Origin of the sequence: Castellaniella sp. GW247-6E4 (assembly GCF_040276065.1) — a bacterium.
Lineage (GTDB): Bacteria > Pseudomonadota > Gammaproteobacteria > Burkholderiales > Burkholderiaceae_B > Castellaniella.
Window position 1 is genome coordinate 1 of record NZ_JBELOI010000010.1, and the last position, 57,671, is coordinate 57,671.

General features: G+C 65.2%; 50 protein-coding genes and 1 tRNA gene (1 of these 51 running past the window's edge). 26 read left to right on the plus strand and 25 right to left on the minus strand.

Annotated elements, in window-relative coordinates:
• Positions 1-55 precede the first annotated feature (55 nt).
• Genes ABS761_RS12680 through ABS761_RS12690 form a run of 3 tightly spaced genes read right to left on the minus strand, consistent with a single transcriptional unit; the run spans position 56 to position 976 of the window.
• On the minus strand, positions 56-388 hold the full coding sequence (locus tag ABS761_RS12680; RefSeq protein ID WP_350408705.1) for a hypothetical protein: 333 nt from the start codon (positions 386-388) through the stop codon (positions 56-58).
• Between the two features lie 19 nt (positions 389-407).
• The gene (locus ABS761_RS12685) at positions 408-776 is read right to left on the minus strand and encodes a hypothetical protein (RefSeq protein ID WP_350408706.1); all 369 of its coding nucleotides are present in this window, start codon (positions 774-776) and stop codon (positions 408-410) included.
• Entirely contained in the window at positions 773-976 is a 204-nt protein-coding gene (locus ABS761_RS12690; RefSeq protein ID WP_350408707.1) for a hypothetical protein, read from the minus strand. The genes ABS761_RS12685 and ABS761_RS12690 overlap by 4 nt, the downstream gene beginning before the upstream one ends.
• A 733-nt stretch (positions 977-1,709) precedes the next feature.
• Between ABS761_RS12690 and ABS761_RS12695 the strand changes: the two genes are divergently transcribed.
• Positions 1,710-2,417: a tyrosine-type recombinase/integrase gene (locus ABS761_RS12695; protein WP_350408708.1), complete on the plus strand. Its 708-nt coding sequence runs from the start codon at positions 1,710-1,712 to the stop codon at positions 2,415-2,417.
• A gap of 14 nt (positions 2,418-2,431) precedes the next feature.
• Here the strand turns inward: ABS761_RS12695 and ABS761_RS12700 are convergent.
• The 6 genes from ABS761_RS12700 to ABS761_RS12725 form a co-directional block, all read right to left on the minus strand.
• Positions 2,432-2,522 (minus strand) — tRNA-Ser (locus ABS761_RS12700).
• A 93-nt stretch (positions 2,523-2,615) separates the two neighbouring features.
• Positions 2,616-3,959 (minus strand): serine--tRNA ligase, encoded by a 1,344-nt coding sequence (gene serS, locus ABS761_RS12705; protein WP_350408709.1) that lies wholly within the window; start codon positions 3,957-3,959, stop codon positions 2,616-2,618.
• Positions 3,960-4,283: 324 nt separating this feature from the next.
• Positions 4,284-4,685, minus strand: coding sequence for a hypothetical protein (locus ABS761_RS12710; RefSeq protein ID WP_350408710.1), 402 nt, complete (start codon positions 4,683-4,685; stop codon positions 4,284-4,286).
• Positions 4,686-4,953: 268 nt separating this feature from the next.
• Positions 4,954-6,294, minus strand: a complete 1,341-nt coding sequence (locus ABS761_RS12715) for a replication-associated recombination protein A (RefSeq protein ID WP_350408711.1) — start codon at positions 6,292-6,294, stop codon at positions 4,954-4,956.
• The gene (lolA, locus tag ABS761_RS12720; RefSeq protein ID WP_350408712.1) at positions 6,294-6,914 is read right to left on the minus strand and encodes an outer membrane lipoprotein periplasmic chaperone LolA; all 621 of its coding nucleotides are present in this window, start codon (positions 6,912-6,914) and stop codon (positions 6,294-6,296) included. Before lolA ends, ABS761_RS12715 begins: the two co-directional genes overlap by 1 nt.
• On the minus strand, positions 6,904-9,264 hold the full coding sequence (locus tag ABS761_RS12725; protein ID WP_350408713.1) for a DNA translocase FtsK: 2,361 nt from the start codon (positions 9,262-9,264) through the stop codon (positions 6,904-6,906). Before ABS761_RS12725 ends, lolA begins: the two co-directional genes overlap by 11 nt.
• Before the next feature lie 45 nt (positions 9,265-9,309).
• On the opposite strand from ABS761_RS12725, the gene trxB reads away from it, so the two are divergent.
• The 3 genes from trxB to ABS761_RS12740 are packed head-to-tail and all read left to right on the plus strand — an operon-like array spanning position 9,310 to position 11,340.
• Positions 9,310-10,269 (plus strand): thioredoxin-disulfide reductase, encoded by a 960-nt coding sequence (gene trxB, locus ABS761_RS12730; protein ID WP_350408714.1) that lies wholly within the window; start codon positions 9,310-9,312, stop codon positions 10,267-10,269.
• Positions 10,256-11,014 carry a Smr/MutS family protein gene (locus ABS761_RS12735; RefSeq protein WP_350408715.1) on the plus strand — a complete coding sequence of 253 codons (759 nt, stop codon included), beginning with the start codon at positions 10,256-10,258 and terminating at the stop codon, positions 11,012-11,014. The genes trxB and ABS761_RS12735 overlap by 14 nt, the downstream gene beginning before the upstream one ends.
• A complete protein-coding gene (locus tag ABS761_RS12740) occupies positions 11,011-11,340 on the plus strand; it encodes a DMT family transporter (RefSeq protein ID WP_350408716.1) in 330 nt (109 codons plus the stop codon). The genes ABS761_RS12735 and ABS761_RS12740 overlap by 4 nt, the downstream gene beginning before the upstream one ends.
• A 14-nt stretch (positions 11,341-11,354) precedes the next feature.
• On the opposite strand, the gene speE is transcribed toward ABS761_RS12740, so the two are convergent.
• From speE to ABS761_RS12775, 7 genes are all read right to left on the minus strand, one after another.
• On the minus strand, positions 11,355-12,620 hold the full coding sequence (gene speE, locus ABS761_RS12745) for a polyamine aminopropyltransferase (protein WP_350408717.1): 1,266 nt from the start codon (positions 12,618-12,620) through the stop codon (positions 11,355-11,357).
• Between the two features lie 418 nt (positions 12,621-13,038).
• Entirely contained in the window at positions 13,039-14,721 is a 1,683-nt protein-coding gene (locus ABS761_RS12750; protein ID WP_350408718.1) for a dipeptide ABC transporter ATP-binding protein, read from the minus strand.
• A gap of 4 nt (positions 14,722-14,725) precedes the next feature.
• Positions 14,726-15,565, minus strand: coding sequence for an ABC transporter permease (locus ABS761_RS12755; protein WP_350408719.1), 840 nt, complete (start codon positions 15,563-15,565; stop codon positions 14,726-14,728).
• Positions 15,566-15,598: 33 nt separating this feature from the next.
• A complete protein-coding gene (locus ABS761_RS12760) occupies positions 15,599-16,540 on the minus strand; it encodes an ABC transporter permease (protein WP_350408720.1) in 942 nt (313 codons plus the stop codon).
• A gap of 3 nt (positions 16,541-16,543) precedes the next feature.
• Positions 16,544-18,163, minus strand: coding sequence for an ABC transporter substrate-binding protein (locus tag ABS761_RS12765; protein ID WP_350408721.1), 1,620 nt, complete (start codon positions 18,161-18,163; stop codon positions 16,544-16,546).
• Positions 18,164-18,233: 70 nt separating this feature from the next.
• Positions 18,234-19,046, minus strand: coding sequence for a sulfite exporter TauE/SafE family protein (locus ABS761_RS12770; RefSeq protein ID WP_350408722.1), 813 nt, complete (start codon positions 19,044-19,046; stop codon positions 18,234-18,236).
• A gap of 11 nt (positions 19,047-19,057) precedes the next feature.
• Positions 19,058-20,611 carry a gamma-glutamyltransferase family protein gene (locus ABS761_RS12775; RefSeq protein WP_350408848.1) on the minus strand — a complete coding sequence of 518 codons (1,554 nt, stop codon included), beginning with the start codon at positions 20,609-20,611 and terminating at the stop codon, positions 19,058-19,060.
• Positions 20,612-20,913: 302 nt separating this feature from the next.
• Here ABS761_RS12775 and ABS761_RS12780 point away from each other — a divergent pair, with 302 nt between their 5' ends.
• Positions 20,914-21,660 carry a FadR/GntR family transcriptional regulator gene (locus tag ABS761_RS12780; protein WP_350408723.1) on the plus strand — a complete coding sequence of 249 codons (747 nt, stop codon included), beginning with the start codon at positions 20,914-20,916 and terminating at the stop codon, positions 21,658-21,660.
• 80 nt (positions 21,661-21,740) lie between these two features.
• On the opposite strand, the gene ABS761_RS12785 is transcribed toward ABS761_RS12780, so the two are convergent.
• The gene (locus ABS761_RS12785) at positions 21,741-22,400 is read right to left on the minus strand and encodes an HAD-IC family P-type ATPase (RefSeq protein ID WP_350408724.1); all 660 of its coding nucleotides are present in this window, start codon (positions 22,398-22,400) and stop codon (positions 21,741-21,743) included.
• 22 nt (positions 22,401-22,422) lie between these two features.
• Between ABS761_RS12785 and ABS761_RS12790 the strand changes: the two genes are divergently transcribed.
• Complete coding sequence (locus tag ABS761_RS12790; RefSeq protein WP_350408725.1) at positions 22,423-22,656, plus strand: MerR family DNA-binding protein; 234 nt, start codon at positions 22,423-22,425, stop codon at positions 22,654-22,656.
• 159 nt (positions 22,657-22,815) lie between these two features.
• On the opposite strand, the gene icd is transcribed toward ABS761_RS12790, so the two are convergent.
• A complete protein-coding gene (gene icd, locus ABS761_RS12795) occupies positions 22,816-24,072 on the minus strand; it encodes an NADP-dependent isocitrate dehydrogenase (protein ID WP_350408726.1) in 1,257 nt (418 codons plus the stop codon).
• A 173-nt stretch (positions 24,073-24,245) separates the two neighbouring features.
• Between icd and ABS761_RS12800 the strand changes: the two genes are divergently transcribed.
• Positions 24,246-24,677, plus strand: coding sequence for a DUF1841 family protein (locus ABS761_RS12800; protein ID WP_350408727.1), 432 nt, complete (start codon positions 24,246-24,248; stop codon positions 24,675-24,677).
• Between the two features lie 75 nt (positions 24,678-24,752).
• On the opposite strand, the gene ABS761_RS12805 is transcribed toward ABS761_RS12800, so the two are convergent.
• Both ABS761_RS12805 and ABS761_RS12810 read right to left on the minus strand, forming a co-directional pair.
• On the minus strand, positions 24,753-25,109 hold the full coding sequence (locus ABS761_RS12805; protein ID WP_350408728.1) for a c-type cytochrome: 357 nt from the start codon (positions 25,107-25,109) through the stop codon (positions 24,753-24,755).
• Positions 25,110-25,125: 16 nt separating this feature from the next.
• Positions 25,126-25,482, minus strand: a complete 357-nt coding sequence (locus ABS761_RS12810) for a c-type cytochrome (protein WP_350408729.1) — start codon at positions 25,480-25,482, stop codon at positions 25,126-25,128.
• A 247-nt stretch (positions 25,483-25,729) separates the two neighbouring features.
• On the opposite strand from ABS761_RS12810, the gene ABS761_RS12815 reads away from it, so the two are divergent.
• The 18 genes from ABS761_RS12815 (at position 25,730) to ABS761_RS12900 (ending at position 49,323) form a co-directional block, all read left to right on the plus strand.
• Positions 25,730-26,593 carry an AAA family ATPase gene (locus ABS761_RS12815; protein WP_350408730.1) on the plus strand — a complete coding sequence of 288 codons (864 nt, stop codon included), beginning with the start codon at positions 25,730-25,732 and terminating at the stop codon, positions 26,591-26,593.
• A 15-nt stretch (positions 26,594-26,608) separates the two neighbouring features.
• A complete protein-coding gene (locus tag ABS761_RS12820) occupies positions 26,609-27,781 on the plus strand; it encodes a vWA domain-containing protein (RefSeq protein WP_350408731.1) in 1,173 nt (390 codons plus the stop codon).
• Between the two features lie 160 nt (positions 27,782-27,941).
• A complete protein-coding gene (locus ABS761_RS12825) occupies positions 27,942-29,708 on the plus strand; it encodes an FAD-dependent oxidoreductase (RefSeq protein ID WP_350408732.1) in 1,767 nt (588 codons plus the stop codon).
• 132 nt (positions 29,709-29,840) lie between these two features.
• A complete protein-coding gene (locus tag ABS761_RS12830; RefSeq protein ID WP_350408733.1) occupies positions 29,841-30,776 on the plus strand; it encodes a LysR substrate-binding domain-containing protein in 936 nt (311 codons plus the stop codon).
• A gap of 169 nt (positions 30,777-30,945) precedes the next feature.
• The gene (locus ABS761_RS12835) at positions 30,946-32,418 is read left to right on the plus strand and encodes an aldehyde dehydrogenase family protein (protein WP_350408734.1); all 1,473 of its coding nucleotides are present in this window, start codon (positions 30,946-30,948) and stop codon (positions 32,416-32,418) included.
• Entirely contained in the window at positions 32,415-34,202 is a 1,788-nt protein-coding gene (locus ABS761_RS12840; RefSeq protein WP_350408735.1) for a thiamine pyrophosphate-binding protein, read from the plus strand. Before ABS761_RS12835 ends, ABS761_RS12840 begins: the two co-directional genes overlap by 4 nt.
• A 1-nt stretch (position 34,203) precedes the next feature.
• Positions 34,204-35,658, plus strand: a complete 1,455-nt coding sequence (locus tag ABS761_RS12845) for an FAD-dependent oxidoreductase (protein WP_350408736.1) — start codon at positions 34,204-34,206, stop codon at positions 35,656-35,658.
• A gap of 61 nt (positions 35,659-35,719) precedes the next feature.
• A complete protein-coding gene (locus tag ABS761_RS12850; RefSeq protein ID WP_350408737.1) occupies positions 35,720-36,967 on the plus strand; it encodes an ABC transporter substrate-binding protein in 1,248 nt (415 codons plus the stop codon).
• 33 nt (positions 36,968-37,000) lie between these two features.
• On the plus strand, positions 37,001-37,873 hold the full coding sequence (locus ABS761_RS12855; RefSeq protein WP_350408738.1) for a branched-chain amino acid ABC transporter permease: 873 nt from the start codon (positions 37,001-37,003) through the stop codon (positions 37,871-37,873).
• Positions 37,870-40,425 (plus strand): branched-chain amino acid ABC transporter ATP-binding protein/permease, encoded by a 2,556-nt coding sequence (locus ABS761_RS12860; protein ID WP_350408739.1) that lies wholly within the window; start codon positions 37,870-37,872, stop codon positions 40,423-40,425. The genes ABS761_RS12855 and ABS761_RS12860 overlap by 4 nt, the downstream gene beginning before the upstream one ends.
• On the plus strand, positions 40,422-41,252 hold the full coding sequence (locus tag ABS761_RS12865; protein WP_350408740.1) for a sugar phosphate isomerase/epimerase family protein: 831 nt from the start codon (positions 40,422-40,424) through the stop codon (positions 41,250-41,252). The genes ABS761_RS12860 and ABS761_RS12865 overlap by 4 nt, the downstream gene beginning before the upstream one ends.
• Positions 41,253-42,212 carry an NAD-dependent epimerase/dehydratase family protein gene (locus ABS761_RS12870; RefSeq protein WP_350408741.1) on the plus strand — a complete coding sequence of 320 codons (960 nt, stop codon included), beginning with the start codon at positions 41,253-41,255 and terminating at the stop codon, positions 42,210-42,212.
• Positions 42,213-42,225: 13 nt separating this feature from the next.
• The gene (locus ABS761_RS12875; protein ID WP_350408742.1) at positions 42,226-42,636 is read left to right on the plus strand and encodes a cupin domain-containing protein; all 411 of its coding nucleotides are present in this window, start codon (positions 42,226-42,228) and stop codon (positions 42,634-42,636) included.
• Between the two features lie 13 nt (positions 42,637-42,649).
• Entirely contained in the window at positions 42,650-43,627 is a 978-nt protein-coding gene (locus ABS761_RS12880) for an NAD-dependent epimerase/dehydratase family protein (RefSeq protein ID WP_350408743.1), read from the plus strand.
• A gap of 133 nt (positions 43,628-43,760) precedes the next feature.
• On the plus strand, positions 43,761-45,023 hold the full coding sequence (locus ABS761_RS12885; protein ID WP_350408744.1) for an ABC transporter substrate-binding protein: 1,263 nt from the start codon (positions 43,761-43,763) through the stop codon (positions 45,021-45,023).
• A gap of 82 nt (positions 45,024-45,105) precedes the next feature.
• Positions 45,106-45,981 carry a branched-chain amino acid ABC transporter permease gene (locus ABS761_RS12890; protein ID WP_350408745.1) on the plus strand — a complete coding sequence of 292 codons (876 nt, stop codon included), beginning with the start codon at positions 45,106-45,108 and terminating at the stop codon, positions 45,979-45,981.
• A gap of 10 nt (positions 45,982-45,991) precedes the next feature.
• Positions 45,992-48,514: a branched-chain amino acid ABC transporter ATP-binding protein/permease gene (locus tag ABS761_RS12895; protein ID WP_350408746.1), complete on the plus strand. Its 2,523-nt coding sequence runs from the start codon at positions 45,992-45,994 to the stop codon at positions 48,512-48,514.
• Positions 48,515-48,600: 86 nt separating this feature from the next.
• Entirely contained in the window at positions 48,601-49,323 is a 723-nt protein-coding gene (locus ABS761_RS12900; RefSeq protein ID WP_350408747.1) for an SDR family oxidoreductase, read from the plus strand.
• Positions 49,324-49,389: 66 nt separating this feature from the next.
• Here ABS761_RS12900 and tcuB read toward each other — a convergent pair whose 3' ends face one another.
• The 3 genes from tcuB to ABS761_RS12915 form a co-directional block, all read right to left on the minus strand.
• Positions 49,390-50,544, minus strand: a complete 1,155-nt coding sequence (gene tcuB / locus ABS761_RS12905; protein WP_350408748.1) for a tricarballylate utilization 4Fe-4S protein TcuB — start codon at positions 50,542-50,544, stop codon at positions 49,390-49,392.
• A 15-nt stretch (positions 50,545-50,559) separates the two neighbouring features.
• Positions 50,560-51,963, minus strand: coding sequence for an FAD-dependent tricarballylate dehydrogenase TcuA (gene tcuA, locus ABS761_RS12910; protein WP_350408749.1), 1,404 nt, complete (start codon positions 51,961-51,963; stop codon positions 50,560-50,562).
• 84 nt (positions 51,964-52,047) lie between these two features.
• Positions 52,048-52,977, minus strand: a complete 930-nt coding sequence (locus ABS761_RS12915; RefSeq protein ID WP_350408750.1) for a LysR family transcriptional regulator — start codon at positions 52,975-52,977, stop codon at positions 52,048-52,050.
• 86 nt (positions 52,978-53,063) lie between these two features.
• Between ABS761_RS12915 and ABS761_RS12920 the strand changes: the two genes are divergently transcribed.
• The gene (locus tag ABS761_RS12920; protein ID WP_350408751.1) at positions 53,064-55,844 is read left to right on the plus strand and encodes a M16 family metallopeptidase; all 2,781 of its coding nucleotides are present in this window, start codon (positions 53,064-53,066) and stop codon (positions 55,842-55,844) included.
• On the opposite strand, the gene dnaJ is transcribed toward ABS761_RS12920, so the two are convergent.
• Both dnaJ and dnaK read right to left on the minus strand, forming a co-directional pair.
• On the minus strand, positions 55,845-56,969 hold the full coding sequence (gene dnaJ, locus ABS761_RS12925; RefSeq protein ID WP_350408752.1) for a molecular chaperone DnaJ: 1,125 nt from the start codon (positions 56,967-56,969) through the stop codon (positions 55,845-55,847). It abuts the gene before it with no gap.
• A 95-nt stretch (positions 56,970-57,064) separates the two neighbouring features.
• Positions 57,065-57,671: the 3' end of a molecular chaperone DnaK gene (gene dnaK, locus ABS761_RS12930; protein WP_350408753.1), read on the minus strand. The gene runs 1,316 nt beyond the window's last position; 607 of the gene's 1,923 nt are visible here — the last part of the coding sequence; its start codon lies off the right edge, out of view — the gene reads right to left on this strand; its stop codon occupies positions 57,065-57,067.

A 57,671-nucleotide genomic window follows, 5' to 3' on the forward strand; every position in this document is an offset into this window, starting at 1 on the left:
CATCCCGCGTCCCGGCGGTGCGCGTCAACCGCTCAAGATAGTTGTCGTCCACCGCTCAAGATAATTGTCGTCGTCCATTCTCCATTGCTGCGCTGATGGCTGCTCGGATTCTGCCCTGATCTCCATCAGCAAGGGAATCGCCCTCGCAATCCACGAAAAACGAGAGAACCTCTCCGCATGCATCCTTGTATATGCCCGACACATCGGTAAAGTGCTTCTCCAGCCAGTCCAGTTGCTCCGCATCCTTCCTCAGCGCCTGTATCTCAGGTGATTGCAGGACGGCTTGTTCGACACGATCAATTGCTGCCATGACGCCCAGTTTTTCATGGTGAATAGCCTGGGCAATCTTCATCTTGTCGCGGTCCGACAGCACGGTTTCAGTGGTCATGATTGGGTTCCTGTACTCACTACCAAGCCCGCCAAGCCATCACCGGCCGCTTAGTTTTCTTGTTCAGCACGACGGCGCCGGCCTTGTCGACCTTCGTGTCGCGCACCATCACTTTCAATCGCGCCGCCCGGGTCGTGCGGTTCGCCAGATCAATCCAGTCCTCGCAATACTGCGGGGCAGAGAAGGGGGACGAGATCTGCCGGGCGCGGCCCTTTGTGAAAATCCGTTCGGCTTCACTGGCGCGCCACGCCTCGATTTCCTCGGACGTCAGGCGGTGGTCACCTTGGCTCCGGGGGGGGGGCTCTTTTTGGCTGCCAGAGCTTTTGCCAGCGGCTCGGTCATGCCGAATACGCAGAATGCGGACATGGGGGGTCTCCTGATCCGTCAAAACGGTATTGGGTTGTGGTGCTGCGTGAACTCAACATCGACCCGCTTTGCGACGCCTACCGACTGCAGGACAACGAATTCCCGCCCAGTGTTCTGAGCTGCCAATCGCTTTGCCTCGGCGACGGCGGAATCGAGGCTGGTGTGCTTGTGTTGCGGCGTGCCACCCTGTGGGCACCAGACCATCCAAAATCCTTCATCCATCTTGTTCTCCTATTCGTTGTCACACCCACTTAAACCCGGGTGATATATGTGTTAAAAAGGATTTGTTCCCATTCAGGGGATCAAAGGAGGTCGCCATGACCAAAATTTTGAACGCCCCTGATTCCAGTGCCGATAGCAAGTAATCCTTGTGATTCGTGTCAGCAACTAGGGGGGATAATGCGGTGGCTCGGGAGAGGAAATCCCTCTCAGCCAAGCTCGGGCAACGAGAAATCCTCGTCACCTTGCTTCCGGGAATCTAAGTGTGTGCTGAGCGCGCAATCCGTTGTACGCTGGATGCTTAGAGCCATCGTTTGAGTAGACGGCCAGGCCGGGAAATCCCCGATCTGGCTTTTTTGTTGCTTGCGCACCCTTGTTCGCTTCCGTAAGCCCCCGGATGAAGGCTTGCCAAAGCGGCCTGTTGCCAGGCCCTTGGTTACTGCTCACCCCAGTTGCACAACACCCTGCTTAGCAGGCTTGCAATGGTGGTGGATTCCGGACTGCTCCCGGTGGTCATCTGCTCAGATACCCGCCTCTGGCTGATTACAGGCGTTCCAATTCCCCCGAATTCGACGGAATTGGAATCCCCGGCTGGCTGCTGTGCTGCGTCTTTATCAGGACATCAGCGCCTGGCCGGCTTTCATGGGTTTGTCTTCTGCCCCCATGCAGTCGGGCAGCCGCGCAATCGCTCAACCTGCCCACACACAGGACGCACAAGCATAAGGGGCCGACGCCCTTGAAGCCAGCAACGAAGAACCGCTATCTGGCCACCATCCGCACGATGCTGAACATGTGCGTCACCTGGGGCTGGATCGTGCGCGCCCCGCACTTGCCGGCCATGAAGGAGCCCAAGCGCCGCATCCGCTGGATCACACATGAGCAAGCCCAGAGGCTAATCGAGGCGATCCCGCAGCAATGGTTAAGGGGCGCCTGCATCCTCGGTTTTGCCACGGGCATGCGCGAGGATGAGCTGTACGGCCTGGAATGGCCGCAGATCAACTTGCGGAATCGGTCAGCATGGGTCGAAGGCGATCAGGCGAAGTCGGGCCGCGCGCGGGCGATCCCGTTGAATGCCGACGCTCTGGCCGTGCTGAAAAGGCCACAGCGCAAGGATGGCTACGTCCTGACCCGCAACGGCAAGCGCATCAACGGCGGCGACGACCGGATGTTCGCCAAGGCGTGCGCGGACGCGGGGATCAAGAATTTCCGATTCCATGACATCCGACACACCTGGGCAAGCTGGCACGCCCAAGCCGGAACTCCTCTGCTGGTGCTGCAAAAGCTGGGCGGATGGGAGACGTTGGAGATGGTGATGAAGTACGCGCACCTGGCGCCCAGCCACCTGGCCGACCACGCGGACGCGGTCACGTTTTGGTCACACGATCCCGAAGCGGAAAAAGAAAACGGCAACCAGGATTGCGCCCTGGATGCCGTATCAGCTTGATTCTATTGGTATTCTGGCGGAGAGGGTGGGATTCGAACCCACGGTACGGGGTTACCGTACGCCTGATTTCGAGTCAGGTACATTCGACCACTCTGCCACCTCTCCGGGTACGACGCATTGCGAGTCGAGTCGCGCATCTTAGCATAAATCGAGAGCCTCGGCCCCGCGCCGGCGGCCGGGGCGCCCTCACCCCGTTCGCTATGTGGAGATCCGCTCGAGCCCGCCCATATAGGGCCGCAGCGCCTCCGGCACGACGATGCTGCCGTCGGCCTGCTGGTAGTTTTCCAGCACGGCGACCAGGGCGCGGCCTACCGCCAGCCCGGACCCGTTCAAGGTGTGCAGGTATTCGGGCTTGGCCTTCGGGCCTTCCGGACGGAAACGCCCCTGCAGGCGCCGCGCCTGGAAATCCAGGCAATTGGATACCGAGGAGATCTCGCGCCAGGTATCCTGCGCGGGCAACCAAACCTCGAGGTCGTAGGTCTTGGCCGAACCGAAACCCATGTCGCCCGCGCACAGCAGCACCACCCGGTATGGTAGCCGCAAGGCCTGGAGCACATGCTCGGCGTGGCCGACCATCTCGTCCAGGGCCTCCCAGGAGCGCTCGGGATGAACGATCTGGACCATCTCGACCTTGTCGAACTGATGCTGGCGAATAATGCCGCGCAGGTCGCGTCCACCGCTGCCCGCCTCGGAGCGAAAGCACGGCGTGTGCGCGGTCAGCCGCAGAGGCAGGTCGCGGGCCTCGACAATGGTGTCGCGCACGGTGCCGGTCAAAGGGATCTCGGCCGTGGAGATCAGGTATAGGTCCTCGGCCGGGCCATCGTCGTCCTCGTCGGGCGTGCTGCCCTGCCCGCCCTTGGTCACCCAGAACATGTCGTCCTTGAACTTGGGCAACTGGCCGGTGCCAAACAGCGTGGAGCCATTGACGATGTAGGGGGTGTAGCACTCGGTATAGCCGTGCTCGCCGGTCTGCAGGTCCAGCATGAATTGCGCCAGCGCGCGGTGCAGGCGCGCGATGGGGCCGCGCAGCATCATGAAGCGCGCGCCCACCAACCGACGCGCGGATTCGAAGTCCAGGCCGAAAGGCTCGGCCAGGGCCACATGGTCGCGCGGCTCGAACCCCAGGGCCGCGGGATTGCCGCTCGCATCGGCGGCGCCGGGCAGCCAGCGCCGCACCTCGACGTTGTCGGCCTCAGAGGCGCCATCGGGCACGCTGTCATGGGGCAGGTTGGGAATGGTCATGAGCCAGTCGGACAATTCCTGCTGGACCGCCGCCAGATCGTGCTCCAGCGTCTTGAGATGCTCCGGGATCGCCTGGGACTCGGCCAGGATGGCGGACGCGTCCTCACCCTTGGCCTTCAGCTGGCCGATCTGTTTGGCCAGCGCATTGCGCCGAGCCTGCAATTCCTCGGTGCGGACCTGGGCGGTCTTGCGCCGGGCCTCGAGGGCATGATAGCGGTCGGTGTCGAATGACAGGCCGCGTCGCGCCAGGGCGCCGACGACGCGCGGCAGGTCTTTGCGCAACAAATTGGGATCAAGCATGATGGTGAGCCGGGAACAGAGGGATGAGAGGGAAAGACCGTATTGTATTAAAACTGCAGAGGCATCTTGCAGGCCGCCGCATAAATGGCTGAAACGACTCGATCAACACCCCCACCCCACCCGCCCATCTCCGACCGCGTCCGCCTTATCGCCGCCGCCGGACGGTATCCACAATCCTGGAAAACGGCGGCGTTGTGACACGCCGGCTTGTCACTTATCCAGAACCACGGCGATACCCTGCGGTTGAGTATCGCCGTGGTTTGCGCCTTTGTCTGTACAGCGCATTCATCCGAATTTGAATCTACGGATGAACCGAGCAGGACACTAGACGTTACCGTCCGCCGAGGCCGGGTTGCCTGCCAGCACCTTCTCGACGCACAACCCTGCGGCGCCCCTGACGGGTTTCTCCATGTTTGCAAAGGTTACCCAGCCGCCTTTCTCAATGAAGCTGTCCTGCTTCCAGGAGTCGATCTCCTTGAGCTGCGTGACTTGATACTCTGCGTCGGGTGCGGCGAGGAAGCGGTTGGCACAAATATTGGCGGCCAGTTTGGCGACGGCATTTTGGGACGAGGTCTCAACCTGTTCCGCGGCCGTGCTGCCGGTCACCCATCCACCGACGGTGAATCCGACGACCATTGTCAAAGCGGCGACGCCTACGCTGGACCAGAACCAGATCGTCTTTGAAGGTCGGTATTGATCCAGGGCGTGCATCATTTCGTTGGACATGTTTATTCTCCTCGAGGTGGTGAATCACCCTTTGGCGGAACTGAAGACAGCGATCTAAAAATGACCCATCAATTCACTGCGTGAAAAACATCGACCATCGATCTCAGACTATGCCGTATTGGGTGTTCCGTTCAAAAGGGACTGATTTTCATTGTACAGAGGCGGTCACTCGTTGAAAGGCGCACTTACAACTTCGCGTCCCCAGGATTTCCCTAGGGGCGATTTCAGGCAACGACTTGTTTTTCGAGGGGCTCGCGACCGTCCAGCGCTATTTCGCATCCTCATCGAGCTTGCGCAGGAACGCCATTTTCTCGGCGATCTTGACCTCGAGGCCGCGCGGGGCAGGCTGGTACCAGGCAGGATCCGAAACACCATCGGGCAGGTAGGTTTCGCCCGCCGCATAGGCGTTGGGCTCGTCGTGGGCGTACCGGTACTCATGCCCATAGCCCAGTTCCTTCATGAGCTTGGTCGGGGCGTTGCGCAAGTGCACAGGCACCTCGCGGCTCTTGTCCTGCCGCACGAAGGCGCGCGCCTGGTTGTAGGCCATGTAGCCCGCGTTGCTCTTGGCGGCGATGGCCAGATAGATCACAGCCTGGCCCAGCGCCAGCTCGCCCTCGGGCGAGCCCAGGCGCTCGTAGGTGGCGGCCGCGTCGTTGGCGATTTGCAGCGCACGCGGATCGGCCAGGCCAATGTCCTCCCAGGCCATGCGCACGATGCGCCGCACCAGATAGCGCGGATCGGCGCCGCCGTCGAGCATGCGGCACAGCCAGTACAGCGCGGCGTCGGGGTGCGAGCCGCGCACCGATTTGTGCAGGGCCGAGATCTGGTCGTAGAATTGGTCGCCGCCCTTGTCAAAGCGGCGCGCGTTCAGCGTCAGGACCTCTTGCACGAACGCCGCGTCTACCCGGCTGGTCCCGACCGCGCCGGCGGCAATGCCGGTCTGCTCCAGCAGATTCAACAGACGCCGGGCATCGCCGTCGGCCAGATCGACCAGCGCATCAATCGCGGCATCATCCAGCTCGAGGTCCGGCAAGGCCCGAGCACGCGTACGGGCGAGAAGCTCACGCAGTTCGTCCTCGGACAGGGCCTTCAGCACATAGACCTGGGCACGCGACAGCAGCGCGGAATTCACCTCGAAGGACGGGTTTTCAGTGGTCGCACCGATGAAAGTGACCAGGCCCGACTCGGCGTACGGCAGCAAGGCGTCTTGCTGGGACTTGTTGAAACGATGGATCTCGTCGACGAACAGGATGGTGCGCCGGCCCATGGCCTGGTGCTGCTGCGCCCGCTCGATGGCCGCGCGGATGTCCTTGACGCCCGAGAACACAGCCGACAAGGCGATGAACTCGCAGTCGAAGGCATCGGCGGTGAGGCGTGCCAGCGTGGTCTTGCCCACGCCGGGCGGCCCCCAGAGGATCATGGAGTGCGGCTTGCCGGACTGGAACGCCAGCCGCAGGGGCTTGCCCTCGCCCAGCAGGTGCGCCTGCCCGACCACCTCGTCGAGGGTGCGCGGCCGCAACGCCTCGGCAAGCGGCGCGCCGGCCGCCGCGCCTCCGCCCCCGATCGTCGCCGGCGGCCCGGCTCCCAACAGGTCGCCCTGGGTCGCCATCAGTTCATCTCGACCAGATCGACGCCCGGGGGGGTCTGGAACCGGAAACGGTCCGCCGGGAGGGTGGGGTTGGCGTGGATATCCTCGAGCCCGATGTGCGAGGTCTGGCCAAAGGCGTCCAGCAGCTCGAGGCGCCGCGGCAGGCCATCGGCAAAGCCGATGTCCACATGCACGAAGCCGGCATCACCGCCTTTGGGCAGCGCGCGCAGCCACTGCAGGCCGTCGCGATCGGGCTGGGCCTGCAGGTCGAAGGAATCCTCGAGAGCGCCCGAGCCGAACAGCAAAGCGGCCGGCGAGGCACCGATCGCCTGACGCGCGCTGCGCCGGATGACCTGCCCCAGGTCGGGATCGTACTGATAGACCGAACGGCCATCCGAGACGATCAACTGCTCGTAGGGCTTGCGCACCTCCCAGCGGAACTTGCCGGGGCGCTGGAAAGAAAAGTCGCCGGACTGGGTCCGGCCCGCGCCCTGCCCGCCCGCCATGACCTGCTCGAACCGCCCGGTGGCGGTGTGCACGTCGGCAATGAAATCGCGCAGTTGCGTGCGGGCATCGGCCGCCAGCACCATCACCGGCAGACAGGCCAGCACAAGGCCGGAGAGCCACGTTTTAATCGTCATCGGAGGTATTTCCCGCGGGCGCCAGAATGTCCCGGTTTCCATTGGGTTGCATGGGCGAGACCAGGCCCGAGCGCTCCATCTGCTCGAGCAGGCGGGCCGCACGGTTGTAGCCCACCCGCAGGTGGCGCTGCACCGAGGAAATCGAGGCCCGGCGGTTGCGCAGCACGATCTCGACGGCCTGGTCATAGAGCGGATCGGATTCCTGATCGGCGAAACCGGTGACCGAGCTCACGCCGTCGCCGGTCTCGCCCTCGGAGGCGCCCTCGAGCAGGCCCTCGACATAGTCGGGTTCGCCGCCCTCGGCCTTGAGCGCGTCGACCACGCGATGCACCTCATCGTCATGGACAAAGGCGCCGTGCACTCGGGTCGGCAGGCTGGTGCCCGGCGGCTGGTACAGCATATCGCCTTGCCCCAGCAGGGCTTCCGCGCCCATTTGGTCGAGGATGGTGCGCGAGTCGATCTTGGAGGACACCTGGAACGCGATGCGCGTCGGGATGTTGGCCTTGATCAGGCCGGTGATCACATCGACGCTGGGCCGCTGCGTTGCGAGGATCAGGTGGATGCCGGCCGCGCGCGCCTTTTGCGCCAGCCGGGCGATCAATTCCTCGACCTTTTTGCCGACCACCATCATCAGGTCGGCGAGCTCGTCGATGACGACCACGATCGTGGGCAGGGTGGACAGGGGCTCGGGCGCATCGGGTGTGAGCGAGAACGGATTGGGGATGGGCGCGTCGCGCTTTTGTGCCTCGCGGATCTTGGCGTTGTAGCCCGAGAGGTTGCGCACGCCGACCTTGCTCATGAGCTTGTAGCGCTTTTCCATCTCGGCCACGCACCAGTTCAGCGCGTTGGCCGCCTGGCGCATATCGGTGACCACCGGGGCGAGTAGGTGGGGAATGCCCTCGTAGACGCTCATCTCGAGCATCTTGGGGTCGATCAGGATCAGCCGCACCTGGGTCGCGTCGGCCTTGTAGAGCAGCGACAGGATCATGGCGTTGATGCCGACCGATTTGCCCGAGCCCGTGGTCCCGGCCACCAGCAGGTGGGGCATCTTGGCCAGGTCGGCGACCACGGGGTTGCCGGCGATGTCCTTGCCCAAGGCCATGGTCAGCGCCGAGCCGCTGGCGTGATAGACCTGCGAGCCCAGGATCTCGGACAGGCGCACGATCTGGCGGCGTGGATTGGGCAGCTCGAGGCCCATCAGGTTTTTGCCGGGGATCGTCTCGACCACGCGGATGCGCACCAGGCTCAGGGCGCGCGCTAGGTCCTTGGCCAGGTTCACGATCTGGCTGCCCTTGACGCCGGTGGCCGGCTCGATCTCGTAGCGGGTGATCACCGGGCCCGCCTGCGCCGATACCACGACCACGCTGACGCCAAAATCCGAGAGCTTTTTTTCAATCAGGCGCGACGTGAACTCGATGGTCTCGGGCGATACGGTCTCGCGGGTCTCTTCGACCGGATCCAGCAGCGACAGCGCCGGCAGCACGCCGCCCAGGGCGGGATCCTCTTTGGGCGTGAACAGGGACTGCTGTTTTTCCTGCTGGACGCGCGCGGATTTGGGCACGGTCGTCACCGAGGGCTCGATGCGCACGGGCTGCTCGTGGACGAGCTGCACCTGGCGGGTCTCGACCATTTCCTGGCGCTCGGCGGTCTTGGTCGCGCCGACGCGGCGGTCCTCGTAGGCGGCCTTGAGGTCGACCAGCTTGCGAAACCCGCGCTCGATCCAGAGGCCGACCTTTTCCGAGACGTTGAGCCACGAAAAGCCGAAAAACAGGCTCGATCCCATCACGATGAAGGCCAGCAGCAGCAGGGTGCTGCCCGCGTAGCCCATGAGTTGCGCCAGCCCATGGGCCAGCAGCCGGCCGAGCTGGCCGCCCGCACCCGCCGGCAGGTGGCCGGCCCACGAGCCCATGCGCAACGCCTCGATGCCCATGCATCCCAGGAACAGCAACCCGAAACCGATCCCGACCTCCCAGCGCACGCGCGGCAGCAACTCGGGCACCGTGCTGGGCAGCACGACGCGCGTCAGACGGTAAAAACCCGCAGCCACCCGGCGCAACAGCAACAGCACCCACAGCCATGCGGAATAGCCGAACAGGAACAGCAGAAAATCGGCGACATGCGCGCCGAAGGTGCCACCGCGGTTCAGGGTCACGCCGCTGTGCACCGAATGCGACCAGGCAGGATCGGACTTGCTCCAGGTCGCGAGCACCAGGATCAGCCAACCCGCCATGGCGGCAAAAAGGATCCAGCGCGCTTCGCGCAACAATCCGGTCAGACGAGTCTGCAAGGGCGAAGGGCCATTGCGCACGTTGCGCGAGGCGCGTGAGGTCGGTGCAGGTATTCTTGCCATGGCCTCATTATAATTGCGAGGTCAACGATCAACGGATTTTCTGTGATGTCCACTGTAAAACACGCCAAAGTGATGATTCTGGGGTCTGGCCCCGCCGGCTACACCGCCGCCATTTACGCCGCGCGCGCCAATCTCTCGCCTGTGCTCATCACCGGCCTCGAGCAAGGCGGCCAACTCATGACCACGACCGATGTGGACAACTGGCCTGCCGACGTGCTTGGGGTGCAAGGCCCCGATCTCATGCAGCGCTTCATGGAGCATGCCCAGCGCTTCAACACGGAAATGGTCTTCGACACGATCGTCGGCGTGGACCTGTCCAAGCGGCCCTTCGTCCTGACGGGCGACACCGGCCACGCCTACACCTGCGATGCGCTGATCATCGCCACCGGCGCGTCGGCACAGTACCTGGGCCTGCCCTCCGAACAGGCCTTCATGGGCCGCGGCGTATCGGCCTGCGCGACCTGCGACGGATTTTTCTATAGAAACCAGGACGCGGTGGTCATCGGCGGCGGCAACACCGCCGTCGAGGAGGCGCTCTACCTGTCGAACATCTGCAGCACGGTCACCCTGGTGCACCGCCGCGACAAATTCCGCGCCGAGCCCATCCTGGTGGACAAGCTCATGGACAAGGTCGAGAACGGCAATATGCGCCTGCGGCTCTTTCACGAGCTCGACGAGGTTCTGGGCGACGACTCGGGCGTGACCGGCGTGCGGCTGCGCGAAACACGCACGGGCCAGACCGAGGACCTCGCCGTCGCCGGCGCCTTCATTGCCATCGGGCACAAGCCGAACACCGCGATCTTCGAGGGCCAGCTCGGCATGGAAAACGGCTACATCATCACCCGCAGCGGGCTGGCGGGGCTGGCCACCATGACCTCGGTTGCCGGCGTCTTCGCCGCGGGCGACGTCCAGGATCACGTCTATCGCCAGGCCATCACCAGCGCCGGCACCGGCTGCATGGCCGCCCTGGACGCACAACGCTGGCTGGAGAATGAAGGCCTATAAAGGCGGGCTGGCGGAACTCAAACGCCTGCGCGCCGAGGCTGCCACGCACACCGACCCCGCAGCGCCGCCCGCCCGGACCCGAGCCGACGCGCGCGCGACGCCTGCCCATCCACGGCCGCGGGACACGGCCGATGCGGCGCACGCCCCCGACCAAGGGCCGGCGGCCGACGCCCTGGGCCCCGCCGATCGCGCACTGTTTCGCCAAGCGGTGCGCTTCGTGCGCCCCTTGCGCGACCCCATGGCCCGAGCGCCCGGACCCTCACGCCTGGCCCCCGAGGACTGGTTGTGCGCGCGCCGCGCCCACGCCGCCGGCACTCCGGACGCGGCGCCCGCGATGGTCGTTTTGCCGGCCACACGCCAGACCCTGGTCGCCCAATACGATCCCGATGCATGCCAATTCCTGCGATCCGGCTGCGGGACCGACCTGTTGCGCGGCCTGCGGCGCGGCAAATGGCCGATCGAGGCCACGCTCGACTTACACGGCAGCACGCTCGAACAGGTGGCCGAGCGCATGGACCGATTCCTGGCCTCGTGCCTGGACCACGGCGTGCGCTGCGTGCGTATCGTCCACGGCAAGGGCTACGGCTCGCGCACGGGTGTCGCCATCCTCAAGGATGCCGTGCGCAAGCGCTTGACCCAGCTCGAGGCCGTCCAGGCCTGGGCCCAATGCGGCGAGCCCGAGGGCGGGGCCGGCGCCGTCATGGCGCTGCTGCGCCTGCCCTCCCCCACCAAGGACGTCACATGAACTGGATCATTCTGGGCCTGGCCATCCTCGCCGAGGTCATCGCCACCTCGGCCCTCAAGGCCTCGGACGGATTCACCCGCCCCCTGCCCGCCGTCGTGACCGCCATCGGCTATGCCATCGCCTTCTATCTGCTGGCGCTGACCCTGAAGACGATTCCCGTGGGTATCGCCTACGCAGTCTGGTCGGGCGCCGGCATCGTGGCGATCGCCCTGATCGGCTATTTCTTTTTCCACCAGACGCTGGACGCTCCGGCCCTGGCGGGCATCGGTCTGATCCTGGCCGGGGTCGTCGTCCTGAACGTGTTCTCGAAATCGGGCGGGCACTGAAGGCCCGCCCGGCATCAGGCGAGCGCCAGGGCGTCGGCCTCTTGCGGCATCAGGCGTTGGTAGAAATTCGGCAGCGCGAACAAGGCGCCGTGCACCCCGGCGTTGTAGTACTGCAGATCGTCGATGCCGCGCGCCTCGAGCCGCGCCGCCGCCTCGTCGGCCGCCAGGGCCACGGGGTCGAGCGTGTCGGAGGCCACGGCCAGGGACCAGTACGAGCCGTACAGGGGAATATGCAAGCCATAGCCACGCACCTGCGCAAACGTCCGAGCCAGGGCGCCGGCCAGACCCTCGACCTGGCGCGGCTCGTGGAAGGGCGAACCCAGATGCAGCACCAGCGCGCCGCCCGGAGCGAGGATCCGCCGGCACTGCGCAAAGAATTCCTCTGTATATAGGGGGCCGGCCGGCGTTTCCGGGTCGGTCAGATCCAGATACACCAGATCGTACCGCTCGGTCGTATCACGCACGAAGGCGGCGCCATCGCCGATCCGGACCGTGGCGCGGGGATCGTCCAGACTGCCGCGATGAATGCGTCCGAGATGCTGGCGCGCCACCTCTACCACGCCGCCATCGAGTTCGACCAGGGTCGCCTGCCGGACGCTGGGATGCTTGAGCAGTTCCTCGAGGGCGCCACCATCCCCGCCGCCCACGATCAGGACGCGCTGGGGGTCGGGGTGTGCGATCGCGGCGGGATGAATCAAGGCCTCATGGTAGAAGAACTCGTCCGCCTCCGAGGTCATCAGGCTGCCGTCCAGGCGCAGGGCGAGCCCCAGCTCGTCGGATTCGAGCAACTCGAGGTGCTGGTAGTCGGTGCGCTGATCCAGTATGCGCCGCGCAAAGCGAAAGCCGTAGACGCTGGTATCGTTCAGGGATTCCAGCAACAACTCGTCGCCGGTACGCACGGGGCCGTCCCGGTCGCCGCGCATGATGTGCTGGCGCTGCGATTCCCGCGCCCGGAAGGATTCTTCGAGGGCACTCATCAGGCGCTCGGCCTTATCGGAATTGTCGGCCTCGAAATTGCAGACGTAAACATCCAGCGTCACGCCACGGCGCTCGGGCCAGGTATGCACCGCCAGATGGGACTCGGCCAGCAGCAACGTTCCCGTCACCCCGCCCGGTTCACCCTGGTAATCCGGAAAGACATGCCATTTTTCGCCGACGATCGTCAACCCGGCCGCAAGCGTCGCATCGCGGCACAGGCCGGCGAGCGCCTCGGCATCGGTCATCAGCAAACCGTCACAGTCGCAGTGATAGAGATCCGCGGTAAGATGCAGGCCATGCATGGCGTGTGTGCTCCCAGTCGATATCCCACGCCAAACGCGCGGAAAAAAAACCAAGATGCGGCAAGCCGCCGCGCGAAACGGCCAGTGCGGATCAACATCCCGCAACTGGCCGGAAAACCATTAATTATACACAAAGACGATGACTTGCCGCAAAAAGCCGGGTGAATGGCTATAGATAAGGGCGGGATGCGGGGAATTCCCCAAAACACCGCAAGGCGAGTCGGCGAACGGGCGGGCGAGATCGGAAAGACTGGGCCGTCAAAATGGAACAAGGCCGGCGATTTTGTCGCCGGCCCCGCCAAGATTGTATTTGTTATGGGTACTGCCTGATTTGCGCCGTATCTTCGGCTGCGCCCACGCAGGGCTGTCTCCTCACCTGCATGCCGGGCATTATGCATGCTGTAGGAAGCTGTGACACCTAGGGAATGCACCTAGTATTCGCCAAGTCGTCGGCATCCGCATCGAAGGGCCTGAAATTCTTGAAATCCCAATCCCGCCCGGGCGCCGACTGGATCAGTTCACGCGTGTAATCCTCGCAGGGCCGCGGGATGATGTCCTGCGGGGCGCCCTGCTCGATGATGCGGCCGTTCTGCAGGACGACGATGCGATCCGAGATCTTCGTCGCCACGCGCAAGTCGTGTGTAATGAACAGGATGGCGATCCGGGTGCGCTGCTTGATTTCAGCCAGCAATTCCAGCACTTGACTCTGTACCGTCACGTCCAGGGCGGACGTGGCCTCATCGGCGATGAGGATTTCTGGCTCCATCACGATCGCGCGCGCCAGGCACAGACGCTGCCGCTGGCCACCCGAGAACTGGTGCGGGTATCGGTCGAGCACGTCCTCCTCCAACCCGACGACACCCAGCACCTTGGCGATCTTCGCCCTGGCCTCGCGGACGGGCATCCCGAAATTGACCAGGCCCTCCATGAGCGACGCGGCCACCCGCCGCCGCGGATTCAGCGACCGATTGGGATCCTGGAAGACGATCTGGATCCTGCGGCGGATATCGCGCGGCCGCTTGCGGGAGGCGTCCTCCAGGCTGCGGTCCCCCAGCCTGATACTGCCCGTCCACCCATGGATCAGGCCGACGACACAGCGAGCCAAGGTGGATTTTCCTGAGCCGGACTCGCCGACGACGCCGACGATTTCGTCACGCTTGATGTCCAGGCTGATGTCCTTCAGCGCGCTCACCATGCGGCCTTTGCCGAACCCGAACACGGGTTTGCGCCCATAACTCATGGACACGCCCTCGATGGATAGGGCGACCTCGGTCTTGGGCGCCTTGCGGGCCGGCGGACGAATGCCGGGAACGGAGGACACCAGCTCTCGGGTATAGGCTTGCACCGGATTCGAGAGAATCTGCCGCCGGTCCCCTCTTTCGACGGCAACCCCATGATGCATCACCAGGATACGGTCGGCGATCTCCGCCACGACGCCGAAATCGTGCGTGATGAAGATGACGGATGTCCCGTGGACTTTTTGCAGCCGCTTCATCAGGTAGAGGATCTGCTTTTGCGTGGTGACATCCAGCGCGGTGGTCGGCTCGTCGGCGATCAACACCTTGGGCTCGAGGATTAGCGCCATGGCAATCACCACGCGCTGCCGCTGGCCGCCGGAGAGCTCATGCGGGTAGCGCCGGCACATCCCCACGGGGTCGGGAAAATCGACCTCGGTCAGCATCCGGATGATGATTTCCCTGCGCTGCGCGGCCGGTATGCGGCGATGGATGCGTATCACTTCGTCGAGCTGATCGCCGATGCGCTGAATCGGATTCAAGGCCGTCATCGGCTCCTGGAACACCATCGACATGGTGGTCGCGCGCAGGGCGAGAATATCCGTATACGGCACGCTTGCCAGGTCCCGGCCATTGAGCAGGATCGTGCCCGAGGTCAGCCGCAACGAGTCGGGCGGCAGCAGCCCCATGATCGAAAAGACCGTCACGGACTTGCCCGACCCGGATTCGCCGACGATGCACAGGGTCTCCGATTCGTGGACATCGAACGACACGGATTGCAGGATGGCCCTGGGATCCGATGCCGAGACCGTTTCGACATTCAGATCGCGGACCGACAGCACCACTTTGGACGATATATTTTCCATGCCGTCAATTCCTCGCCGCAAGCCTCGGATCCAGAGCGTCCCGCGCCGCATCCCCAATGATGTTGATGGCCAGGATACTCAAGGACAGTACGATGCCGGGATACAGGACCAGCCCGGGCAGCAATTGAAAGTAGCTGCGCCCCTGGGCCACGATATTCCCCCAGGAGGGGACTTCGGGCGGAACGCCGGCGCCCAGAAAGCTGAGGATGGCCTCCAGCAGCACGGCATGCGCAAAAATGAACGTCCCCTGGACAATCAGGGGCGCGACCGCATTGGGCAGCATGTGACGCAGGATCACCTTGGGGGCGGGCGTGCCCAGGGTGACGGCCGCCTCGACATAAGGCTCGACCCGCACGCTCAGCATGACGCTGCGCACCAGCCGCGTGACCCGGGGGATTTCCGGTATGGCGATCCCGATGATGACGGTGCCCATGCTGGCGCCCGAGAGCGACACGAGGGCGATGGCCAGCAAGACGGCGGGAATGGCCATGATGCCGTCCATGGTGCGCATGATCGGGCCGTCCAGCGCCCGGAAGTAGCCGGCGACCGCCCCAAGCAACACACCGGCGACAATGCATACGCCCAGCACCCCGATGCCGACCAGCAAGGAAACGCGCGAGCCATAAATGATCCTGGAATACAGGTCGCGCCCGAGGTCGTCCGTGCCCAGCCAATGCGCCACGGAGGGACCTTGCAGGCGCTCGACCGCGTCGATGTACGTCGGGTCCTGGGTCCAGAGCCAGGGCGCGAATATCGCCATCAGCACCACCAGCAGGAATGTCGCCACGGCAAACTGGTTGGACCAGCTTGCCAGGAAGACGTGCAGATTGCTTTTTCGGGCCATGCTGACTCGCTGAAAAGGAAACCGGATCCGTCGCTACGACTCGATGCGCGGATCGATGATGAGATACAGAATATCCACGACCAGGTTGATGAGAATGTCGAACAGGGACAGCAGAATGATCATCGCCTGGATGACCGGAAAGTCCCGCGCCTGTATCGCATCCAGCACCAGCCGCCCCAACCCGGGTATATTGAAGACCGTCTCGATCACCGCCAGTCCGGCAATCAGGATGGTGGCCACGATGCCGATGATGGTCAGGATCGGCACCGAGGCATTGGGCAAGGCGTGCCGCATCAGGACCCGGCTTTCTTTCAGACCCTTGGCGCGCGCCGTGCGGATGTAATCCTCGCCCAGCGTATCGATCACGCTGGAGCGCACGAACCGCGCGACCAGGGCCACGTAGACAGTCGACAAGGCGGCAACGGGCAGCACCATGTGCTGGAAGTGCGCCCAGATCCCTTTTTGCAAGGGCTCATAGCCCTGGACAGGCAACCAGTCGAGCTCGATCGAGAAAATGAAAATCAGGATATACGCGGTGATGAAGGACGGCATCGAAAACCCGATGACGGACCCGAGCGACACCCCTTTGTCGATCCATTGCCCACGCTTCCAGGCGGCCAGGACACCGGTCGGCAGCGAAATCAGCAAGACGAACAGTATCGTGTACAGCGTCAGGGCGATGGTGGGGCCCATGCGATTGAGCAGCAGCTCCTGCACCGGCAGGCCCGAAATCAGGGACGTGCCGAAATCCCCGTGCATCAGATCACCAACCCAACGGTAGAACTGGACGGCGATCGGCTGATCCAGCCCCATCTGCTGGCGGATCAGCTCGATCTGCTGCACCGTCGCGCCATCACCCGCAATAATGGACGCGGGGTCGCCCGGCGTGAGCCTGATCACGGCGAATACGACGACGGCCACTACCACCACCACGGGGATGGTGGCCGCTAACCGTCTGAGGATGGCGATGAGCACGCGTTACCCGCCGACTTTTTCAATGTTCCAGTAAACGGCGGCAGGCGTCTTCAGGATGCCCTTGACCGAGTTGCCCGCGGCGCCCACATTCGTCCACTGTCCCAGGGGCACGAAGATGACATTTTCGATCTCCAGCTTCTGGATCTGGGCCGCCAGGGCTTTCTGCTCGGTGAAGTCCCCCGACGTGGTGAACTTATAGCGCAGGTCTTCGATCTCTTTGTTGCTGGGCCAGCCGAACCACGCCTTGTCGCCATTGGTGGCAACCGCAAAGTGGGCCAGCGGCGTCGTGAGGTCCGCCATGCCCGCGTTCGTGGTCAGAATGCTCCAGCCTCCGTCTTCGACGGGTTTGCGCGATGTCCGGCGCACCAGTTCCGACTGCCAGTCCATGGCCTGCAACTCCACGTTGAAACCGACATCCCGCAACTGCTGGGCAATGACGGGGGTGTAGGATCCGCCACCCGTCGGATAGTCGGTCGGTTGCATGATCACGACCTTTTCGCCCTTGTAGCTGGATTCCTTCAGGAGCTGCTTTGCTTTTTCCGGATCGGCATTGATCACGGCATCGACGCCCTCGGAAGACTCCAGCGGCTCGCCGCATCCGAAGATCGCCCCGCACAGCCGGTAATACCGCTTGTCGCCGATATCCACCTTCATGATCTGCGCCTGTCCAATGGCGGCCAGGGCGGCCTGGCGAGTGAGTTTGTCGTTGAACGGCGGCTGGATGTGATTCATGCGCATCAGCGCCTGACCACCCTGCAGCTCGTTCGGTATGACATTGATGTTCTTGTCCTTTTCCAGCAAGGGCAACAAGTCATAGTCCACTCGCTCGATATAGTCGACCTCGCCATTCTTGAGCGCATTGATGGCCGTGAACGAGTCCGGCATCGAGCGCCACACCACCTTGTCGACCTTGACGACGTGGCCACCCGCCAGGCCGTCCGCGGGCTCCTTGCGCGGCACGTAGTCTTCGTTCTTGGCAAACTCGGCCGACACTCCCGGCACGTACTTGTCCCGCACGAACTTGAAGGGGCCCGAACCGATGGACTCGGTAATCGCCTTGCTGCCCGGTGTCTTGGCGACGCGCTCCGGCATCATGAAGGCGGGGCTCGTGCTCTTCTTTGCCAGCCCCCGCAGGACCAGATCGGTCGGCATGCTGAAGCTCATCTTGAATGTCTTGTCGTCGACCGCCTCCATCGAGGTCGTCAGCGACGCCATGACCTGGCCCGCCTTGTCCAGGGACGCCCAGCGCGTGATGGAAGCCAGGCAGTCCGCCGAGGTGACCGGCGTGCCATCGTGCCATTTCAATCCGTCGCGCAGGACGAAGGTGTAGGTCTTGCCGTCATCCGAGACCTCCCACTTCTCGAGCATTTGCGGCTGGATTTTGCCTTTGGAGTCATAGCTCAACAGCGTGTCGTACACCATATAGCCGTAATTGCGGATGATGTGCGCCGTGGTGATGACCGGATCGAGCGATCGCAGCGGGGATTGGGGAACGACTGTCAGCGTCGTGGCGGCGAGGGCGGACGTGGACAGGCCCAGCGGTATGACAACCAGCAACCCTCGGGCGAGCGCCTTGAGCCCCAGGGATGGTCTTGCGGATAACTGCTTTGCTGCTCCTTTCATTTTGGTCTCCTCTGACGCAGGATCGCGCCTCGTTATCATGCATTTGACATCTGTCGCGAACCGTCGCTGGTCAGACCGTGACGGCCTTCCAAAACATGTATCCCGCCAGCACCAGCAGCAGGTAGGCGAACGTGGTGCGCAGCTGGTTCACGTTCATGGTGTGGGCCATACGCGCACCGTAGGGCGCGCTCAGGACGCTGGTGAGCGCCACGCACGCCATTGCGGGTAGGAAAATGAACCCCAGGCTGCCGGCGGGCAGCGACTGGATGCCCCAGCCCTGGTGGATGTTGCTCAAGGTGCCCGACAGGGCGATCGGAAAACCCATCACCGCGGACGTCGCCACGGCATTGTGTATGCGCACGCCGCGCCAGCCCAGAAACGGCACCGTGATAAAGCCCCCGCCCGCGCCCACCAGCCCCGACAGGGTGCCGATGCCCAGCCCCGCGGCGGTCATCCCGGCGGCCCCCGGCAGGTTCCCGACCTGGCTTCCCGGTTTCTTTTTTTTCAGCATCTTCAGTGCCGAAAAGATCACGAAAACGCCGAACAGTCCGGCCAGATACCGCGTGTTCAAGCCCGCGGCGATGATGGGCCCGATCCATGATCCGATGATGACCCCGGGTATCAGCAGCAAGGCCACCGGCCACAAGATCGCGCCTCTCTTGTGATGGGCGTAGACGCTGGACATCGACGTAAAAAAGATGATGGACAGGGAGGTCGCGATCGCCATGTGCACGATGTGGGCTGGCGGAAAGCCTTCGTGGGAAAAAATGATCGTCAGCAGCGGCACGAGTATCATGCCGCCACCGATCCCCAACAGGCCCGCGGCAAAGCCGGTGGCGGCCCCCAGAATGAGCAATAGGACGACGAGGCTGGGACTGATCATCGCCAGCGGCCTCAATAGCCCAGGGCCACGCCGTCGCGGCGCGGATCCGTGCCCGCGACATAAGCGCCGTTTTCCCGCCGCTGAATGATCTGCCCCGAGCCGAAATCCAGACTGTCGGCCGGCTGTACCTCCACCGAATGGCCCAGTGCGCTCAGGGCGTCGGCCACGGCCGTGGGCACCGCGGACTCCAGCGTGATGCTGGCGCCGGGTTGAATGCGGAAGCGGGGCGCATCGAGGGCCGCCTGCGGATTGTGTTGCAGGTCCACGAGCTGCTGCACGACCTGCACATGGCCTTGCGCCTGCATGTTTCCGCCCATCACGCCAAAACCGGCGACGGGCTGCCCGCGCCTGCTGAGGAAGCCGGGAATGATCGTGTGCAGGGGTCGCTTGCCGGGGCCGACCTGGTTGAAATGGCCGGCCGCGAGCGAAAAATCGCGGCCACGGTTATGCAGTGCGATGCCGGTGTCCGGCACGACCACCCCGGAGCCGAAGCCCTTATAGTTGGATTGAATATACGAGACCATCATGCCACTCGCGTCGGCGGTCGTCAGGTAGACGGTTCCGCTGTTGCGCGGAATGCCGGGGGTCGGCCCCCCCGCCCTGCCCGGATCGATCAGCCGTGCGCGCCGCGCCAGGTAATCGGGCTGCAGCAGGTCGGCCGTCATCGAACCCATGGCGGACGGCTCGCCCACATAGGCATACAGATCGGCGAAAGCGAGCTTCAGCGCCTCGATCGGCAGGTGAAACAGCCGGGCCGCATCGTCCAGGCCGCGCGCGGGCTCGAGCGTGTCCAGCATGCCCAATGCCATGAGGGCGGCAATCCCCTGCCCGTTGGGGGGGATTTCATGCACGACGTAGCCATCGCGATACGGCACCGAGATGGGCTCCACCCATTCGTTGACATGCGCAACCAGATCAGCGCGGCGCAAGGCGCCCCCCGTTTCTTGCGCAAAGGCCGCGATGCGGTCCGCCAGCTCGCCCTCATAGAAATCCCGCCCCATGGTCTGGGCGATGCGCTCGAGGGTGCGGGCCTGGGCGGGAAACCGCCACTGCTCGCCCGCGCGCGGCGCCTTCCCGTCGCGCAGGAAAGCCTGTGCGAACCCGGGTTGCGATCCGAGGACCTCCACCTGCTCGGCCCATTGGCGCGCAATCACTGGCGACACATAGTATCCGTTCTCGGCATAGGCGATGGCAGGCGTGAAAAGATCACTGAAAGGCAGCTTGCCAAACCGCCGGGACAGATCCGCCCAGCCGGCGACCTGCCCCGGCACCGTGACGGTGTCCCAGCCGATCAAGGGCATCGCATCCCGGCCCGCGAACCGGTCCGGCGTCCAGGTGGCGGGCGCACGCCCCGACGCATTCAGGCCATGCAGACGACCCTGATCCCATACGAGGACGAAGGCGTCGCCGCCGATGCCGTTCATCGTGGGCTCGACCACGGTCAGCGCAATGGCGGCCGCCAACGCGGCATCCACGGCGTTCCCGCCGAGCAGCAGCATGCGCAGCCCGGCCTGCGCGGCCAAAGGCTGCGAGGTGGCGACGGCATTCGACGCCAATACGGGCATGCGCGCACTGCGATAAGGGAAGTCCCAAAAAGCATCGGCGGACACTGTGATCTCCTGGAGTGGATGTCTTGCACACCTAAAGGGCGATGCGGGGCGGCGGCGAACCATGATCCTGCGAAAGCCGTCATGCGATCCTGCGAGAGCGATATCGTACCATTTCAGACCATACTGTCAATTGGTCCTTATCGTATGGATAACCCTTATCCTCTTAAGACTCGTCGCATAGAAGGTTTCGCGCAATGCGTCAGGGTGCTAAATTGGTGCCATTAAGGTATCATTCGATTGAGAATAAGGATTCAGCAATGGCTCAATCTCCCCCGCTTGGCACGCTTGCCGAAACCGTGATGAGGCAATTGCGCGACAAGATCGATATGCTGGACGCCGTGGGGGCCGACAGACTCCCCCCCGAACGAACGCTGGCTCTGGAACTCGGAGTCAGCCGACGGGTCATACGGCAGGCGCTCGCCTCTCTGGAGGCCGACGGGCAAATCGCGCGCGCGCGCGGCCGCGGTCGCGGCACCATCATCGTCCGCCCCCCGTCCCCGGGCTCGGTCCGGGAACACGCGCCCTCCGAGGACGATGCGAACGACCTGAAGCGCTACACCAGTCCGCTGGAGCTCATGGAAACCCGCCTGGCCCTGGAACCCGCCATCGCCGCGCTCGCCGCCACCCATGCGTCATCGCGGGATCTGGAGGACCTGCGCATGTATCTGGAAAAAAGCCGGACGGCTCAGGACCACAGTGTCTGGGAACGCTGGGATGGGGCCATGCACAAGGCCATCGGGCGCTCGACGTACAACGGCATGCTGATGCGTTTTTCCGACATGCTGGACGAAGCGCGCAAGCAGACCGCATGGGGGCGGCTGCGCAAGGCCACCTTGACCAGCAAGCGCCAGCAGCTCTACACCCGCCAACACGAGGAAATCCTGGCCGCCATCGCCGATCGCCACCCCGAAGAGGCCGCCAAGGCGATGCACAGGCACTTGCTGACCGTCAAGCGCACATTGATCGACCAGATCGACGATGCGCTCGCCGACACCGACGACTGATCCCGCCGCCCGCCCATGGTCGACGCGCGGGGCCGGCTCGTGGCGGCGATGACGGTACCCAGGGGCGCCCAGCCGTTGGGCTATTCCTCGACCGGCGCGTCCTTGAATCGCAACAGACGCAATGCATTGAGCGTCACGATCGCCGTCGCGCCCGAATCGGCCAGCACGGCGACCCATAGGCCGGTGAAGCCCAGGACGGTGGTGACCAGGAACGCGGCCTTGAGGGCGAGCGCAAAAGCCACATTCTGATGAATGTTCGTCATCGTCGCCCGCGACAGCGCCACCAAATGGGCGACATCGTTGACGCGGCCTTTCAGCAACGCCGCGTCGGCGGTTTCAATCGCCACGTCGGTACCGCCCCCCATGGCGATGCCGACATCGGCGGCAGCCAGCGCGGGGGCATCGTTGATGCCATCGTCCACCATGGCAACCTTGGCATTGACCTTCATTTCATTGATCAGGCGCAGCTTGTCCTGGGGCAGCAGCTCCGCCTCACAATCCATGCCCAGGCACCCGGCAATGGCCCGGGCAGTCGGGCGGTTGTCACCTGTCAACATGACCGGGCGCACACCCATCGCCTTGAGCCGGGCCACACCTTCTTGCGCATCCCGCCTGGGCTCGTCACGCAGGGCCACCAATCCGAGCGATTCCCCGGCCCCTTCATCGAACAATACCGCCACGGTTTTTCCCTCACGCTGCAACGCTTCGAGCGAGGGCCACATCGAACGCCTGCGATTCATCCGGCACTGCCGCACGCTGGATATGGCGCTCGACGAAGTGCGCACCTTGCTTCAATACCGGGACACCCCCACCGAGGACTGCGGAAATGTCAACGACCTGCTGGATGAGCATATCCATGCCGTAGAGGTGCGCGTCGAGGAGCTCATGCATCTCAAGCAGCATTTGGTCGCCTTGCGTCGGCAATGCGCCGACACGGCGCCCACGACATCCTGCGGGATCCTGCGGGCGCTGGCCGATGATTCTTGCCACACCTAGGCTCACGGCGCCACCCGGTGGCCACGAGGATTCTGTGCCAGGGTTTCTCAACTGAAAAGGCCCCGCCCCCAAAGCATGGGAAGCGGGGCCTTCACGAACCGCCACCGAATCACGGTGCGGCTCGACACATCACATATCGCCGGCCAGCGATATCGAATCTCACATATTGTCGATCATCACCTGACCGAAGCCCGAGCAGGACACCTGGGTCGCGCCCTCTAACAGGCGGGCGAAATCGTACGTGACCTTTTTCGACAGGATGGCCTTTTCCATGCTGCTGATGATCAGGTCGGCCGCCTCGGTCCAGCCCATGTGGCGCAGCATCATTTCGGCCGACAGGATCTCGGAGCCGGGGTTGACGTAGTCCTTGCCGGCGTACTTGGGCGCCGTGCCGTGCGTGGCCTCGAACATGGCGACCGAATCGGACAGGTTGGCGCCCGGGGCGATGCCGATGCCGCCGACCTGCGCGGCCAGGGCGTCGGAGATATAGTCGCCGTTGAGGTTCAGCGTGGCGATGACGTCGTATTCGGCCGGGCGCAGCAGGATCTGCTGCAGGAAGGCGTCGGCGATCACGTCCTTGACCACGATGTCACGGCCAGTCTTGGGGCTCTTGAACTTGCACCACGGGCCGCCATCGATGAGCTGGGCGCCGAATTCCTTGAGCGCCAGTTCGTAGCCCCAGTCACGAAAGCCCCCCTCGGTGAACTTCATGATGTTGCCCTTGTGGACCAGGGTGACGGTCGGGCGGTCGTTGTCGATGGCGTACTGGATCGCCTTGCGCACCAGGCGCTGGGTGCCCTCGCGCGACACAGGCTTGACGCCGATGCCGGAGGTCGCCGGAAAGCGGATCTTTTTGACGCCGAGCTTATCCTGCAGAAACTCGATGATCTGGCGGGCCTCGTCGGACTCGGCTTCGAATTCGATGCCGGCGTAGATGTCCTCGGAGTTTTCGCGGAAGATCACCATGTCGGTCTTTTCCGGCTCGCGCACGGGCGAGGGCACGCCCTTGAAATAGCGTACCGGCCGCAGGCAGACGTACAGGTCGAGTTCCTGGCGCAGGGCCACGTTCAGCGAGCGGATGCCGCCGCCCACGGGCGTGGTCAGCGGACCCTTGATCGAGACCACGTAATCGCGCACGGCGTCGAGGGTTTCCTGCGGCAGCCAGACATCGGGGCCGTAGATCTTGGTGGATTTCTCGCCGGCGTAGACTTCCATCCAGTGGATCTTGCGCTTGCCACCGTAGGCCTTGGCGACCGCTGCATCCACGACCTTGAGCATGACCGGCGTGATGTCCAGGCCCGTGCCGTCCCCCTCGATGTAGGGAATGATCGGCTGGTCGGGGATATTCAGCGAGGAATCGGCATTGACCGTGATCTTTTGGCCACTGGTCGGGACCTTGATGTGTTGATAGGACATGGATGCTCCAGTTGCTCTGAGGAGGACAAGAAGGGGGGGATTTAGTCTTATATAAGAGTTTAGCCTAAACTCGGGACCTTGATGCGCGCAAGCCCCCGATTTTACCGCCCCGGCCCCGCCACGGGCCGCCGCGCGCGACGGTAAAATGGCCGAAACACTGATTCCTGACTGCCATGTTCAATCCCACGCGCGAGCAAGTTCGCGAATTCTTCACCGAGGCCTGGCGCAAACAGCGCGGCGGCGCGGTCCTGACCCCGTTGGAAACCATGGCGGCCGACTTGATCGTCATGCACCCGGAATATCACGCGGACCTCGACGACCCCGAGGCCGCCGCGCGCGACTATCCGGTCGAGGAGGGTCGGACCAACCCTTTTCTGCACCTGTCGATGCATCTGGCCATCGCCGAGCAGGTCTCGATCGACCACCCACCCGGCATCCGGGCGGCGTGGCGCGCGCTGCTGGGGACGCGCGGCGAGCACGAGGCCGCGCACGTGGTGATGGAGGCTTTGGGCGAGGTGGTCTGGGAGGCCCAGCGCTTGGGCACGCCCTTGGACAACGACCGCTATCTGGACCTGATCCGGCGTCGCGCAACGCAGGACCGCTAGTGTCCTGTATGGATTCACCGTGCAGGACACCAGGCCCCGGCATCCCGCCGGGGCCTGTGGGCACCGCTTAACCGCTTACTTGCGGACCGCCAGCGGGGACGGCTGGCTGGCGAGCCAGGCCGAGATATTATCGATATCGGCGGGCGAGAGCTGGGCCGCCATGGCGCCCATGATCGGATTCTTGCGCACGTTCGCCGAAACGGGGGCGCCCGCCTGGCCGCGCTGGTAGGCCGTGAGGGCGTGGGCCAGATAGTCGGCATGCTGCCCGGCGAGAATCGGGTAATCGGACTGCAGCGGCGATTTGGCGTCGGCGCCGTGACAAGAGGCGCAGGTGAATTTCTGGTAGGCGGCCTGTCCGGCGGCCAAGTCCGCGGCCTGCGCGCCGGCCGTCAAGGCCAGGCAGCCGAGCAGGGCGATCGACAACTTTTTCATGGGATCCCCCGTTTTATTATTTGAGATTGGAATAGTAGGCGGCCACGTCGGCCATGTCCTGCTCGGACAGGGTCCGGGCGACGGCCTCCATCGTCGCGAACGAGCGCGCACCGCTGGCGTATTCCTTGAGGGCTGCCACGATGTAGGCGGCATTCTGCCCCGCGATCATGGGCACGTGGTACAACTCGGGATAAGCCGCCTTGTAGCCTTGTATCCCATGGCAGCCGATGCACATCGATACCTTGTCCTTGGCGGCTTGCGCATCGCCGGTCACCGGTGCGGCGTCGGCCGCCACGGCCTGCCCCGCAAACAGACAGGAAGCCATGATCGCCAGAGGACCCAGACAGCGCTCGATTTGTATTCGCAACTTCATATTGTCTCTTTGTAAGCTAGAAAAGGCCTCCGCGCTGCGCCTACGGCTTGCGGCCCTCGGGGGGCCGCGCATTGCCTTGGTACGGTCCGGCGGCGAAAAACAGCATCGAAAAGCATCATCGGCCCAAAGCCCATATGACCGATGCGGCGTGATGATTGTACGATAATTGCAACCAAGCATGCAGTCCTGAAATTTTGAACCCTATAGCAGCTCCGGCCGCCCGCCGGCGCCGGGAAGCCTTTCCGACATGAGCACAAATCCCTTGCAGCCTTCCTCCGAACGTTTCGATGGCACCGAACGCTACGTTGCCACCGATGCGCTGAAAATGGCCGTGAACGCCGCCCTTACCTTGCAACGGCCCCTGCTGGTCAAGGGCGAGCCGGGCACCGGCAAGACCCTGCTCGCCGAGGAAGTCGCCGCCGCCCTGGGCCGGCCCCTGCTGCAATGGCACATCAAGTCCACGACCAAGGCGCATCAGGGTTTATACGAATACGATGCCGTGTCACGGCTGCGCGACTCGCAGCTCGGCGAATCGTCGGTGCACGACATCCGCAACTACATCGTGCGGGGTGTGCTGTGGCAGGCCTTCGAATCCGAACGTCCCACAGTCGTGCTGATCGACGAGATCGACAAAGCGGATATCGAATTCCCCAACGATCTGCTGCGCGAGCTCGATCGGATGGAATTCCACGTCTACGAGACCCGCGAGACGATCCGCGCGCACCACCGACCGCTGATCGTCATTACCTCCAACAATGAAAAGGACCTGCCCGACGCGTTCCTGCGCCGCTGCTTCTTTCACTACATCGCCTTCCCCGACCGCGATACGCTGCACGCGATCGTCGCGGTCCACTTCCCCGACATCCGCGCCGAGATTCTCGGGACCGCGCTGGACGCCTTCTTCAAGCTGCGCGACGTTCCAGGCCTGAAGAAAAAGCCCTCCACCTCCGAGTTTCTGGACTGGCTGCGCCTGCTGCTCGCCGAATCGGTGCCGCCCTCGGCCCTGAGCGACGCCGACATCCCGCCGCTGGCTGGCGCCCTGCTCAAGAACGAACAAGATCTCAGCCTGCTGCAGCGCCTCGCCGCCATGAACCACCGCGCCCCGCGCTAAAGCGCGGGCCACCCCATGCTGATCGATTTCTTCTACCGCTTGCGCGCCGGCGGGATCCAGGTCTCGATCCAGGAGTACCTGACGCTGCTCGAGCTGCTGCGCAGCCAGGCGGCACCCCAGTCCCAGGAAGATTTCTACCACCTGGCGCGCATGGCGCTCGTCAAGGACGAGACCCTGTACGACCGCTACGACCAGATCTTCGCGGCCTTCAGCCAGGGCCTCGCGGCGCGTGCCGCCGGCGCACCCGAAGTTCCGCTGGACTGGCTGCTGCAGACCTTCCGCAAACATCTGAGCCCCGAGGAAAAGGCCGCCCTGGAGCGCCTCGGATGGGACCGGCTGATGGAACTGTTCCAACAGCGCCTGTCGGAACAGAAAGAGCGCCACGCCGGCGGCAGCAAGTGGATCGGTACCGGCGGATCGTCGCCGTTCGGCCACGGCGGCTACCACCCCGAAGGCATCCGCATCGGCGGCCCCTCGGCGGGCAACCGCAGCGCCGTCAAGGTCTGGGAGGCCCGCCAGTACCGCGATTACGATGACCGCCAGGAACTGGGCACGCGCAATTTCAAGATCGCCCTGCGGCGCCTGCGGCGCTTCGCCCGCGAGGGCGCCGCACTCGAGCTCGATATGCCGGGCACCATCCAGGGCACGGCGCAAAGCGCCGGCATGCTGGATCTGCGCTGGATGCCCGAACGGCGCAATACGGTCAAGGTGCTGATGCTGCTGGATGTGGGCGGCAGCATGGATGACCACGTCGAGCGGATCGAATCGCTGTTTTCAGCAGCCCGCAGCGAATTCCGCCACCTCGAGGTCTACTACTTCCACAACTGCCCGTACGAGTCCGTCTGGCGCGACAACCGGCGGCGCCACGAGCAGCGCATCGACACCCTCGAACTGATCCGCAGCCACAATCCGGACTGGCGTCTCATTCTGGTGGGCGACGCCTCGATGAGCCCCTACGAGCTGCTGTTTCCCGGCGGCTCGGTCGAGCACCACAACCGTGAAACCGGCGCCGCATGGCTGCAGCGCCTGCTGGCGCAATGGCCGAGCGCCGCGTGGCTCAACCCCGAGCCTTCGGGATATTGGCAATACCGGCAATCCATCGGCATCGTGCGCGAAATCATGCACGACCGCATGTTCGGCATCACCATCGACGGCCTCGAGCGGGCCATGCATCTGCTGGCGAAATAGGTGGCGGGCGGCATATGCCGGCCGCCGATACATTCCGCTTATACCTCCCAGAGAAAAAACCTGCTTTCATTCGCGTCCGCGCGCCCCTAGAATCGTTCCATCCCCCCGATTCCAGCGCGAGCCACGGCTTGCGCCCACCACACGCACCGAGAGCATTGCGATGAATAGCAGCACATCCGACCTGAGGCATCCCGCCGGTGCGGCGTCCCCCGCGCCGAACGGCACGCCTGCCGACACCTATGACCTGATCGTGCTGGGCGCGGGCGCCGGCGGCATGACCGCGGCGCTGGTCGGCGCCCTCGAGGGGCTGCGCGTCGCGCTCATCGAGCGCACCGACCGGATCGGCGGCACCACCGCCATCTCCTCGGGCACGGTCTGGATCCCCGGCAACCCGCAACAGCGCGCGCTCGGCGTCCAGGACGACGCCACACAGGCCCTGGCGTACCTGGACGCCCTGGTCGGCCAACGCGCCGACAGGTCCTTGCGCGAGGCGTTCATTGCCCAGGGCCCGCGCATGGTCGACTACCTGGACGCGCGCAGCGACGTGCGCTTCAAGGTCTACCCTCATCATCCCGACTATCGCCAGGATCTGCCCGGTGCGGCAGTCGGCGGCCGCCCCCTGGAGCCCCTGGCCTTCGACGGGCGCCGGCTCGGCGCGCACTTCGAGCAGGTCCGCTGGCCGCTCAAGGAACTGATGCTGCCCGGCGGCCTGATGGTGACCCGGGGCGAGGCGGCGCGCCTGCTGCGCGGCCCGGCCTCGTGGGACGCCATCCGGCTGGGCGCCGCGCTGCTGGCGCGCCTGCTCATCGACCGCCTGCGCCACCCGCGGGGCACGCGCCTGGTCCTGGGCAACGCGCTCGCCGCGCGGCTGTACCAGGGCCTGCTCGACCATGGCGTGGACATTCACAGCGGGACACGGACGTCACAGCTCATCATGACCGACGGTACCGTCCGGGGCGTCGTCGCGACCCACCAGGGCAGTAAATTCACCCTGTACGCCCGGCGCGGCGTGGTCCTGGCGGGCGGCGGCTTTCCCGCCGATCCCCAGTGGCGCGAACGCTACCTGCCCTCGCCCACGCCACGCCACACCCCGGCCGCGGAGGCCTGCACCGGCGAAACCATCCGCCTCGGGCTCGAGGCGGGCGCCGTCCTCGGCCAGGCCACTGGCGACAATGCCCTGTGGTTCCCCTGCTCCATCGCGACGCGCCGGGACGGATCGACCGCCGTGTACCCGCACATCGTGCTGGATCGCGCCAAGCCGGGCCTGATCGCGGTCAATGCCGCGGGCCGCCGCTTCGTCAATGAGGCCGCCTCCTATCACGAATTCTCGCGCGGCATGTACGCCGCGCACCGCGAGTCCCCCTCGATCCCCGCGCTGCTGGTCTGCGACCGCCGCTTCCTCTGGAAATACGGCCTGGGCATGATCTGGCCGCGCGCGCTGACGCTGCGCGGCCACATCCGCAGCGGCTACCTGCTGACTGGCCGGACCTTGGCCGACCTCGCACGGCAGGCCGGCATCGATCCCGAGGGCCTCGTTCACACAGTGAACACATTCAACCGCTATGCGGCGAGCGGCCAGGATCCGGATTTTCACAAGGGCGAGAGCCTCTACGACCGCAACAACGGCGACGAGGCGCACCCGCCCAATCCCTGCCTGGGCCCCATTGTGACCCCGCCGTTCTACGGGGTGCGCGTCTATCCCAATCCGCTGGGCACCAGCCTGGGCCTGCGCACCGACGTGAGCGCCCGTGCCCTGGACGGGGGCGGGCGGCCCATCCCCGGGCTCTACGCATGCGGCGCCGACATGCACCCGGTCTTCGGCGGCGAATACCCCGGCGCCGGCGCCCAGCTCGGGCCCGCCATGACCTTCGGCTACCTGGCGGCGCGGCACGCCGCCGGTGCGGCCGATCCGGCACCATCCAAGTAATCCCTCTCTTGCGGGAACGTCCCGGCGGTGCGACGCTATAGGTTTAGCTTATACCGCTAGCAGCACTCGCGCGCCCTCACACCGGCAGCCATCATGGTCGCCGGCATATGGGCCATCACCCCGGGATCGGAAATGAATCTGAAACAGCTCCAGTACTTCGTTCAAATCGTGGAAAGCGGCAGCATGACCAAGGCCTCGCGCCGGCTCTTCATCGCCCAGCCCGCGCTCAGCCAGCAATTGACCAAACTCGAGGACGAGGTCGGCAAACCGCTGCTCGTGCGCTCACCCAAAGGGGTCACCCCGACCGACAATGGGCTGGCGCTGTATCATCACGCCAAGTTCATGCTCCGGCAGCTCGACCAGGCCCTGTCGATCGCCCGCCAGGAAACCATGGAAACCTACGGCATGGTGACCGTCGGACTGCCCGCCACCACGGTCTCCGCCCTCGGCCTGCCGCTGGTGCGTCGCATCCACGAACGCTATCCGCGCATCCTGCTGAACGTGGTGGAAGGCATGAGCGGCCACCTCAGCCAGATGATACGGCTGGGCCAGCTCGATATCGCCATCCTGTTCAAACCCAACGTCGGTTCGGACCTCAATGTCCTCCCCATCATCGAAGAGGAACTCTTCGTCCTGCTGCCGCGTTCCAGCCCGCTGGTCGCCGCCCAGCGCACCAAGATCACGCTGGCCGAGGCGGCCGAACTGCCCCTCATCCTCCCCACCAGCAAGCACGGCTTGCGCCAGCGCATCGAAAGCGAGCTGGAATCGCGCAATCTGTCCTCACGCATCGTCGCCGAGATCGACTCGCTGTCCTTGCTGATGAGCTGCGTCTACGCCGGCATGGGTGCCACCATCAAACCCATGTCGGCCCTGCTGCTGGAGGGCGAGCGCGGCAAGGAATGGCGCGCCCTGGCGATTTCGGACGCCTCCATCAGCCGCCGGAATTACCTGTACACCATCTCGCCCGAAATGCTCTCGCCGGCCGCGGCGCTGATCGCCACCGAAATCAAGAACACCATCCGCTGGCTGACTGAAACCGGCGGCTGGCCGACCGTCAGGCTGCTGTAGCGGCCACGGCCCCCGCCAGCCGCCCGGCGTGACCGGCCACACACCCGCAAAATGCCTGTGGATGCAGTCTATCGCTTTTGCTTATACCCATCCATAAAAAACAGTATTTTTTTTCCATCGCCCGCCCGCGTATCCTGTCCCGACTCACCTATGGAAAAGGCGGACGTCAATGGAAGTACAAGTCGCTCACAACCTGGAAACGGCGCACAGCCTGCTGATTGCGGGTGAATGGGCGCAAGGCCGGTCCACGACCTTCACGGTGTCGAACAAGTTCGACAATCGTCCGCTTGCCCAGATCAGCACGCCGACCGCCGATCAGATCCGCGAGACGGTGCAGGCCGCAGCGCAGGCCTTTCATGATAGCCGCAAGCTCAGCCCGCACCAGCGCGGACTCATCCTGGACAGGACGGCGGATGTGCTCGAAGCCCGCGCCGAGCGCCTGCAGCGGATCATTTGCGCGGAAGCCGGCTTTACCCTCAGCGACGCAGCCGGCGAGGTCCAGCGCTCGATCCAGACATTCCGCCTCGCGGCCGAGGAGGCGCGCCGGTTCACCGGCACGCTGATCCCGGTGGGCGGCGCGCCCGGACAAGGGGGACGCATGTGCTGGACCATGCGGATTCCGCTGGGCGTGGTCGCCGCGATCACACCGTTCAACGCCCCGCTGAATACCGTCTCGCACAAGGTGGCACCTGCCCTCGCGGCCGGCAATGCCGTCATACTCAAACCGTCTCCGCACACCCCCTTGGTCGCGTGCGAGCTGGCCGACGCGCTCATGGAGGCGGGCACGCCCAAGGGGCTGGTCTCCGTCCTGCATGGCGGAGTCGAGGTGGTCCATGGACTGCTCGACGAGCAGGACGTCAAGTTCTATGCGTTCACCGGCAGCACCGAGGCCGGCCGGGCGATCCAGCAGCGCGCGGGCCTGCGCCGCACCCAGATGGAACTGGGCTCGATCGCCTTCGGCATCGTCTGCGACGACGCCGACCTGGACTTCGCCCTGCCCAAGATCCTGAACGCAGCCTACCGGAAGGCGGGACAGGTCTGCACATCGATCCAGCTGCTGCTGGTCCACGAGGACAGGTTCCAGGAGGTCGAGCAACGTCTCACGAAGAACGTCAAGGCTCTGGTGTCCGGCGACCCCCTGGATCCGGCAACCGTGGTCGGCCCCGTCATCAGCCCGGCATCCGCACAGCGGATCGCCGACTGGATCGACCAGGCGATCCACGCGGGCGCGACGTGCCTGGCCGGAGGCACCCGGCAGGGCAATGTGGTGGCGCCCACCCTGCTCAAGGATGTTTCGCCGGAAACGCCCCTCGGATGTCAGGAAGTCTTCGGCCCGGTGATGTCGCTCATCCCGTTCTCCAGCCTCGACGAGGCGATCGCCCAGGTGAATGCGACGCCGTACGGCCTGGCGACGGGCATCTTCACCAACCGGCTCGATGATGCGTTCCGCTTTATCAGCGAGCTGCAGGTCGGCGGGGTGCACATCAATGAAACCTCGAGTTCGCGCGTCGACATGATGCCCTACGGCGGTTCGAAGGCCAGCGGCTTCGGCCGCGAAGGCCCTTACTATGCCATGCGCGAAATGAGCGAGGAGCGCGTCGCCACCCTCATCACCAACACGAATCGGGAAACGCAATCATGACAAAGCGAAAAGGCGGAGAGGTCATTGTCGACTATCTCGTCAAACAGAAAGTGCCCTACGTGTTCGGCATCTGCGGGCATGGCAACGTCGGCATCCTCGACGCCCTGCACGAGCGCAGGGATGAAATCAAGTACGTCTCGCCCCGGCACGAGCAATGCGCCGGCCACATGGCGGACGGCTATTTCCGGGTTCGTCACGCGCCCGTGGCGACCCTGACATCCACGGGCCCCGGATCCGCCAACATGGTCATGTCGCTGGCAACGGCCTTGTCGGATTCCTCGGCCTTCCTGGCCATCACCGCCAACGTCCCGACGTCGCAGGCCAACCGGGCGCCGTTCCAGGAACTCTACAAACACAACCAGGCCGACTTCGCGCAGGTGCTGCGCCCGGTCGTCAAGCGCAGCTTCCAGCCCTCGCGGGTGGACATGCTGCCGCTGGCACTGCGGCAATCCTTCGACACCATGCTGACCGGCCGGCCGGGGCCGGTCAACATGGACATCCCCTACAACGTTTTCCAGGAAGAGGACGTTGTGGACCCCCCCACCACCGCCCATGCCTTCGGCACCCACCGCCCCGCCGCCAGCGAATCCGACCTGGCCGGCGCCTTGGGCCTGCTGGCCGCCTCGCAACGGCCCGTATTCTTCATCGGCCAGGGGGCGACGCTATCCGCGGCGGGCCCGGCGCTCACCAAGCTCCAGGCGCAACTGGGCATTCCCGTGATCACCTCCCCCAACGGCATGGGGTGCGTGCCGGCCGACGACCCTCTGACGCTCGGCTTCATCGGCCGCAATGGCGCCTACCCGGCCAATCAGGCGGGGCGGCACGCCGACTTGGTGATCTGCGTCGGCACGCGGTTCGACGACCGCTCCTCCTCGACCTGGATGCCCGGCTATTCCTGGAACTTCCCGGGCACCAAACTGCTGCAGGTCGATCTGGACCCCGCGGAGCTCGGCCGCAACTACCCCGTGACGCTCGGCCTGATCGCGGACGCAAAGACCTTTTGCGAACAGCTCCTTGGGGCGATCGCCGGCCACGACGTGATCCAGCGGGAAAATTTCTCGGCATGGCGCGCGCAGATCGCCGACTGGCAAAAGGAATGGAATGATTTCATCGCGCCGAACTTCGGTGCCATCACCACGCCCATCCGACCGGAGTACGTCGTCGACACCCTGCAACGCGTGCTGCCCGAGGACGTGATCCTGACGCTGGACTCTGGCGTCCATCACAACTGGTTCATGCAGTTCTGGCGCCCGCAACGGCCGGCCAGCATGCTCAATAGCTGGGGCTACTCATCGATGGGGTTCGGCGTGTGCAGCGTGCTGGGAGCGCAGCTTGCCGCACCCGAGCGCCCCTGCGTCGCCGTGGTCGGCGATGGCGGCTTCATGATGGCGCCCTATGTCGTCGCCACCGCGGTCGAATACCAACTGCCCTGTGTCTGGATCGTCTGGAACAACTTCGCCTGGGGCGCCATCCGCGACCTCCAATACGGCCTGTTCGACGGCCGCGAGCTGGGGACGGCCTTCTACAAGGGCGAACAAGGCCCCGGCGGCCAGCGCTACAACCCGGACTTCGCCGCTTGGGCCCGCGCCTGCGGCGCCGACGGCGTCACGATCACCCGTAGCCAGGACCTCGCGCCCGCAGTCGAGCTGGCCGTCAAGAACCGCCGTCCCTGCGTGATCGACGTGCACGTGGACGGCGAGGTCCGCCCGCCTTCGACCGGTACCTGGCAATTGCCGCCCATTCCCTACAAAGAACCGATCTTCGGCAAGCCCTGGACCGCGTGACATGACCACAGATGTACATCGCGAAACCTTCGACATCGTCATCGTCGGCGGCGGCGGATCCGGCCTGGCGGCGGCAATCGAGGCGCGCGAAGCCGGCGCGCGGGTCGTGCTGCTGGAAAAAAACCCGAAGCTGGGCGGCTCGACCGCGTGGTCGGTCGGATCGATCTCGGCCACCCGCACCCCGCACCAACGCGCCAAGGGCGTCGTGGACGACCCGCGGCATCATTGGGAGGACATGCCGGGGTTTGCGCCGGAACTGGCCGGGCGCGACAACGATGAGTTGCGCAAGATCCTCTGTGATGAGGCGCCTGCGGCATTTCAGTGGCTGCTGGATTCCGGCGTGCGCTTCATGGGCCCGATGCCCGAGCCCCCCCACCGCCAGCCGCGGATGCACAACGTGCTCCCGAACTCGCGCGCCTTCATCTACCACCTCGAGCGCCGCGCGCGCAACGCCGGCGTGATCATCCACTGTGACACTCCGGCCGACGAGCTCATCGTCCAGGGCGGGCGAGTGGCCGGGGTTCGAATCCGCCGCCAGGAACAAGCGGCAGAGGTATTCGGCACCAAAGGCGTCATCCTTGCCGCGGGCGATTTCACCAACAGCCCCGAGCTCAAGGCCCGCTTCATGGGGCCGCGCGAAGCCAAGGTCGAGGCCATCAACATGACGGCAACGGGCGATGGCCAAAAGATGGCCGAGACACTGGGCGCGACCATCCTCAACGGGGACCTGGCCCTCGGCCCCGAGCTCCGATTCATTCCGCCCCTCAGGGAAACGCTGGTGCGCCGCCTGCCGCCCTGGCGCGCCCTGGCGGCCTTCATGCAATGGTCCATGGACCACATGCCCCAGGCCCTGCTCAGGCCGTTCCTGATGCAATTCCTGACGACCGCCCTGGCGCCCTCGCTGTCCTTGTTCGAGTCGGGTGCGGTGCTGGTGAATCAAAACGGCGGGGCCGTGCGGGCTCAACCCGCACAGTTGGCATACGCCTTGGCCGACGAGCCGGGCAACCGCGGCTGGATCGTCCTCGGGCACGAAACCACCTCACGCTTTTCCGCATGGCCGGATTTCATCTCGACCGCCCCCGGCGTGGCCTACGCCTACCTGCCCGACTATGCCCGCAACCGCAAGGACATCTACACGCAGGCGCCGACGCTCGAGGCCATGGCCCAGCGACTGGGCATGGACGCCGCCCGCCTGCGCGACGCCCTGGGCGATGGGCGAACGCCGGGGCCCTATGTCGCGCTCGGGCCCGTGCGCTCGGTCTTTGTGCACAACGAGGGCGGGCTGAGGGTGGACACCTCTCATCGCGTCCTCGACCGTGCGGGACGGCCCATCGACGGCTTGTACGCGGTGGGCTCGACCGGGCAGGGCGGCCTGCTACTGAGGGGCCACGGCCATCATCTGGCCTGGGCCTTCGTATCCGGCCGCAGGGCCGGAAAACAGCTTGCGTCGCGGTAGGACGCAATAACCATACGCCGCGGACCGCGGCGCAACGTTCACACCGTAGGAGACAAACCACATGAAGACCCCCCCTATACACCACACCCTAGCCCCCCGCCGCGCGGCGGCATACAGCTCGGCCCTGCTGATGGCCGTGCTGCTCGGCGCCTCGGCGGGCGCCTACGCGCAGGATAGCGGGCCGATCAAAATCGGCATGGTCTTTCCGAAACAAGGCCCAAGCGCCTCTATCGGCGAATACCTGTCCCGAGGCGCCATGCTGGCCGTCGAACAGCACGGCAAGGTGCTGGGCCGGGACGTCGAGGTCATCTTCCTGGACGAATCGAACGCCCAGGCCGCACAGCAGAACTTCCAAAAATTGGTGGACGAGCATCAGGTCGTCGGCGTCGTCGGCGCCAATAGCAGTGCATCGGCCCTGGCCATGGCCGGCGTTGCCGAACGCACGAAAACCCCGCTCATTGCGGCGGGAGCCGCCGCTCGCGAGGTCACAGGCGCAAACTGCAACCGCTACACCTTCCGCTTCCAGGCGACGGTTCCCGTGCAAATGGCCGGCCTCATGCCGACTGTCGAAAAGCAGGGCAAAAACGCCTACTTCATCACGGCAGCCTACGCCTTCGGCCAGGACATCCTGCGCACCGGCCAAACCATGCTGGAGAAATCCGGGGGGACCGCGGTAGGCATCGACGAGGTGCCGCTCAATACGGCGGACTACAGCTCCTATGTCCTCAAGATCCGCTCCGCCAAGCCCAACGCCGTCGTCGGCGGGCTGGTCGGCCAGGACCTTTCCAGCTTCCTCAAACAGTGGAACGCGATGAACATGAAGGGCAAGATCCCCTTCTACGAGATCGCGGTCAGCGACACGGACTTCTGGGATGTCGGACCTACGGCGTCGACCGGGACCTATGTGAAGCCCTGGTACTACAACGACCCCGCCAACAGCGAGGCGGAAAAGAATTTCACCAAGGCGTTCACCGAAAAATTCGGCAAGCCGCCGGCAGACAAGGCCTATTCCGGATGGTTGTCGATGCGCTCGCTGCTGGATTCGATCGATGCGGCGAAATCCACGGACAGCAAGGCCGTGGTCCAGGCCCTCGAGCAATGGAAGGACGCCAAGGGCGCGTTCCCCGCCTATTACCGCCAATGGGACCACCAGTTGATCCGGCCCTCGGTCATCGTGACTATCAAAGAAAACATCACCGACAAGTGGGACTTCTTTGACGTCGATGGCCACACCAGCAAGACCGAGGAAGACACGCTGAAGGATTTCGGCACCAAGGAAGAAGTCGGCTGCAATATGCCGTCCCTGTAATCATCGCCCTCATTTCCACACGGAGTTCGCGCCATGTTCAATGAGATCGTTCTGTCGCAGGCGGCCAACGGGATCGTGCTGGGCTTCCTGTATGTGCTGATCGCGGCGGGACTCTCCATCACCTTCGGGTTGCTGGGGGTCATCAACTTTGCGCATGGCGCATTCTTCGCGCTGGGGGCCTATTTCGGTCTGACGCTGTACCAATGGTTCGGGTGGGCGGCAGTCCCCCTCGCGCCGGTTCTCGTCGCCGTGGTGGGCATGTTCGTGGAGGTCATCCTCATCCGGCGCCTGTACGGCAAGGAACCCCTGCTGAGCCTGATCGTCACCTTCGCCCTGGCCCTCCTGATCGAGGCCATCATCCGCTTTATCTGGGGGGCGGACGGCAAGCCGTTCGGCGCGCCGGCCTTCCTGACCGGGGTCTTCGAATTCGGTCCGCTGCTCATGACCAGCTACCGGGTCGCGGTCCTGGCGGCGACGGTCGTCACGCTGGCCGCCCTATGGGCCTTCCTGGCCTTCACACCGTACGGCCGCATCCTGCGGGCCGGCAGCCGGGACCCCGAAATGGTCGAAATGCTGGGCATCCGCCTGCCGCGCGTGATGACCGCCGTATTCGGCCTGGGCTGCGGCCTGGCCGCCATCGCCGGCGTGCTGGCCGGCCCCTTGTGGAACGTCGCCCCGTCCATGTCCGCCAGCGCGGTCATGCCCGCCTTCGTCATCGTCACCATCGGTGGCCTGGGGTCGCTACGCGGCGCCACGGTCGCGGGCCTGCTGGTCGGCATCGTGACGACGCTGACCATACAGTTCTACCCTCATGCGGCTGGGGCCGCCATGTATATCTTCATGTTCCTTATTTTATTGCTGCGGCCACGCGGCTTGCTCGGTGAACGCTGGGAGCGATTCGAATGAAAGGCGCGCGCAAAACCCTCAATCCGGTTCTCGCCACCGCACTCTTCCTGCTGGTGCTGACCGCCGGCGTGCTGACGTTGGGCATGCCGGTTTCCAAGATCACGCAGGTTGCCATCTACGCCCTGTACGGCATCGGGGTGAACTTCCTGATCGGCTACGTCGGCCTGGTGCCCTTCGGCGCGTCTTTCTTCTTTGGCGTCGCCAGCTACAGCGTGGCGGTGATCGCCAAGGCGCTTGCAACCAACGAGATTGCCGCCCTGGCCTTCAGTATTCTGTTCTCGCTGGGCCTCGCGCTCGCCCTGGGCGTGGTGATCCTGCGCCGCAAAGGGCTCTACTTTTCCCTGCTCACGCTGGCGGCCTCCCAGATCGCTTTCGAGGTCTCGTATAGCTGGACCTCGGTGACCGGCGGGGAAAATGGGATTCAGGATGTGCCGCGCCCGCTCTTCAGCTCGACGCTGGCCTTCCATTTCTTCACCATCGCCGTGGTGCTTGCCTCCATCTATGTGTTGTGGCGCATTGTGCACTCCCCGTTCGGCCGGGTGCTGCAGGCCATACGCGACAACGAGCAACGCGTCTCCAGCCTCGGCTTCAATGCCTTTTCCTTGAAACTCGCGGCCTTCTGCATTTCCGGCATCCTGGTCGGCATCGGCGGCGGCCTCATGGCCCTGCTCCTGCGCGGTGCCTACGCCAACAACCTGAGCTGGCAGCACGCCGGCGATCCGGTGCTGATGGCGGCGCTCGGCGGCGTCCACCACTTCCTCGGCCCCCTCTGGGGAGCGACCACCTTCATCCTCCTCGAGGATCGGCTGAGCGCCATCACCGAGAACTGGTGGCTGATGTTCGCCCCCATCATCATTCTGTTCGCCATTCTGTCCCCCGAAGGCATGCACGGGATCCTGCGGCGCATCACTGGCCGCGACGCTCGCTGGACACTGGTGCGCAATCAGATCCCGCCGCGTCCGGAAACCATCACCCCCTATGTGCCGTCCGGCTCGGACGCGCCGGCCCGGGATTCGCAAGCACCGATCCTGTCGGTGCGCGGAATGTCCAAGCAATTCGGATCGATCGTCACATCGCGCGATGTTTCGCTGGATGTCCACGACAAGCGCCTGCACAGCCTGATCGGCCCGAACGGCGCGGGCAAGACGACCTTCTTCAACATCCTGACCGGGCTGCTCCAGGCGGATGCCGGCACCGTCCTGCTGGAAGACAAGGACATCACCCATATGCCCACGCACCAGCGGGTCCGGTCCGGCCTCTCGCGCTCATTCCAGATCCTGAGCGTCTTCCCGAACCTGACGGCCTTTGAAAACGTGCGGATCGCCGTGCAGGGTCGATCGGGGCCTTGGGGAGGCGTCTGGCGCGACGCCTACCGGAACGAGACGGACAACGCCCGCGTCTGGTCGCTGCTGGACGCGGTCGGGCTCGCCGATCGCGCGGGCGACCTGTGCTCGGAACTGTCGCACGGGGAAAAACGGCTGCTCGAGATCACCCTGTCGCTCGCGGGCAACGCGCGCCTCCTGCTGCTGGACGAGCCGCTGGCGGGCCTCAGCGAGGCGGACCGCCAGGTGGTCTCGGCGCTGATCGTCAAATTGGCCCGCAATCACGCCGTGCTCCTGATCGAGCACGACATCGACCGGGTCCTGGCGCTGTCCGACCGGATTTCCGTGCTGCATCAGGGCCGCCTCATCGCCGACGGCGCCCCCCAGGACGTCGCCGCACACCCGGACGTCATCGCCGCCTATATGGGCGAGCAACGGCGCGACGAATCGGCGCGAGAGGAGTCCGACGCGGCGGCGGGCGCCCGGCCGGATCGCGCGCGGGCGACGCACACAAACGCCGCACCGCTGCTGGAGCTCTCTGGAGTCAAGGCGGGCTATGGCGGAGGCACCGTGCTCGACGGCGTGGACCTCATCGTCCATCCGAACGAGGTCGTCGCCTTGCTGGGTCGAAACGGCGTGGGCAAGACCACGACACTACGCACCATCATGGGCACTGTGCGCACCAGCGTGGGCGCGATGCGCTTCAACGGACGCGACATCACGCGCCTGCGGCCCGACGAGATCAATCGGGAGGGCGTCGCCATCGTGCCCGAAGGCCGCCGCCTGTTCCCGAACCTCACCGTCCACGAAAACCTGCGCATCGCCGCGCGGCCGGGGGGCGCGGGCCTGGATGAAATCTACGACCTGTTCCCGAAGCTCCGGGTCCTGGCGAAATCCCGAGGCGAAAACCTGTCCGGCGGCGAACGGCAAATGGTGGCCGTGGCCCGTGCCCTGATGGCGCCCGCCAAGCTCATACTGCTCGATGAGCCGTTTGAAGGCCTTGCGCCCGCCATCGTCCAGGACATCCGCGAAGCCGTCCAGCGCATCTCCCGGCATGTCAGCATGATCATCGTGGAGCATCACGCGGAGTCCGCGTTGCTGCTCTCGGACCGGGCCTATGTGCTCGTCAACGGCCAGATCGCCTATGCCGGCACATCCGCCGCACTGAACGAAGACCACGCCCTGCAGCAGCGTCTGCTCGGCGTCGGGCAGCAACAGGAGGTCGCATGAACGTCCCTCAGGCCAGCATCAATACCTACGGGTACATCTGGAGCCACCCGCTGAAGAGCTGTCTCGAACAGCTCGCGCCACAGGGCTATCGCCAATTCGAAGGCGTCATCAACCCGCCTCATCTGGATCCGGAATCGCCCCCCGCCCAGCGACGGGCATTGCGCGACTACATGGCGGGCGAAGGCCTGTCGTTCACATCGCTCAACCTGCCCAGCCTGGATACGAATCTGGCCAGCCCTTTCGCAGCCGCCCGCGACTACACGATCTCGTTGTTCAAAAAGGCCCTGACGCTGGCGGCCGATCTGGGTGCGCCGCGCCTGGTTACCGTGCCGGGGCGCGTCAACCCGCTGCTGCCCTGCCCACCCACGCAGGCAATCACTTTCGTGCAAGACACGGTCGGCGCCCTGATCCCATTCGCACGCGACCTGGGCGTTGGATTGGCGATCGAAAATGTTCCCTTCGCCGCGTTGCCCAGGTCGCTCGACATCCGGCAGTTTCTCGACGATATGGGCAACGAGGACGTGCTTTGCGCCTGCTACGACGTGGCGAACGCACACTTCATCGGCGAGCCTCCCCAAGCGGGCATCGACAGCCTGGGGGATCGGATCCGGTTGGTGCACTGCTCGGACACGACGCGCGGCGCCTGGCGCCACGACCCCGTCGGAAAAGGCGATGTCCCCTTCGAACAACTCGGCGCGGTCTTGCAGGCGCAGGGCTACGGCGGCCCGATTTTGCTCGAGATCATCGATCGGGACCCTCTCTCCTCGATTCTCCACAGCCATGATTCGCTCGCCGAACACGGCCTGGTCGCGCACAGGAAACCATAGATGACACACGAAAACCCCTCTCACTTCGATCCCACCAGGCCTCGGGTCCTGGTCACCGGCGCCGCCGGCCTGCTCGGCAGGCATGTCGTGCGCGAGCTCCTGCACAGGGGCCTCCAGGTCCGGGGGCTGGATCTGCGCCAGGCCGAGGAGCCCATCGAATGGCAAACCGGCGACATCACCGACCTGGATTGCCTGCGGCGCGCGGTGCAAGGCTGCTTCGCCGTCCTGCACATCGCCGCCCGGCCCAACATCTGGTCGGGCGACGGCGACGATATCCTGCGCATCAACACGCTGGGCGCCTGGAATGCATTCCGGGCGAGCGAGGAGGCCGGCATCCGGCGCGTGGTGTTCTGCTCCAGTGACTCGGTGGCCGGATACACCGTGCGCGAAGGCGCAATGGTGCCACCGGACTATATGCCCGTGGACCTGGCCCATCCCCTGCGGGCCACCGACCCGTACGCCCTCAGCAAGGTTCTGGGCGAGGACATCGGCAGATCGTTCGCGTTGCGGGGTCTCGAGGTCATTGCTTTGCGCCCGGTTTTCGTCGCCTATCCGGACATGGAGGGCGAAATTCGCGCCCGCGCCCGCGACCCCGAGCACTACACCGGTCGGCTGGCGGGCGGCCCCTCGTCGGCAGGCGGCGGCCCCTTGTACAACCACATCGATCCGCGCGACCTGGCCCGCGCCTTCTGGCTGGCGCTGCGCATGAAAGCGCCGGGGACGCCCTCCTGCCCCTTCGAGGCCTTTTACCTCGCGGCACAGGACACGCTGGCACCCGAACCGACCGTTCAGCGGTTGGAGCGTATTCTGGGGCGCCCGGTCGAGGTCAGGGACCCGGACCTGTACCGCCAACACCCCTACGCATCGCTCTACGACCTGCGTCCCGCTCGAGAACGGCTCGGGTTCGCCCCGGAATTCAGCCAGCGCCACCTGATTGAACAGGCGCCGAAACCATCCTGACAGGAGATCGAAAATGAACACACCGCACAAGGACACACCCGAGGTCAAGGGCACCACCACCCCCTATGCCCCCGCCGTCACCCGGAACCTGGCCGAGCTGTTTTGGATCGAGTACCCCGGCCACCACCATCAAGCGCTGTCCAAGGCCATCGTCACGCCCGCGCAAAATGGCAGCAAGTTCTTTGATCACCGGATTTCCTGCTATGAGCCCGGCGCCTTCGTGGAAAGCCACGTCCATAAAGTCCAGGAACAAATCTATCACGTGCTCAGCGGCGAAGGCGTGCTGATCACCGACGGTGAACGGCGTGTGGTCCGCGCCAACGATGTCGCATTCATTCCGCCAGGCGTCGTGCACGAACTGCACTGCACGGGGACTGAAACACTCGTGTTCCTGGTCATCACGACCCCGCCAACAGACGAGTGAGGCCAGCCGCAACATGTCACGAAAAATTCTTGTCACTGGCGCCTCGGGCTGGCTGGGCATCGCAATCGTCCAGGCGCTGCTGGCGCGCGGGGATCAGGTGGTGGCGCTGGACCTGCGGTCCTCGCCCGCATCGCTCGCGCTGGCGACCCGGCATCCCGAACTGACGCTGGCCGAGGCGGACCTGGGCGAATGGAGCCAGGTCGTCGACGTTTTCAAGGCCCACGGGCCGACGGCGGTCGTGCACACCGCCGCGATCGTCGGTGTCGTACTGGCCGCGGATGTGCCCATCAAGACCCTGAGGGTCAACACCGAGGGTTCGATCAATCTATTCGAGGCAATGCGCCTCCACGGTGTCAAACGGGTGGTCCATCTCAGCACCGAAGAAACCTACGGTGACTTCACCGCGCCCGTCATCACTGAAGACCACCCTCAAAAACCTAACAGTGTCTACGGCCTGACCAAACTCGCCGCCGAGCATTACGGCCGCGTCTACACGGACCGCTATGGACTGGAATGCATCAACGTCCGCACCTGCTGGGTCTATGGCCCCAATCTGCCCAGGGCCCGCGTGCCCAAGGTTTTCATTGACGCCGCACTGGACGGCACCGCCTACCACCTGACGGCCGGAGGAGACCTAGCGGTGGATCAGGTCTATATCGACGATACAGTCGCCGGCGTCCTGCTGGCGCTGGACAAGAAAAACCATCGTTTCGATGCCTACCATATCGCAACGGGGCAGGCACCGACGATCGATGATGTCGCGCGGTTCGTGCGCGAATTCGTGCCCGGCGCAAACGTCTCGACCGCCCCCGGCCTGTACCTGCACGGCGACCGATTTCCCACGGCCCGCAAAGGAGCGCTGGATATCAGCAGAGCTCGGCAGGAACTGGGCTACAGCCCGCAATATGACCTGCGCGCCGGCATCGAGAAATCCATACTCGAGGCCCGCGCGGAGCGTACGGCAAAGAGGGCGGGAGGCATAGGGCCATAGGAATTGCCTATACCCTATCTTGAAAAACGGTATTTCATTGCGAGGGACATAAACTCCTATCATCGATTTGCCATCCAAAAAGAAGCACGCAGCAGAAACACCCCTGCATCGTTCATCCATCGGAGACAACGCCATGAAACACGGCAAGCAAAATACGGGCGCATCCATTTCGCGCCGTGCCATGCTGAAGTCCGGCACGGCCTTGATCGGTAGCGTGACAATTGGTTTTCCCCTGTTGGGCAAGGCCCAGTCCGACGCCATCAAGATCGGCCATCTCACCCCCATGACAGGGTTCCTGGGCGCCCTGGGCAATTACGCCGTCATGGGCATCCAGCTCGCCACCGAGCAGATCAATGCAGGCGGCGGACTGCTCGGCCGCAAACTCGACGTTCTCTCAGAGGACTCCGTCAACCCGCAGGTCGCCTCCTCCAAGGCGCAGCGCATGATCGAGCGCGACCATGTCATGGCGCTGATGGGCGAGATCAGCTCGGCCTCGGCCCTGGCCATCTCGCAGGTCGCCAATCGCAACAAGATCCTGTTCCTGAACACCGGCGCGCGATCCGACACGCTGCGCGGCAAGGACTGCAACCGCTACACCTTTCACATCGACATCCCGGTCACGGTGATGGTCAACGCCGCGGGCGAGGCCCTGGCTCGAGACGGCCTGATCAAGGGGAAAAAAATCTATGCCTTGACGGCCGACTATCTGTTCGGCCACGACCTGTCCACGGCGGTGCGCAAATTCGTCAAGGCGCACGACGGCACCATCATCGGCGACGAGCTGGTCGCCACGGACGTCACCGACTTCAGCCCCTACCTGCTCAAGATCCGCCAGGCCCGGCCCGACGTCGTCGCCTGCAACCTGGCGGGCAACCAGGTGACGAACTTCGTCAAGCAATATGCCGAGTTCGGTCTGCAATATCCGATTGCGGGCTTCAACCTCAACACCGCCGACGCCTGGGCGGCCGGCCCCGGCAATCTCAGCGGCATCTGGCCGACGGTGTGGCACCACAAGCTGCAGACTCCGGGCACTCGGGCCTTCGTGGCCGAGTTCACCAAAAAATACAACAAAATCCCCGAGAACCATGCCTGGATCGAGTACATCTCGCTCAAAATCCTCGCGCAGGCTATCTCCGAGACAAAGTCGACCGACACGGACAAGCTCATCGCCTACCTGGAATCCGGCGCGCAGTTCGACATCCTGAAGGCGCGCAAGGCCTACTTCCGCCCATGGGATCACCAACTCATGCAAGAGGCCTATCCCTTCACGGTGATGCCGCCCGACCAGGTCAAGGGCCCACAGGATTTCCTGGTGTTTGGCGATCCGGTCCCGGCGCCCGACCAGTCGCTCGAGGTTCTCGCGCCGTCCAAGGCGGAAAACACCTGCGTCATGTAACACCGGAACCGGCCGGACAGCGGGGGCCACATCCCGCCCCGACGTCCGGCCCGCAATCGCGTCCCCACCCGTCTGGACGGATATGGAATTCATTTTCTTCATGGAACAGGCCGTCAACGGCCTGGTGCTCGGCGGCTACTATCTGCTGCTCGCCCTGGGCCTGTCCCTGATCTTCAGCGTCGGCGGCATCGTCAACCTCGCCCATGGTGCCTTCTACGCCATCGGTGCCTACGTCTCTCTGGAGGTCATGCGCCACCTGGGATTTGGCGGCAGCATCATCGTCACGCCGGTGCTGGTGGCCCTGCTGGGCATCTTTTTCGAGCGCTTCCTGCTGCGCCGCTTCTACACGGCGGACCCCATCCTCAGCCTGCTGGTGACCTTTGCCCTGGCGATGGTGGTCGAACAACTGATACGCATGATCTGGGGCGCCTCGCCCCTGCCCTCGACCATGCCGGCCGTGTTCAAAGGCTCGGTCGCCATCGGCGATTTCCTGTTCTCAAAGTACCGCTTGTTCATTCTGCTGGTCGTCCTGGTCGTGATGGCGGGGATCTGGCTGCTGCTGCACAAGACGCCCTTTGGCCGGGTCATCCGCGCCGGTGTGCAGAAACCCGACATGGTGGCCGCGCTGGGCATCCGCCTGCAGCCTTATATGACGGCGATCGTCATGCTGGGCGTGGGGACGGCCGCCCTCGGCGGCGTGCTGTTCGGCCCGATCGCCGTCGTGCACCCCGCCATGGGCACCGAGATCATGACCGTCGCCTTCGTGGTCGTCATCATCGGCGGTCTGGGCAGTTTCTGGGGGGTGGTGCTGGCGGCGATGCTGGTCGGCGTGGTGCGCGGCGTCACGATCTATTTCGAGTCCGCGGCCGGCGAAGCCTCGATGTACGTCTTGATGTTCCTGGTGCTGATGTTCCGCCCGCGCGGGCTGCTCGGCAAACGCATCGAGCGCTTCGAATGAGGGCGGCGGGATGAACAGAAAGTACCAGCCCTTGTGGATCGGCGTTCTCTGCCTGATCCTGCTGCCGGTCGCCTTCCAGGGCATCGGCCTGACGCTCGACAGCGCAACCCTGGTGGTGATCCTCGCCATGGCCGCCATGGGCCTGAACCTGCTGGTGGGCTACACCGGCCTGGTGTCCTTCGGGCACAGCGCCTGGTTCGGCATCGGCGGGTACGCCGCGGCGCTCGCGCAATTACACTGGTTCCCGGGCCAGATACTCATGCCGATCCTGTGCTCGATCGCCTTCACGGCGCTGGTGTCGCTGGTCACGGGCTTTCTGATCCTGCGCCGCCGGGGCGTGTACTTCGCCCTGCTGACGCTCGCGCTGTGCGCCCTGACTTTCGCCATCGCCTTTCGCTGGACCAGCGTGACCGGCGGCGAGGGGGGCCTGGGCGGCCTGCAACGCGGGGCGATCGGCCCGATCGACCTGGACGACTACGTCGCGTACTACATCCTCACGGCGGCGGTGGCCACGCTGGTGCTGTACGCGCTGCTGCGCATCACGCGCTCACCTTTCGGCCACGTGCTGGTGGCGATCCGCGAAAATCAACTGCGCGCGACCTTCCAGGGCTACGGCACCGGCTACTACAAGCTGGTCGCCTTCGTCCTGTCGGCCTGCATCACGGGGCTGGCGGGCGCCCTGTTGGTGTTTCTCCACCACCTGGCGGCGGCCGAATCCACCACCGTGGCCTTCTCGGGCGAGATGCTCGCCATGGTGGTGATCGGCGGCATGCACAGCCTGCTGGGACCCGCCCTGGGCGCGCTGTTCTACCTGCTGTTCCGAGAGCTGTTCTCGATCTACACCGACAACTGGCTGCTGTGGTTCGGCCTGATCTTCATGGCCTTCGTGCTGTTCTCGCCGGACGGCCTGACCGGCATCTGGGCGCGGATACGCCAGCACATCCGTCCGGCGGCCATCGACAGCGCCGCGATGAGCAAGCGCAAAATCCACGAGGGCCTGCCCCTGCCCGGGTTCCTGCGCCCCAAGGCCGCCAAAGGCGAGGTCCTGCAAGCCCGCGACCTGCATCTGAGCTTTGGTGGCATCCACGCGGTGCGCAATGTCAGCCTCACGGTGCGCGCCGGCGAGATCCACGCCCTGATCGGGCCAAACGGCGCCGGCAAGACCTCCACCTTCAATCTGATTTCCGGCATGTTCACCTCGACGTCGGGCCGCATCCTCCTGCATGGCGAGGAAATCCAGCGGCTGCACGCCAAGGACATCTGCCAGATGGGTCTGGCGCGCTCCTTTCAGATCACCAGTCTATTCAAGGGCCTGACGATCCACGAGAACCTGCGCCTGTCGCTGCAGGCACGCCACCCCGGCCGCTTCAACCTCTGGCGCGACACCGAGGACGACGCCCAGGTGCGCGCCGAGACGGCGGAGCTCATGAAATTCCTGGGACTCGAGGGCATGGAAAACGTCATGGGCGACCAACTGTCGTATGGCGGCCAGCGTTTGGTGGACCTGGGCATCGCCCTGGGATCCAAGCCGCGCGTCCTCCTCCTGGACGAGCCGCTGGCGGGCCTGGCGGCCGCCGAGCGCGAACGGGTCTCGCGCCTGATCCAGACCATCGCCGACAATATCCCGGTGCTGATCGTCGAGCACGACATTGACCGAGTGCTGTCGTTCTCGCACCAGGTCACGGTGATGAACCAGGGCGAAGTCCTGGTGACCGGCGATCCCGAGACCATCCGTCAGGACCGCCGGGTGCAGGAAATCTACACCGGCACCGGCACGCCGCCGGTCACCGGCCGCTCGGCCACGCCGACGGCCGAACGCCCCCTGCTGCTGCGCTTCGACCAGGTCGACGCCTACTACGGCAAGAGCCACATCCTGGACAAAGCGAGCCTGGAGATCCGGCAAGGCGAGATCGTCGCCCTGCTGGGCCGCAACGGCGCCGGGAAATCGACGCTGCTCAAGACACTGATCGGCCTGGTGCCCCCCGCCGGCGGCACGATCGAATTCTCGGCCCGCAGCGTCGCTGGCCTGGGCGCGCCGGACATCGCGCGCATGGGCATCGGCTACGTCCCCCAGGGGCGCGGACTGTTCGCGGGCATGACCGTCGCGGAAAACCTCGCGCTCGGGCGCCAGGCTCGACCCACCGACGGCCGCTCGGGCATCGTCTGGGACGAGGCCCGGATTTTCGAGTATTTCCCCCGCATCAAGGAACGCATGACCGTCGAGGCGGACTATCTCTCGGGTGGCGAACAGCAGATGGTGGCCGTGGCCCGCGCGCTATCGGGCAACGTGCGGCTCTTGCTGCTCGACGAGCCTTTCGAGGGCCTGGCGCCCGCCGTGGTGCAAGAGCTCTTCACCGTGTTCGATCGCCTGCGCGAGCACATCTCGATCCTCATCGTCGAACATAATCTGGATCTGGTGCTGGCCCTGGCCGACCGCGTCTATGCGCTCGAGCGCGGTTCGGTGTTCCACGAGGGTCCCGCCCAACCGCTACTCACCGACCTGGATTACAGGAAACAGATACTCTGGCTCTGAGCCGAGGCCCTCGCAGGCTCGACGGCGCAGCGCCGGGGCCTGGCAACAGCCCCAACAACCCTTCGATCAACCTCTGAGGATTTCCCATGAGCAATAAGACAGCCCTCGTGTTCGGTGGTTCGCGCGGCATCGGCGCGGCCTGCGTACAAGCCCTCGCCGAGGACGGCTTCGACGTCGCCTACACCTACATCTCCGGCCCCGGAGACATCCCCGAGCGCATCGGCGCGGCGCGCTGTGCGGCGTATGCCGCCGATGTCCAGGACGAGGATCAGGTCGCCCGGGTCTTTGCCGACGTGGCGCGCGACTTCGGCGACGCGCCCGCCTGCGTGGTCGCCAACGCCGGCATCAACGTCCCCCCCAGTCCCCTTGCGCAATTCGGCACGGCGGATTTTCGCCGGCTGGTCGAGGTGAATATCGTCGGCGCGTTCAACGTACTGCGCGAGGCCGCCCGCAACGTCAAGGACGGCGGCACCATCATCGCCCTGACGACCTCGCTGGTGCGCCACGCCGCGCCGGGGATCGGCCCCTACAGCGCGACCAAGGCGGCCGTCGAGTGCCTGGTGCGTTCGCTGGCCAAAGAGGTGGCCGCGCGCGGCGTGCACGTAAACGCCGTGGCTCCGGGGCCGGTGGATACGGATTTGTTCCGCGCCGGCAAAAGCCCCGAGGCCATCCAGCGCTCGGCGGCGATGAGCCCTTTCAACCGCGTGGCCGAGCCTGCCGAGATCGCGGCCGTGGTCCGCTTCCTCGCCTCGGGCAAGGCCTCGTGGGTGCATGGGCAGGTGATTCAACCCAACGGCGGACTGATCTAAGGGACGCTCGGCGCGGGGGCTGCGTCCCACCACCGCGCAAACCCGGGCCCGCGAGGGCCTGGATGATCAATCACTGGCGGCCGGCCGTCCCGCGCGCCTGTCCAGAGAGCTCTTGAGCAGAGCCGCCGAGCGGAACACCCCATGGGCGAACTTTCCATAGGGCATGGTGAGGAAGAACGCCATGACCGCGCCCAAGTGCAGGGCCAGCCACAAGCCCATCGCCCCAGTATCGCGCCATATGAGCAAGGCCAGGCCGGTCGCGCTCACCCACATCAACAGCGCAATGAAACCCCGATCCATGGGCTGCTGGGCCACTACGGCGTGTTCGGGATGACGCCGAAGATTCAGCCACAGCAGGCCGGCGGGGCCGATCAGCAAGCCAATACCACCCACGATGCCGAAGAGCACCGGCACACTGATCACCGGATAGGGGGCCTGATAGTCCAACAGGTAGTGATAGAGGGTCGCCACCGAGGTGGCGATGAAACAGCATACGAAGCCGTAGAACGTCAGGTGGTGGAACACCCGGCGCCTGAGCGTGTAGCGATCGTCCTCGTCGTTGCAGCCCTCGCCGTGGCCGCCGTCGAGGTACTTGAGCGTCAAGGCCTTGCCCGCGGCATCCAGTCCGGCCGCCCCCATGGCGCCGGGAGCCACGGAAGGCGACAACATGCGCCAGAACGAGGCGACCCCCAAGCCCAGGGCCACGATCGCGTACAGAAACGCCGTGCCGAACATCAGCACCAGGGTGTTGTGCGGAAAGATCGCGTAGAAATTCCCCGCCAGCGGCGCGTGCAGCCAGGACCCTTGGTTGATGATCAGCACCAGGACAAGAAACAGCGCCAGGCCACCCGCGCTCGCCAGGGCCGTCGTCAGCCCCGCCCGCTGGTACAAGCGGCCCAGCGCCGGTGGCCAGGCGAACTCGGCATAGGTCAGCGGGCGCACCGCCGCCAGCGCGCGCGGCACATTGACGGCGAACTCGTGGGGCGCGGCGTATTGGCAGGAATGCAGGCAGGCGCCGCAATTGTGGCAGACATTGGCCAGGTAATGGATATCGGCCTTGTTGAATTCCAGCAGGCGCGTCATGGCCGGGAACACCGCGCAAAATCCTTCGCAATAGCGGCAGGCGTTGCAGATGGTCATGACGCGATCGACTTCGGCCTCCTCGGGAGACAGCAGCAGAGTGGACACCGCGTCCTGGGTGAGGGCTTGCAGGGTCTGCATCCGGATTCCTCGTGGCTATGCAATGGCGGGGGCGGGCTGCCGCAAGGCGGCCGCGGCGGCCTGGACACCGGCGATGCGGCCGAAGGCCGTGCCGATGCTCATGCCCACCCCGGCGGTGTAGCCCTGCCCCAGGATGTTGCCGGCCATGACTTCGCCGGCCGCAAACAGGTTGTCACTGGGCTGGCCGCCGAAATGCACGGCGGCTTGGGCGTCGATCCGCACCCCCAGATACGTAAAAGTGATGCCCGGGCGCAGCGCATACGCGTAGTAGGGCGGCGTGTCCAGGGGCCGCGCCCAGTGGGTCTTGGGCGGGACGAGGCCCTCGGTATGACAGTCGTCCAAAACCTCGTGATCGAAATGCCCGCCCCGGCACGCCGCGTTGTAGTCCGACACCGTGCGCACGAAGGCGGCCTCGTCCAGGCCCACATGCCGGGCGAGCGCCTCGATGGTGTCGGCGCGCTCGCCCTTGAACACCGGAGGCATGAAGCGCCCCACCGCCTTGGAGTCGATGATGGAATAGCCGATCTGGCCGGGCTGCTGGGCCACCAGGCGCCCCCAGATGGCATAGCGCTTGGGCCAGAAATCCTCGCCCTCGTCATAGAAACGCTGTGCCCCGCGATTGACCACGATGCCCAGCGATACGCAATCGATCCGCGTGCAGATCCCGCCGTCGTACAGCGGCGCGCGCGCGTCGATCGCCACCGAGTGAAACTGCGTCGGATCGCCGATCCGGTCCGCGCCCTTGTCCAGCAGGTCGCGCAGCAGGACGCCTCGGTTGTAGCGCGTGCCGCGGATCAGGAAATTTTCGGCGGGCCATTCCCCCGCTTCGTTGCGACCCCAGGCCTCGCGCAACCATTCGCGATTGGACTCGAACCCGCCCGAGGCGACGACACAGGCGCGCGCCTCGATGCGCTCGTCGCCCAGCCAGGCGGCGCGGAAACGGCCATCCTCGAGCTCCAGCCGATCCACCGTCGCATCGTAGCGGATGCGCACGCCCAGCGACTCGGCGCTGCGATAGTAGGCGTTGATCAGGGCCTTGCCCCCGCCCATGAAGAATGCGTTGGTGCGCGCCATCTGCAGCGTGCCCGACAGGGACGGCTGGAACCGCACCCCGTGGCGGCGCATCCAGCCGCGACAGTTCGACGAGGCGCGAATCGCGATGCGCGCGAGTTCTTCGTTGGTGCGCCCGCCCGTAACCTTGAGCAGGTCCTGCCAAAATTCTTCTTCGGGATAGGCGCCCACCAGCACATCCTGAGGCGCATCATGCATGCAGCGCAGATTGCGCGTATGCATGGAATTTCCGCCGCGCCACGCGCGAGGCGCGGATTCCAGGACCAGCACCTTGGCGCCGGCCTCGCGCGCCATCAGCGCCGCACACAAGGCGGCGTTTCCGCCGCCGATGACCAGGACATCGAGCATGATCCGCAAATCAAGGGTTGTACACCCTTGAGAGCATAGATGGGGCCGCCGGAGCGCGCTAGGTGGCTGAACGGCAATCCCTGTTCACGAATCGTGAAGGCTATGCGCACCCACCCATTGCCCGCCACCGGCCAGCGCGAGCGCCACGTCGCGCATCACCACGCGGGCCGCCAGGCCGGCGGGCGAGAGCTCGTCGTCCGACAGGCTGACCAGCAGGTTGCGGCGCACCAGGCCCGGATCCGAGATCTGCGCCATCACCAGGTCGTGCGCCGCCATGCGGGTGACGGCCGCACCCGGCTGTATCGTCGCCACCAGGCCCGCGGCCACCGCGTCCATCAGCATCGCCAGGGAATCGATCTCCATCGCGACATCCAGCCGCACGGCTTGCCTGCGGACCGCCGAGGCGAGGACGCTGCGCAGGCCGTGCATGTGCGTCGGCATGGCCAGCGGCAGGCCCGCCAGGCTCGCCAGGCGCACGGTCTTGCGCCTCGGAAAACCCTTGAATCCGCGGGCCGCGATCACGTAGAGACATTCCTCGAGCAAGGGCAGCACCGACCATTTGCGGCCCGCATCATCGTTGAACAACACCGCCAGGTCGAGCTGGCGCGCATTGAGCATGGCCCCCAGGTGACCGGACAAGGACTCGACCAGGTGCAGACGCACGTCCGGATAGCGCTCGCGCATCGCCAGGATCAGGGGCAGCCCAAAGACGGCTGCCGTGGTGGGTGCCAGACCGACGCTGACGTGGCCCGAGAGGCGCGCCTGCTTGGCGGACCGCGCCGCCTCGTCGATATTGCGCAAGGCAAGCTGAGCCTGTCGAAAGAACGCGATGCCGGCATCGGTGGGAATGATGCCCGTCGCCGTGCGCTGCAACAGACGGGTCGAGAGCTCGGACTCGAGGCGGCTGATCTGCTGGCTGAGGGCCGAAGTGACGACCCCGAGCTTGCGCGCGGCCTTGCCCATGCTGCCCTGCTCGACCGCACACACAAAGTAGCGCAATTGGCGGATTTCCATGGAGCGATATTAGCCGAATCTGCGGTAAGGTTATGCCCAGCGCCCCTCCCGGCCCCCTCAAGCCCTTACGTGCCCCTGCCACCCTCATGACACTGCCCCAGCGCCTCCTTGTCCTCATCGCCCTCGTCGCCCTGCCGCTCCAGCCGGCGCCACGTGCCCAGGCCACCGACGCGGGGGCCACCCCGGCCGCGCAGTCCAGCCCGGCGCCGACGCTGCCCGCCGGCATCCGCGCCGGCGTGACGGTTCAGGGGGTGACCGAGTATCAGTTGGACAATGGCCTGCGGGTGGTGCTGGCCCCGGACGCCTCGCGTCCCCAGACCACGGTGAACATGACCTACCTCGTGGGGTCGCGGCGCGAGGGGCCGGGCGAGACCGGCATGGCGCATCTGCTCGAGCACCTGATGTTCCGCGGCACTGGCGATCAGGCCGACGCGCTGGCCGAATTCTCGCGCCGGGGACTGGCGGCCAACGGCACGACCGGCCTCGATGCGACCAACTATTACGCGACCTTCGCCAGCGACCCCGACACCCTGCGCTGGTTCCTGGCCTGGCAGGCCGATGCCATGCGCCACGCGCGCGTCAGCCGCGCCGACCTGGACGCCGAGATGACCGTCGTGCGCAATGAAATGGAACGTGGCGAGAACAGCGCTTTCGGCACCTTGCTGCAACAGACCGCCTCGGCCGCCTATATGTGGCACCCCTACGGGCGCAGCGTGATCGGCGCTCGTTCGGACGTCGAGCACGTGGACATCCCCCGCCTGCGCGCCTTCTACGACCGCTATTACCAGCCTGACAACGCCGTCCTGATCGTCGCCGGGCGCTTTGACCCCGCCCAGACCCTCGCCTGGATCGCGGCGGATTTCAGCCCGATCGCCCGCCCCGCGCGCGCCCTACCCATCGAGTACACGGTCGAGCCCGTCCAACAGGGCGCGCGCGCGGTCACCCTGCGCCGCTCCGGCGGCAGCGCATTGGCCGTGGTGCTCTACCACATCCCGGCGGGCCCCGACCCCGAGACCACCGCCCTGTCCATCGGCACCACGATGCTCGCCGATGCGCCGTCGGGGCCGCTCTACCGCGCGCTGGTCGACGCGGGCATCGCCAGCAGCGTGTTCGGCGACGCGCGCCGCCTGGCCCAACCCGGCTACGTGGTGTTCGGCGCCCAGGTCCAGCCGGGCGCCGACGCGCAAAAGGCCCTGGCCATCCTGGAATCAACCCTCGAGGGCCGCGGCATCGATGCCCTGGACCAGGCGGCCCTGGACCGCAGCCGCACGGCATGGCTGCGGCAATGGAGACAGATCTACAACCAGCCCCCCGCCCTGGCCTCCGCCTTGTCCGACGCCTCGGGCCTGGGCGACTGGCGCCTGTTCTTCCTGCTGCGCGACCAGGTCGAGGCCCTGGACCTGGAGCAGGTCCGCTCACAGTTACGCACCTGGCTGCTGCCCTCCAACCGTACCGCCGGGCTATACCTCCCGACCCCCGAACCGCACAACGCGCCCAGCCCGCCGACCGTGGACCTGGACGCCCTGCTTGCGCCGCTCGCGACCGGCGCCCCACGACCCGCGGTGGCCGATTTCGACACTCGCCCGCAAGCCATCGAGCAGGCGACCCTGCGCTCGACGATCGAGCAGCCCAACGGCGCCCTGCATCTCGCGCTGCTGCCCAAACCGACGCCGGGCGGACAAGTCCAAGCCGTCCTGCAGTTGCGCTTCGGTTCGGTGGAACAGCTCAGGGGCCTGGGCGTCGTGCCCGCGCTGGCCTCGGCCATGCTGCCGCGCGGCGCCCGCGGCCTGGACCGCCAGCATATCGAGGACCGGCTCAACGCCCTGGAGGCCGAGATCGACATCGACGGCAGCGCAAACACCGTGCGCGTGGATATGCGCACGACCCGCGACCACCTGCCCGACCTGATCGGGCTGGTCCTGCGCCTGCTGCGCGAGCCGGTCTTTCCAGCCGAGGAACTGGCCAAAATCCAGCGCAGCGTGGCGACCTCGACAGAGTTCGCGATGTCCGACCCGGCCTCGCTCGCGACCAACGTCCTGGAGCGCCACAGCCAGCCCTGGGGGCCAGACGATATCCGCTATACCGCCACCCCTCAGGAAACACTGGCCCGGGTCGAACACGCGACGCGGCAGGATCTGATCGATTTCCACGAACGGTTCTACGGCGCGGGCGACGTGGCGGTATCGGCCGTGGGCGACTTCGACCCACAGGCACTCGAGGCCGCCCTGCGCGCGGGCCTCGAGGGCTGGCGCACGGCGCCCGCCTACACCCGCATCCCGCACCCCTGGTATCCGGTGCCCGCCGAGGTCTTTCACATTCCGACACCGGGCAAGGCCAATGCGAACTATCTGGCGGCGCTGCCGCTGAAACTGCAGGATGACGATCCGCGCTATCCGGCGCTCACGGTCGCCAACTACCTGCTGGGCGGTTCGGAGGATTCACGGCTGTGGCAGCGCATCCGGGTGCGCGACGGTCTGTCCTACAGCGTAGGCAGTGCGCTCGAGGCCTCGCCCTGGGAGCCCTCGGGCTCATGGACGATCTTTGCCAGCATGGCGCCACAGAACGCCCCGGCGCTGGAATCCGCGGTGCGCGAGACCATGAGCGCCGCGCTGCGCGACGGCTTCACGGACGAGGAGGTCCGTGCGGGCGTGCGCTCGCTGCTGAACTTCCAGCAGCTCGGCCTCTCGAGCGACCGCAGCCTGGCCGTGCGCTGGATGCATTATCTGCGCACCGACCGCAGCTTTGCCTGGTTGATGGATTTTCAGGACAAGCTTCGGGCCCTGGATGCCGCGCACGTGAACGCCGCGCTGCGTGCCACGCTGGACCCGGAGGGATTCAGCGTGGCGGTGGCGGCAGCCCCCGGATGATCAGGAAAAGAAGTTCTTGACCTTGTCGGTCCAGGACTCGCTCTTGGGCGAATGACGGTCGCCGCCGGTGCTCAGCGACGCCTCGAACTGGCGCAATAAAGCCTTTTGCTCGTCGTTCAGGCGCACCGGCGTCTCGAGCACGATGTGGCAGTACAGATCACCCGGATAGCTCGAACGCACGCCCTTGATGCCCTTGCCGCGCAACCGGAAGGTCTTGCCGGCCTGGGTGCCCTCGGGGATGGTGATCTCGCCACGGCCCGACAGCGTCGGCACCTCGAGCGTGCCGCCCAGCGCCGCCTTGGTAAAGGGAATGGTCAGCTCGCAATGCAGGTCCTCGCCATCGCGCTGAAAGATTCCGTGCGGCTTGATGCGGATCTCGACGAAGAGATCGCCCGGCGGCCCGCCGTTCAAGCCCGGCTCGCCATTGCCCGAAGAACGGATGCGCATGCCGTCGTCGATCCCGGCCGGGATCTTGACCTGCAGGGTTTTGTTCTTGCGAATGCGACCGACGCCATCGCAATCGGCGCAGGGATCGACGATCTCCTTGCCCGAGCCATGACAGGTCGGGCAGGTCTGCTGCACGCTGAAGAATCCCTGCTGCATGCGCACCGCGCCGTTACCGCCACAAGTGTGGCAGGTGCGCGGCGAGGTCCCGGGCTTGGCGCCGGAGCCGTGGCAAGTCTCGCACGACTCCCAGCTGGGGATGCGGATCTCGGTCTCGAAGCCGTTGGCCGCCTGCTCGAGGCTGATCTCGAGGTTGTACTTGAGATCGGCCCCGCGATAGACCTGCGGTCCGCCGCCACCGCGCCGCCCCGCCCCGAAAATCTCGCCGAAAATGTCGCCGAAGGCATCGGCAAAGCCGCCCGCGCCGCCCATGCCGGCGCCGCCCGCGGCATTGGGATCCACGCCGGCATGCCCGAAGCGGTCATAGACCGCGCGCTTTTCCTCGTCCGACAGGATCTCGTAGGCCTCTTTGGCCTCTTTGAATTTGTCCTCGGCCTCTTTGCTGTCCGGATTGCGGTCCGGATGGTATTTCATGGCCAGCTTGCGGTAGGCCTTGCGGATGTCGTCCTCTGAGGCGTTCTTGGCCACCCCGAGGATTTCATAGAAATCGCGTTTTGCCATTTGGTTTTACATGCCTGCGCTACGCTGCGATAGAAGGAAAGGCGCCCGGCGCAGCGCCAAAGCGCCGTGCCGGGCCCGAACGACGGCCGCGGCGGTCAGTCGCGCTTGACTTCCTTGAAGTCGGCATCGACCACATTGTCATCGGCCGGCCGCGCGGCATCGGCCGCCGCCGCCCCCTCGGCCGAAGCCTGGGCCTGCATGTCGGCGTACATCTTCTCGCCGAGCTTTTGCGACGCCGTGGCCAGCGCCTCGGACTTGGCGTCGATGGCCGCCTTGTCGTCGTCCTTGACGGCGGCTTCGAGATCCTTGATGGCGGCTTCGATGGCGTCCTTTTCCGCGGCCTCGAGCTTGTCGCCGTACTCGGCCAGCGACTTGCGCGTGGCATGCACCAGGCCATCGGCCTGGTTGCGGGCCTGGGCCAGCTCGGCGATGCGGTGGTCTTCCTCGGCATTGGCCTCGGCGTCCTTGACCATGCGCTCGATTTCCTCTTCGGTGAGACCCGAACTCGCCTTGATCGTGATCTTGTTTTCCTTGCCCGTGCCCTTGTCCTTGGCGGACACGTGCAGGATGCCGTTGGCGTCGATGTCGAAGGTCACCTCGATCTGCGGCAGGCCGCGCGCCGCGGGCGGAATCCCCTCAAGGTTGAACTCGCCCAGGGCCTTGTTGCCCGCGGCGACCTCACGCTCGCCCTGATAGACCTTG

Coding starts and splice junctions, on each gene's coding strand:
- ABS761_RS12770 (WP_350408722.1), bottom strand. CDS start 19,046: ATGATCAGTCCCAGCCTCGTCGTCCTATTGCTCATTCTGGGGGCCGCC.
- dnaJ (WP_350408752.1), bottom strand. CDS start 56,969: ATGGCAAAACGCGATTTCTATGAAATCCTCGGGGTGGCCAAGAACGCC.
- trxB (WP_350408714.1), top strand. CDS start 9,310: ATGTCCACTGTAAAACACGCCAAAGTGATGATTCTGGGGTCTGGCCCC.
- speE (WP_350408717.1), bottom strand. CDS start 12,620: ATGCATGGCCTGCATCTTACCGCGGATCTCTATCACTGCGACTGTGAC.
- ABS761_RS12825 (WP_350408732.1), top strand. CDS start 27,942: ATGAATAGCAGCACATCCGACCTGAGGCATCCCGCCGGTGCGGCGTCC.
- ABS761_RS12775 (WP_350408848.1), bottom strand. CDS start 20,611: ATGCCCGTATTGGCGTCGAATGCCGTCGCCACCTCGCAGCCTTTGGCC.
- ABS761_RS12845 (WP_350408736.1), top strand. CDS start 34,204: ATGACCACAGATGTACATCGCGAAACCTTCGACATCGTCATCGTCGGC.
- ABS761_RS12740 (WP_350408716.1), top strand. CDS start 11,011: ATGAACTGGATCATTCTGGGCCTGGCCATCCTCGCCGAGGTCATCGCC.
- ABS761_RS12715 (WP_350408711.1), bottom strand. CDS start 6,294: ATGGCGACCCAGGGCGACCTGTTGGGAGCCGGGCCGCCGGCGACGATC.
- ABS761_RS12885 (WP_350408744.1), top strand. CDS start 43,761: ATGAAACACGGCAAGCAAAATACGGGCGCATCCATTTCGCGCCGTGCC.
- ABS761_RS12890 (WP_350408745.1), top strand. CDS start 45,106: ATGGAATTCATTTTCTTCATGGAACAGGCCGTCAACGGCCTGGTGCTC.
- ABS761_RS12815 (WP_350408730.1), top strand. CDS start 25,730: ATGAGCACAAATCCCTTGCAGCCTTCCTCCGAACGTTTCGATGGCACC.
- serS (WP_350408709.1), bottom strand. CDS start 3,959: ATGCTTGATCCCAATTTGTTGCGCAAAGACCTGCCGCGCGTCGTCGGC.
- ABS761_RS12830 (WP_350408733.1), top strand. CDS start 29,841: ATGAATCTGAAACAGCTCCAGTACTTCGTTCAAATCGTGGAAAGCGGC.
- ABS761_RS12865 (WP_350408740.1), top strand. CDS start 40,422: ATGAACGTCCCTCAGGCCAGCATCAATACCTACGGGTACATCTGGAGC.
- ABS761_RS12855 (WP_350408738.1), top strand. CDS start 37,001: ATGTTCAATGAGATCGTTCTGTCGCAGGCGGCCAACGGGATCGTGCTG.
- ABS761_RS12800 (WP_350408727.1), top strand. CDS start 24,246: ATGTTCAATCCCACGCGCGAGCAAGTTCGCGAATTCTTCACCGAGGCC.
- ABS761_RS12895 (WP_350408746.1), top strand. CDS start 45,992: ATGAACAGAAAGTACCAGCCCTTGTGGATCGGCGTTCTCTGCCTGATC.
- ABS761_RS12880 (WP_350408743.1), top strand. CDS start 42,650: ATGTCACGAAAAATTCTTGTCACTGGCGCCTCGGGCTGGCTGGGCATC.
- ABS761_RS12870 (WP_350408741.1), top strand. CDS start 41,253: ATGACACACGAAAACCCCTCTCACTTCGATCCCACCAGGCCTCGGGTC.
- ABS761_RS12850 (WP_350408737.1), top strand. CDS start 35,720: ATGAAGACCCCCCCTATACACCACACCCTAGCCCCCCGCCGCGCGGCG.
- ABS761_RS12805 (WP_350408728.1), bottom strand. CDS start 25,109: ATGAAAAAGTTGTCGATCGCCCTGCTCGGCTGCCTGGCCTTGACGGCC.
- ABS761_RS12690 (WP_350408707.1), bottom strand. CDS start 976: ATGGATGAAGGATTTTGGATGGTCTGGTGCCCACAGGGTGGCACGCCG.
- ABS761_RS12680 (WP_350408705.1), bottom strand. CDS start 388: ATGACCACTGAAACCGTGCTGTCGGACCGCGACAAGATGAAGATTGCC.
- ABS761_RS12790 (WP_350408725.1), top strand. CDS start 22,423: ATGGCGCTCGACGAAGTGCGCACCTTGCTTCAATACCGGGACACCCCC.
- ABS761_RS12710 (WP_350408710.1), bottom strand. CDS start 4,685: ATGTCCAACGAAATGATGCACGCCCTGGATCAATACCGACCTTCAAAG.
- ABS761_RS12900 (WP_350408747.1), top strand. CDS start 48,601: ATGAGCAATAAGACAGCCCTCGTGTTCGGTGGTTCGCGCGGCATCGGC.
- ABS761_RS12755 (WP_350408719.1), bottom strand. CDS start 15,565: ATGGCCCGAAAAAGCAATCTGCACGTCTTCCTGGCAAGCTGGTCCAAC.
- ABS761_RS12920 (WP_350408751.1), top strand. CDS start 53,064: ATGACACTGCCCCAGCGCCTCCTTGTCCTCATCGCCCTCGTCGCCCTG.
- tcuB (WP_350408748.1), bottom strand. CDS start 50,544: ATGCAGACCCTGCAAGCCCTCACCCAGGACGCGGTGTCCACTCTGCTG.
- ABS761_RS12820 (WP_350408731.1), top strand. CDS start 26,609: ATGCTGATCGATTTCTTCTACCGCTTGCGCGCCGGCGGGATCCAGGTC.
- ABS761_RS12780 (WP_350408723.1), top strand. CDS start 20,914: ATGGCTCAATCTCCCCCGCTTGGCACGCTTGCCGAAACCGTGATGAGG.
- ABS761_RS12860 (WP_350408739.1), top strand. CDS start 37,870: ATGAAAGGCGCGCGCAAAACCCTCAATCCGGTTCTCGCCACCGCACTC.
- ABS761_RS12765 (WP_350408721.1), bottom strand. CDS start 18,163: ATGAAAGGAGCAGCAAAGCAGTTATCCGCAAGACCATCCCTGGGGCTC.
- tcuA (WP_350408749.1), bottom strand. CDS start 51,963: ATGCTCGATGTCCTGGTCATCGGCGGCGGAAACGCCGCCTTGTGTGCG.
- ABS761_RS12835 (WP_350408734.1), top strand. CDS start 30,946: ATGGAAGTACAAGTCGCTCACAACCTGGAAACGGCGCACAGCCTGCTG.
- icd (WP_350408726.1), bottom strand. CDS start 24,072: ATGTCCTATCAACACATCAAGGTCCCGACCAGTGGCCAAAAGATCACG.
- ABS761_RS12785 (WP_350408724.1), bottom strand. CDS start 22,400: ATGAATCGCAGGCGTTCGATGTGGCCCTCGCTCGAAGCGTTGCAGCGT.
- ABS761_RS12725 (WP_350408713.1), bottom strand. CDS start 9,264: ATGGCAAGAATACCTGCACCGACCTCACGCGCCTCGCGCAACGTGCGC.
- ABS761_RS12735 (WP_350408715.1), top strand. CDS start 10,256: ATGAAGGCCTATAAAGGCGGGCTGGCGGAACTCAAACGCCTGCGCGCC.
- ABS761_RS12810 (WP_350408729.1), bottom strand. CDS start 25,482: ATGAAGTTGCGAATACAAATCGAGCGCTGTCTGGGTCCTCTGGCGATC.
- ABS761_RS12875 (WP_350408742.1), top strand. CDS start 42,226: ATGAACACACCGCACAAGGACACACCCGAGGTCAAGGGCACCACCACC.
- lolA (WP_350408712.1), bottom strand. CDS start 6,914: ATGACGATTAAAACGTGGCTCTCCGGCCTTGTGCTGGCCTGTCTGCCG.
- ABS761_RS12915 (WP_350408750.1), bottom strand. CDS start 52,977: ATGGAAATCCGCCAATTGCGCTACTTTGTGTGTGCGGTCGAGCAGGGC.
- ABS761_RS12750 (WP_350408718.1), bottom strand. CDS start 14,721: ATGGAAAATATATCGTCCAAAGTGGTGCTGTCGGTCCGCGATCTGAAT.
- ABS761_RS12840 (WP_350408735.1), top strand. CDS start 32,415: ATGACAAAGCGAAAAGGCGGAGAGGTCATTGTCGACTATCTCGTCAAA.